This window comes from Ponticoccus sp. (in: a-proteobacteria), from assembly GCF_048381735.1.
Genome location: NZ_JBLXGL010000004.1, coordinates 166,232 through 221,235 on the forward strand (window position 1 = coordinate 166,232; position 55,004 = coordinate 221,235).

The 55,004-nt window shown below is 69.2% G+C and carries 53 protein-coding genes (2 of these 53 running past the window's edge); 28 read left to right on the plus strand and 25 right to left on the minus strand.

Annotated features, from left to right (window positions below; translation table 11 throughout):
- The 3 genes from ACN5KJ_RS10335 to ACN5KJ_RS10345 form a co-directional block, all read left to right on the plus strand.
- Positions 1-122: the final stretch of a peptidylprolyl isomerase gene (locus ACN5KJ_RS10335; protein ID WP_347165043.1), read on the plus strand. The gene continues 445 nt to the left of window position 1, outside the view; the window shows 122 of its 567 coding nt (coding positions 446-567); its start codon lies off the left edge, out of view; the stop codon is at positions 120-122.
- Positions 123-309: 187 nt separating this feature from the next.
- Entirely contained in the window at positions 310-1,272 is a 963-nt protein-coding gene (locus ACN5KJ_RS10340; RefSeq protein ID WP_418593786.1) for a DUF3179 domain-containing protein, read from the plus strand.
- Positions 1,273-1,518: 246 nt separating this feature from the next.
- Positions 1,519-1,668 (plus strand): hypothetical protein, encoded by a 150-nt coding sequence (locus tag ACN5KJ_RS10345; protein ID WP_418593788.1) that lies wholly within the window; start codon positions 1,519-1,521, stop codon positions 1,666-1,668.
- Positions 1,669-1,721: 53 nt separating this feature from the next.
- Here the strand turns inward: ACN5KJ_RS10345 and tyrS are convergent, their stop codons facing one another.
- Complete coding sequence (gene tyrS, locus ACN5KJ_RS10350) at positions 1,722-2,975, minus strand: tyrosine--tRNA ligase (RefSeq protein WP_418593789.1); 1,254 nt, start codon at positions 2,973-2,975, stop codon at positions 1,722-1,724.
- A 97-nt stretch (positions 2,976-3,072) separates the two neighbouring features.
- Here tyrS and ACN5KJ_RS10355 point away from each other — a divergent pair, with 97 nt between their 5' ends.
- A complete protein-coding gene (locus ACN5KJ_RS10355; protein ID WP_418593929.1) occupies positions 3,073-4,128 on the plus strand; it encodes an anhydro-N-acetylmuramic acid kinase in 1,056 nt (351 codons plus the stop codon).
- Between the two features lie 310 nt (positions 4,129-4,438).
- Here the strand turns inward: ACN5KJ_RS10355 and moaA are convergent, their stop codons facing one another.
- Positions 4,439-5,446 (minus strand): GTP 3',8-cyclase MoaA, encoded by a 1,008-nt coding sequence (gene moaA, locus ACN5KJ_RS10360; RefSeq protein ID WP_418593790.1) that lies wholly within the window; start codon positions 5,444-5,446, stop codon positions 4,439-4,441.
- Between the two features lie 104 nt (positions 5,447-5,550).
- Between moaA and ACN5KJ_RS10365 the strand changes: the two genes are divergently transcribed.
- Both ACN5KJ_RS10365 and ACN5KJ_RS10370 read left to right on the plus strand, forming a co-directional pair.
- Positions 5,551-6,066 carry a hypothetical protein gene (locus ACN5KJ_RS10365; RefSeq protein WP_418593792.1) on the plus strand — a complete coding sequence of 172 codons (516 nt, stop codon included), beginning with the start codon at positions 5,551-5,553 and terminating at the stop codon, positions 6,064-6,066.
- 107 nt (positions 6,067-6,173) lie between these two features.
- Positions 6,174-7,595: a cryptochrome/photolyase family protein gene (locus ACN5KJ_RS10370; protein ID WP_418593793.1), complete on the plus strand. Its 1,422-nt coding sequence runs from the start codon at positions 6,174-6,176 to the stop codon at positions 7,593-7,595.
- A 107-nt stretch (positions 7,596-7,702) separates the two neighbouring features.
- On the opposite strand, the gene ACN5KJ_RS10375 is transcribed toward ACN5KJ_RS10370, so the two are convergent.
- Entirely contained in the window at positions 7,703-8,125 is a 423-nt protein-coding gene (locus tag ACN5KJ_RS10375; protein ID WP_418593795.1) for a hypothetical protein, read from the minus strand.
- Between the two features lie 140 nt (positions 8,126-8,265).
- On the opposite strand from ACN5KJ_RS10375, the gene ACN5KJ_RS10380 reads away from it, so the two are divergent.
- From ACN5KJ_RS10380 to ACN5KJ_RS10405, 6 genes are all read left to right on the plus strand, one after another.
- The gene (locus tag ACN5KJ_RS10380; protein WP_418593797.1) at positions 8,266-9,471 is read left to right on the plus strand and encodes a class I SAM-dependent methyltransferase; all 1,206 of its coding nucleotides are present in this window, start codon (positions 8,266-8,268) and stop codon (positions 9,469-9,471) included.
- A gap of 3 nt (positions 9,472-9,474) precedes the next feature.
- The gene (locus ACN5KJ_RS10385) at positions 9,475-9,915 is read left to right on the plus strand and encodes a TrgA family protein (RefSeq protein WP_418593799.1); all 441 of its coding nucleotides are present in this window, start codon (positions 9,475-9,477) and stop codon (positions 9,913-9,915) included.
- A gap of 4 nt (positions 9,916-9,919) precedes the next feature.
- Positions 9,920-11,032, plus strand: coding sequence for a gamma-glutamylcyclotransferase (locus tag ACN5KJ_RS10390; protein ID WP_418593801.1), 1,113 nt, complete (start codon positions 9,920-9,922; stop codon positions 11,030-11,032).
- Positions 11,033-11,341: 309 nt separating this feature from the next.
- On the plus strand, positions 11,342-12,376 hold the full coding sequence (locus ACN5KJ_RS10395) for a cysteine synthase A (RefSeq protein ID WP_206565392.1): 1,035 nt from the start codon (positions 11,342-11,344) through the stop codon (positions 12,374-12,376).
- A 3-nt stretch (positions 12,377-12,379) separates the two neighbouring features.
- Positions 12,380-14,833, plus strand: coding sequence for a DUF3772 domain-containing protein (locus ACN5KJ_RS10400; RefSeq protein WP_418593803.1), 2,454 nt, complete (start codon positions 12,380-12,382; stop codon positions 14,831-14,833).
- Complete coding sequence (locus tag ACN5KJ_RS10405; RefSeq protein WP_418593805.1) at positions 14,830-15,549, plus strand: alanyl-tRNA editing protein; 720 nt, start codon at positions 14,830-14,832, stop codon at positions 15,547-15,549. The genes ACN5KJ_RS10400 and ACN5KJ_RS10405 overlap by 4 nt, the downstream gene beginning before the upstream one ends.
- Before the next feature lie 233 nt (positions 15,550-15,782).
- On the opposite strand, the gene ACN5KJ_RS10410 is transcribed toward ACN5KJ_RS10405, so the two are convergent.
- The 3 genes from ACN5KJ_RS10410 to ACN5KJ_RS10420 are packed head-to-tail and all read right to left on the minus strand — an operon-like array spanning position 15,783 to position 17,975.
- Positions 15,783-16,196 carry a Fur family transcriptional regulator gene (locus ACN5KJ_RS10410; RefSeq protein WP_347165033.1) on the minus strand — a complete coding sequence of 138 codons (414 nt, stop codon included), beginning with the start codon at positions 16,194-16,196 and terminating at the stop codon, positions 15,783-15,785.
- Positions 16,193-17,107 carry a DMT family transporter gene (locus ACN5KJ_RS10415; protein WP_418593806.1) on the minus strand — a complete coding sequence of 305 codons (915 nt, stop codon included), beginning with the start codon at positions 17,105-17,107 and terminating at the stop codon, positions 16,193-16,195. The genes ACN5KJ_RS10410 and ACN5KJ_RS10415 overlap by 4 nt, the downstream gene beginning before the upstream one ends.
- A 7-nt stretch (positions 17,108-17,114) precedes the next feature.
- A complete protein-coding gene (locus ACN5KJ_RS10420; protein ID WP_418593808.1) occupies positions 17,115-17,975 on the minus strand; it encodes a DUF533 domain-containing protein in 861 nt (286 codons plus the stop codon).
- A gap of 113 nt (positions 17,976-18,088) precedes the next feature.
- Here ACN5KJ_RS10420 and ACN5KJ_RS10425 point away from each other — a divergent pair, with 113 nt between their 5' ends.
- Complete coding sequence (locus tag ACN5KJ_RS10425; RefSeq protein WP_418593810.1) at positions 18,089-19,009, plus strand: DMT family transporter; 921 nt, start codon at positions 18,089-18,091, stop codon at positions 19,007-19,009.
- Between the two features lie 290 nt (positions 19,010-19,299).
- Here the strand turns inward: ACN5KJ_RS10425 and ACN5KJ_RS10430 are convergent, their stop codons facing one another.
- From ACN5KJ_RS10430 to ACN5KJ_RS10445, 4 genes are all read right to left on the minus strand, one after another.
- A complete protein-coding gene (locus tag ACN5KJ_RS10430) occupies positions 19,300-20,721 on the minus strand; it encodes a protein adenylyltransferase SelO (RefSeq protein WP_418593930.1) in 1,422 nt (473 codons plus the stop codon).
- Positions 20,722-20,840: 119 nt separating this feature from the next.
- A complete protein-coding gene (locus ACN5KJ_RS10435; RefSeq protein ID WP_347165029.1) occupies positions 20,841-21,287 on the minus strand; it encodes a GNAT family N-acetyltransferase in 447 nt (148 codons plus the stop codon).
- A gap of 19 nt (positions 21,288-21,306) precedes the next feature.
- Entirely contained in the window at positions 21,307-22,248 is a 942-nt protein-coding gene (locus tag ACN5KJ_RS10440; RefSeq protein WP_418593812.1) for a nucleoside hydrolase, read from the minus strand.
- Positions 22,249-22,386: 138 nt separating this feature from the next.
- Positions 22,387-23,334, minus strand: a complete 948-nt coding sequence (locus ACN5KJ_RS10445; RefSeq protein WP_418593814.1) for a radical SAM protein — start codon at positions 23,332-23,334, stop codon at positions 22,387-22,389.
- A gap of 220 nt (positions 23,335-23,554) precedes the next feature.
- Here ACN5KJ_RS10445 and zwf point away from each other — a divergent pair, with 220 nt between their 5' ends.
- The 4 genes from zwf to ACN5KJ_RS10465 all read left to right on the plus strand — a co-directional run bounded on the left by zwf (position 23,555) and on the right by ACN5KJ_RS10465 (position 28,144).
- Positions 23,555-25,003 carry a glucose-6-phosphate dehydrogenase gene (zwf, locus tag ACN5KJ_RS10450; protein WP_418593816.1) on the plus strand — a complete coding sequence of 483 codons (1,449 nt, stop codon included), beginning with the start codon at positions 23,555-23,557 and terminating at the stop codon, positions 25,001-25,003.
- Between the two features lie 67 nt (positions 25,004-25,070).
- On the plus strand, positions 25,071-25,748 hold the full coding sequence (gene pgl, locus ACN5KJ_RS10455) for a 6-phosphogluconolactonase (RefSeq protein WP_347165026.1): 678 nt from the start codon (positions 25,071-25,073) through the stop codon (positions 25,746-25,748).
- Between the two features lie 8 nt (positions 25,749-25,756).
- Positions 25,757-27,340: a glucose-6-phosphate isomerase gene (gene pgi / locus ACN5KJ_RS10460; RefSeq protein WP_418593818.1), complete on the plus strand. Its 1,584-nt coding sequence runs from the start codon at positions 25,757-25,759 to the stop codon at positions 27,338-27,340.
- 93 nt (positions 27,341-27,433) lie between these two features.
- Entirely contained in the window at positions 27,434-28,144 is a 711-nt protein-coding gene (locus tag ACN5KJ_RS10465) for a PRC-barrel domain-containing protein (RefSeq protein WP_347165025.1), read from the plus strand.
- A gap of 85 nt (positions 28,145-28,229) precedes the next feature.
- Here the strand turns inward: ACN5KJ_RS10465 and ACN5KJ_RS10470 are convergent, their stop codons facing one another.
- Positions 28,230-28,664, minus strand: coding sequence for a cupin domain-containing protein (locus ACN5KJ_RS10470; RefSeq protein ID WP_418593820.1), 435 nt, complete (start codon positions 28,662-28,664; stop codon positions 28,230-28,232).
- Between the two features lie 83 nt (positions 28,665-28,747).
- Here ACN5KJ_RS10470 and ACN5KJ_RS10475 point away from each other — a divergent pair, with 83 nt between their 5' ends.
- Together ACN5KJ_RS10475 and ACN5KJ_RS10480 are read left to right on the plus strand one after the other, a co-directional pair.
- On the plus strand, positions 28,748-29,371 hold the full coding sequence (locus ACN5KJ_RS10475; RefSeq protein WP_418593822.1) for a holin-associated N-acetylmuramidase: 624 nt from the start codon (positions 28,748-28,750) through the stop codon (positions 29,369-29,371).
- Positions 29,362-29,928, plus strand: coding sequence for a holin family protein (locus ACN5KJ_RS10480; protein ID WP_418593824.1), 567 nt, complete (start codon positions 29,362-29,364; stop codon positions 29,926-29,928). Before ACN5KJ_RS10475 ends, ACN5KJ_RS10480 begins: the two co-directional genes overlap by 10 nt.
- A 215-nt stretch (positions 29,929-30,143) precedes the next feature.
- Here the strand turns inward: ACN5KJ_RS10480 and ACN5KJ_RS10485 are convergent, their stop codons facing one another.
- Together ACN5KJ_RS10485 and ACN5KJ_RS10490 are read right to left on the minus strand one after the other, a co-directional pair.
- The gene (locus ACN5KJ_RS10485) at positions 30,144-31,121 is read right to left on the minus strand and encodes an alpha/beta hydrolase family protein (RefSeq protein ID WP_418593826.1); all 978 of its coding nucleotides are present in this window, start codon (positions 31,119-31,121) and stop codon (positions 30,144-30,146) included.
- 39 nt (positions 31,122-31,160) lie between these two features.
- Entirely contained in the window at positions 31,161-31,571 is a 411-nt protein-coding gene (locus tag ACN5KJ_RS10490) for a helix-turn-helix domain-containing protein (protein WP_206565373.1), read from the minus strand.
- Between the two features lie 68 nt (positions 31,572-31,639).
- Here ACN5KJ_RS10490 and ACN5KJ_RS10495 point away from each other — a divergent pair, with 68 nt between their 5' ends.
- The 4 genes from ACN5KJ_RS10495 (at position 31,640) to ACN5KJ_RS10510 (ending at position 36,519) form a co-directional block, all read left to right on the plus strand.
- Entirely contained in the window at positions 31,640-33,055 is a 1,416-nt protein-coding gene (locus ACN5KJ_RS10495; protein ID WP_418593828.1) for an MFS transporter, read from the plus strand.
- Positions 33,056-33,198: 143 nt separating this feature from the next.
- Positions 33,199-35,166 (plus strand): heme lyase CcmF/NrfE family subunit, encoded by a 1,968-nt coding sequence (locus ACN5KJ_RS10500; RefSeq protein WP_418593830.1) that lies wholly within the window; start codon positions 33,199-33,201, stop codon positions 35,164-35,166.
- Positions 35,163-35,651: a cytochrome c-type biogenesis protein gene (locus ACN5KJ_RS10505; protein ID WP_418593832.1), complete on the plus strand. Its 489-nt coding sequence runs from the start codon at positions 35,163-35,165 to the stop codon at positions 35,649-35,651. Before ACN5KJ_RS10500 ends, ACN5KJ_RS10505 begins: the two co-directional genes overlap by 4 nt.
- A gap of 91 nt (positions 35,652-35,742) precedes the next feature.
- Positions 35,743-36,519 carry an enoyl-CoA hydratase-related protein gene (locus ACN5KJ_RS10510; protein WP_347165019.1) on the plus strand — a complete coding sequence of 259 codons (777 nt, stop codon included), beginning with the start codon at positions 35,743-35,745 and terminating at the stop codon, positions 36,517-36,519.
- A gap of 428 nt (positions 36,520-36,947) precedes the next feature.
- Here ACN5KJ_RS10510 and gltA read toward each other — a convergent pair whose 3' ends face one another.
- Together gltA and gltX are read right to left on the minus strand one after the other, a co-directional pair.
- Complete coding sequence (gene gltA, locus ACN5KJ_RS10515; protein ID WP_418593833.1) at positions 36,948-38,237, minus strand: citrate synthase; 1,290 nt, start codon at positions 38,235-38,237, stop codon at positions 36,948-36,950.
- Between the two features lie 84 nt (positions 38,238-38,321).
- Positions 38,322-39,731: a glutamate--tRNA ligase gene (gene gltX / locus ACN5KJ_RS10520; protein ID WP_418593835.1), complete on the minus strand. Its 1,410-nt coding sequence runs from the start codon at positions 39,729-39,731 to the stop codon at positions 38,322-38,324.
- A 78-nt stretch (positions 39,732-39,809) separates the two neighbouring features.
- Here gltX and ACN5KJ_RS10525 point away from each other — a divergent pair, with 78 nt between their 5' ends.
- Complete coding sequence (locus ACN5KJ_RS10525; RefSeq protein ID WP_418593837.1) at positions 39,810-41,891, plus strand: ComEC/Rec2 family competence protein; 2,082 nt, start codon at positions 39,810-39,812, stop codon at positions 41,889-41,891.
- Positions 41,892-42,149: 258 nt separating this feature from the next.
- Here the strand turns inward: ACN5KJ_RS10525 and lexA are convergent, their stop codons facing one another.
- From lexA to ACN5KJ_RS10560, 7 genes are all read right to left on the minus strand, one after another.
- On the minus strand, positions 42,150-42,845 hold the full coding sequence (lexA, locus tag ACN5KJ_RS10530; RefSeq protein WP_418593839.1) for a transcriptional repressor LexA: 696 nt from the start codon (positions 42,843-42,845) through the stop codon (positions 42,150-42,152).
- 138 nt (positions 42,846-42,983) lie between these two features.
- Entirely contained in the window at positions 42,984-44,153 is a 1,170-nt protein-coding gene (gene glp / locus ACN5KJ_RS10535; protein WP_418593841.1) for a gephyrin-like molybdotransferase Glp, read from the minus strand.
- Positions 44,154-44,157: 4 nt separating this feature from the next.
- On the minus strand, positions 44,158-44,631 hold the full coding sequence (moaC, locus tag ACN5KJ_RS10540; protein WP_418593843.1) for a cyclic pyranopterin monophosphate synthase MoaC: 474 nt from the start codon (positions 44,629-44,631) through the stop codon (positions 44,158-44,160).
- Positions 44,628-45,431, minus strand: coding sequence for an indole-3-glycerol phosphate synthase TrpC (trpC, locus tag ACN5KJ_RS10545; protein ID WP_347165015.1), 804 nt, complete (start codon positions 45,429-45,431; stop codon positions 44,628-44,630). Before trpC ends, moaC begins: the two co-directional genes overlap by 4 nt.
- 3 nt (positions 45,432-45,434) lie before the next feature.
- Positions 45,435-46,088, minus strand: a complete 654-nt coding sequence (locus ACN5KJ_RS10550) for a uracil-DNA glycosylase (RefSeq protein ID WP_418593844.1) — start codon at positions 46,086-46,088, stop codon at positions 45,435-45,437.
- 75 nt (positions 46,089-46,163) lie between these two features.
- Complete coding sequence (gene trpD / locus ACN5KJ_RS10555) at positions 46,164-47,180, minus strand: anthranilate phosphoribosyltransferase (protein ID WP_418593846.1); 1,017 nt, start codon at positions 47,178-47,180, stop codon at positions 46,164-46,166.
- Positions 47,177-47,758: an anthranilate synthase component II gene (locus tag ACN5KJ_RS10560; protein WP_418593848.1), complete on the minus strand. Its 582-nt coding sequence runs from the start codon at positions 47,756-47,758 to the stop codon at positions 47,177-47,179. The genes trpD and ACN5KJ_RS10560 overlap by 4 nt, the downstream gene beginning before the upstream one ends.
- 738 nt (positions 47,759-48,496) lie before the next feature.
- On the opposite strand from ACN5KJ_RS10560, the gene ACN5KJ_RS10565 reads away from it, so the two are divergent.
- Entirely contained in the window at positions 48,497-50,128 is a 1,632-nt protein-coding gene (locus tag ACN5KJ_RS10565) for a divergent polysaccharide deacetylase family protein (protein ID WP_418593850.1), read from the plus strand.
- 180 nt (positions 50,129-50,308) lie between these two features.
- Here the strand turns inward: ACN5KJ_RS10565 and ACN5KJ_RS10570 are convergent, their stop codons facing one another.
- From ACN5KJ_RS10570 to ACN5KJ_RS10580, 3 genes are all read right to left on the minus strand, one after another.
- Positions 50,309-50,959 (minus strand): DUF1638 domain-containing protein, encoded by a 651-nt coding sequence (locus tag ACN5KJ_RS10570; protein ID WP_418593852.1) that lies wholly within the window; start codon positions 50,957-50,959, stop codon positions 50,309-50,311.
- Positions 50,931-51,104 carry a hypothetical protein gene (locus ACN5KJ_RS10575; protein WP_023848220.1) on the minus strand — a complete coding sequence of 58 codons (174 nt, stop codon included), beginning with the start codon at positions 51,102-51,104 and terminating at the stop codon, positions 50,931-50,933. Before ACN5KJ_RS10575 ends, ACN5KJ_RS10570 begins: the two co-directional genes overlap by 29 nt.
- Before the next feature lie 446 nt (positions 51,105-51,550).
- A complete protein-coding gene (locus tag ACN5KJ_RS10580; RefSeq protein ID WP_206565356.1) occupies positions 51,551-52,255 on the minus strand; it encodes a corrinoid protein in 705 nt (234 codons plus the stop codon).
- A gap of 174 nt (positions 52,256-52,429) precedes the next feature.
- On the opposite strand from ACN5KJ_RS10580, the gene ACN5KJ_RS10585 reads away from it, so the two are divergent.
- The 3 genes from ACN5KJ_RS10585 to ACN5KJ_RS10595 all read left to right on the plus strand — a co-directional run.
- Positions 52,430-53,515, plus strand: coding sequence for a PA0069 family radical SAM protein (locus tag ACN5KJ_RS10585; protein ID WP_418593854.1), 1,086 nt, complete (start codon positions 52,430-52,432; stop codon positions 53,513-53,515).
- 195 nt (positions 53,516-53,710) lie between these two features.
- A complete protein-coding gene (locus ACN5KJ_RS10590; protein WP_418593856.1) occupies positions 53,711-54,802 on the plus strand; it encodes an alkene reductase in 1,092 nt (363 codons plus the stop codon).
- Positions 54,803-54,940: 138 nt separating this feature from the next.
- Positions 54,941-55,004 carry the start of a hypothetical protein gene (locus ACN5KJ_RS10595; protein WP_206565353.1) on the plus strand. 101 nt of this gene lie beyond the right edge of the window, so 64 of the gene's 165 nt are visible here — the first part of the coding sequence; its start codon is at positions 54,941-54,943; its stop codon lies off the right edge, out of view.

The following is a 55,004-nucleotide window of genomic DNA, read 5'->3' on the forward strand; positions in this document are numbered from 1 at the left end:
CGGTCGTGGGACGGGTCACCGAGGGCATGGATGTGGTGGACCAGATCAAGCTGGGCGAGGGCCGCAACGGCGAAGTCATGGGCGAGCCCGACCGCATGGTCAGCGTGACCGTCACCGACTGACGGGCGGGGCCGATCCGGCGGTCCCTGCTGGCGCCGGGGCAGGGTGATCGGCCCGCCTCCTGTCCTCCTCCCGGACCCGGGAGGAGGGACCCCCATTCAGGCCGACTCCGACACCCGGGCGTCGGTCTTTTTTGTGGCTGTAACGGGCGCGGCGCGGCAGACTGTCCGGGCAAGGGGGGATGGGTGCATGCGCTTTGTGACGATGCTCGTGGGCCTGTGGCTGGCCGGGGCGGTCTGGGCCGATCCCTCGCTCTGGCGCGACGAATGGCCCGAAACGGATTTCGACCGGACCACGGTGGAGAACTGGGCCGAGATCATCTCGGGCGGACCGCCAAGGGACGGCATACCCGCGCTGTCCGATCCGCAATTCATCGAGGTGCCGGCGGAAAGCCGCATTGCCCCGGGCGAGCCGGTGATCGCGGTCGAGATCGCGGGCCAGCGCCCGCGTGCCTATCCGATCCGATACCTGATCTGGCACGAGATCGTGAACGACCAGATCGGCCCGATTCCTGTGGCCGTGACCTTCTGCCCGCTGTGCAACTCTGCCCTGACCTTCGACAGGCGGCTCGGCGGGCGGGTGCTGAGCTTCGGTGTCTCGGGCAAGCTGCGCAACTCGGACATGATCATGTACGACCGCGAGACGCAAAGCTGGTGGCAGCAGGCGGTGGGCACCGGGATCGTCGGGCAGATGGCGGGCGAGGGGCTGGAGCTGCTGCCAAGCTGGATGGAAAGCTGGGAGGCCTTCGCGGCCCGGCACCCGCAGGGGCTGGTGATGGCCGAACCGTCGTGGAACCGCCCCTATGGCCGCAACCCCTACGCCGGTTACGATTCGTCGAAGCGGCCTTTTCTGTATTCCGGAGAGATGCCGCCCAATGGCGTGCCGCCGCTGATGCGTGTCGTGCGCGTCGGCGACCGCGCCTGGCCGATAACCCGGCTGGCAAAGGCGGGGGTGCTGCGCGAGGCCGGGCTAGCGCTGTCGTGGGTGCCCGGTCAGGCCTCTGCCCTGGATGCGGGAACGATCGCGGCGGGGCGGGACGTCGGCTCTGTCCGGGTGCTCGACGGAAAGGGGCGCGACGTGCCGCATGACGTGCTTTTTGCCTTTGCCTTCCACGCCTTCTGGCCGGACGGGAGGTGGATGCTGGGTGAATAGGCGGGGCGTTCCGGGGCGTCTGGCCCTGTCGTCGCGATCCCGTTTGCAGGGGCGGTGCGGGCCGGTCAGCGGCGTTCAGCCAGGGACTGGCCCGGCACCGCAGGTCCCTGTGCCGGGCTTCGAAGACCGTGGTCTTGTCCGGATTGGCGGCGCCGAAGGCGGTGGCTTGCGGCAGGGGAATGGGCAGCGAGTCGTTCATCGGCAGCCATTAACGGAATAGAAAGTTTCGATTCGTTTAATGGCGGCATGAAAACCCTGATCCGCCCCCCCGCAAGACCCCCTGCCGTAGCCCGGGCACTGGACCCGCCGCGCCCGACCGTCGCTGCCGCGCTGCTGCTGGCCCCGGCGCTGTCTGTGCCCTTTGCCGTTCTGGTGGCGATACAGGCGCTGCTGTAAGGCCGCCGCCCGGCATGGAATGGACCGCGCGACCTGTCGCGCGGCCCAAGGCCTTACCCGGCTAGCTTCACCAGCGCGTGGCGCTTCTTGCCCGCGCTCAGCTTGATCGGCGTCGCCAGGGCGCCCGCATCCAGCACCAGCCCGGCGTCGGTCAGGGGGGCGTCGTCCATGCGTGCCCCGTTCTCGGCGATCAGGCGCTTGGCCTCCTTGCCGGATTTCGCAAGGCCCGAGCGCACCAGCACCTGCACGATGGAGATGCCCTCTGCCAGATCCGCCGCCGTCAGTTCCAGCGTCGGAAGGTCGTCGCCCACGCCGCCCTTCTCGAAGACCTCGCGGGCGGTCGCCTCTGCTGCTGCCGCCGCCTCTGCGCCATGGCACAGGGTCGTGACCTCGTTGGCCAGGATGATCTTGGCGCCGTTGATCTCGGAGCCTTCCAGCGCGCCCAGACGGTCGCATTCCTCGACCGGAAGCTCGGTGTACAGCTTCAGGAAGCGGCCCACGTCGGCGTCGGTGGTGTTGCGCCAGAACTGCCAGAACTCGTAGGGGCTGAGCATGTCGGCGTTCAGCCACATGGCGCCGCCCTGCGACTTGCCCATCTTGCGCCCGTCCGAGGTGGTCAGAAGCGGCGAGGTCAGCCCGTAGATCTCGTGATCCAGCACCCGGCGCGTCAGGTCGATGCCGTTGACGATATTGCCCCATTGGTCGCTGCCGCCCATCTGCAGAACGCAGCCATACCGGCGGTTCAGCTCAAGGAAATCATAGGCTTGCAGGATCATGTAGTTGAATTCGAGGAAGGACAGAGACTGCTCGCGGTCCAGCCGCGACTTCACGGATTCGAAGGACAGCATCCGGTTGACCGAGAAATGCCGCCCGATGTCGCGCAGGAAGTCGAGGTAGTTCAACCCGTCCAGCCACTCGGCATTGTTCAGCATCAGGGCCGCCGAGGGCGCGTCGCCGTAGGTGAGGTATTTGGCAAAGACCTGCTTCATCCCGGCGATATTCGCGTCGATCTGCTCGGGGCCAAGCAGCGGGCGCTCGTCCGAGCGGAACGACGGGTCGCCGACCTTGGTCGTGCCGCCGCCCATCAGGGTGATCGGCCGGTGCCCGGTCTTCTGCAGCCAGCGCAGCATCATGATGTTCAGCAGGTGGCCGACATGCAGCGACTGCGCGGTCGCGTCATAGCCGATGTAGGCGGTCACCACCCCCGTCGACAGGGCCTCGTCCAGCGCCTGATAATCGGTGCAATCGGCGAGGTAGCCGCGCTCCATCATGATGCGCATGAAGTCCGATTTGGGATGGTAGGTCATAGCCGGCCTCTCTTATACTGCGCGCCGAGCTATAAGAAGAAGCGGGGCAAAGGTGAAGGGCAAGATCGCGGCAGGCCCGGTCCGGGCGTTGGGAGCGATGTCGGGGACCTCTCTGGACGGCGTCGACGCCGCCGAGATCGTGACCGACGGGCTGCGCATCCTCGAATTCGGCGCAAGCGGATACCGGCCCTACAGCGATGCGGAACGGGCCACCCTGCGCGCTGTGCTGGGCCGCTGGCCGGGCGCGGGGCTGGAGGCGGCGGCGCGGGTCGTGCACGAGGCTCATGCCGACCTGATGGCCGGCTTTCCCGAGGCCGAGATGCTGGGCTTTCACGGCCAGACGCTGGCGCATGAGCCCCAGGGCCGCGGCACCCACCAACTGGGCGACGGCGCGGTGCTGGCCGAGGCTCTGGGGCGCCCGGTGGTCTGGGATTTCCGCTCTGCCGACGTGGCGCTGGGGGGCGAGGGCGCGCCGCTGGCGCCTTTCTTCCACTTCGCCTGCGCCAAGTGGATCGGGGCCGAGGCGCCGCTGGCCTTCCTCAACCTCGGCGGCGTGGGCAACCTGACATGGGTGGACCCGCGCCACGCGACGCCAGAGGCCGAAGGCGCGCTGCTGGCCTTCGACACCGGGCCGGCGAACGCGCCGATCAACGACCTCGTGGCCCTGCGGCTGGGGCTGGATTGCGACCGCGACGGCGCGCTGGCCCGGCAGGGCCGGGTGGAAGACGGCGCGCTGGAGCTGTTCCTGGACGAGCAGTACTTCCGCCGGATGCCGCCCAAGTCGCTGGACCGGGACGACTTTTCCCTCATGCTGGACCTTGTGAGAGAGCTTTCTGACGCCGATGCGGCGGCGACCATGACCGCCATGGCTGCGGCGGCGGTGATGCAGGGGATGGAGCATTGCCCCGTTGCCCCCGACCGCCTTCTGGTGACCGGCGGTGGGCGCCACAACCCGGTGATGATGGAGATGCTGGCGGTGGGTCTCGATTGCCCGGTCCTGCCGGTGGAGGCCGTGGGCCTCGACGGAGACATGCTGGAAGCGCAGGCCTTCGCCTATCTCGCCGTGCGCGTGGCGCATGGCCTGCCGACCTCCTGCCCGGGCACGACCGGCGTCGCCGCCCCGGTCGGCGGCGGGCAGATCAGCCGTCCCTGATCGACCGCCCCGCGTGCGGATGCCGGCGGAGCCTCCGGCGGGGATATTTCAGGACAGAAGAAGACAGGGGCTGCGCAGACATTCGGGCGTGGAGCGCAGGGAGATGAGCGGACGAAGCCCGCACGGCCAGGCCGAGGCGGGCTTCGGGATCAGCCTGGGCTTCTCCTGTCACGGCCATCGGCGTCCCCGCCTGTACCGCATCCGCAGGTTGCCCGTTCTTGGTTAAGAAATGGTGGACGATCGCGTTTTCTTCTGTCCGGAAATATCCCGGGGGAGGCCGCAGGCCGGGGGCAGCGCCCCCAGCCCCGTCTCAACCTCCGGTGTGGCTCATGTGGCGCGACACGCGGCCGTCCACGCTCTGGCGCGAGTAGTCGAAGTCGTGCCCTTTGGGCTTGTGGGAAATCGCGTCGCGGATCGCGGCTTTCAGCGGGGTGTCGTCGCCCGGGTGGTTACGCAGCGCCGCGCGCAGGTCGGCGTTGTCCTCTTGCCCGAGGCACATGAACAGCTCGCCCGTGCAGGTCAGGCGCACGCGGTTGCAGCTTTCGCAGAAATTATGCGTGAGCGGCGTGATGAAACCCACCTTCTGCCCTGTCTCTTCCAGCCGCACGTAGCGGGCCGGTCCGCCGGTGCTTTCGGGCAGGTCGGTCAGCGTGTAGTGCTTGGCGAGCCGCGCGCGCAGGTCGGTCAGCTTCCAGTACTGGTCCAGCCGGTCCTCGTTGCCGATGTCGCCCATCGGCATGACCTCGATCCAGGTCAGGTCGATGCCGCGATCCGCGCACCATTCGGTCATCGACAGCAGCTCGTCCTCGTTGAAGCCCTTCAGCGCCACGGCGTTCAGCTTCACCCGCATGCCCGCGTGCTGCACCGCGTCGATGCCCTTCAGCACCTGCGGCAGGCGGCCCCAGCGGGTGATCTCGGCGAATTTCGCCTCGTCCAGCGTGTCGAGCGAGATATTGACGCGCCGCACACCGGCATCCCAGAGCGGCCCGGCAAAGCGTTCCAGCTGCGAGCCGTTGGTGGTCAGCGTCAGTTCCTTCAGCGTGCCGGCGTCCAGGTGCCGGGTCATCGACTGGAAGAACCGCATGATGTCGCGGCGGACCAGCGGCTCGCCGCCGGTGATGCGCAGCTTTTCCACCCCCAGCCGCACGAAGGTCGAACACATGCGGTCCAGCTCTTCGAGCGTCAGCAGTTCCTTCTTGGGCAGAAAGGTCATGTTTTCCGACATGCAGTAGACGCAGCGGAAGTCGCAGCGGTCCGTGACGGAGACCCGAAGGTAGGAAATCGGGCGGGCGAAGGGGTCGATCAGCGGTGCGGTCATGTCCAAGATGTAGCTGTGGGCGGAATTTCGAGCAAGAGTGCGCGCGGAATTGTCATATGTCAGGCCCGACCTTAGGGTGAGGCGCAAACTCAGGGGTACGAGATATGAGAGCAGCGGTTGCAATGGTGGTGGTCCTCGCGGTGGCGGGCTGCGGCGAAAAAGGGCTTTTCACGGGGCAGGGACCGTTCGGGAAGGCGCCCGAGGCGGCATCTGCGCAGGCGGCCCCTGCGGCGGAGGCCGGGCAGGCTGCGCCCGCGACGGCGGCGGTAAAGCCGCCCGCGGGGGCGCGCACGGTCGAACAGTTCGACACGACCACCCCGGAAGAGCGTGTCGCCGCCGCTGCCGCCCCGGTGGAACCGGCGGGCGAGCGCAGCCTCGGGACCACCGTGGCAAGCCTTGGCGAGGTGGCAGAGGCCGGGTTCTGGCTGAAGACCCCGCTGGTGACCGAGCGGACAAGGGGCCGGGTGCTCAACCCCGCCAGCGGCAAGTCGGCGCAGGTCGACCTGATCCCCATCGACGGGCCGGCCAGCGCGGGCAGCCGCATTTCCCTGGCCGCCATGCGCCTGCTGGAGGCTCCGCTCACCGATCTGCCGACAGTCGAGGTCTTTACCGGCGGCTGACCGGGGCAGGCGGCCCGGGCGGCGGGCGCGGGAACAGACAGGGGGCGTCTTGCCTTTCCGCGACAGGCCCTAGCTTGCCCGGGGCATGACCGACCGGAGACGCCTGCATGTCCAAACCCGCTCCTGCCCTGTACTGGGTGCGCCGCGACCTGCGGCTGTCCGACAATGCCGCCCTGCGCGCCGCCGCAGAGGGCGGGCGCCCGGTGATCCCGGTTTTCATCCGCGACAGCCTGGCCGAGGGTCTGGGCACGGCGCCGCAATGGCGGCTGGGGCTGGGCCTTGGGCATTTCGCGGAGGCGCTGGACGGCAAGGGGCTTCGGCTGGTCCTGCGGTCCGGCGATCCGGTCGATTGCCTGGTGGCGCTGGTGCGGGAAACCGGCGCCGAGGCGGTTCACTGGACCCGCGCCTACGATCCCGACAGCGTGGCCCGCGACAAGGCGGTGAAGGCCGCCCTGGAAGCGCAGGGGATCACCGCGCAAAGCCACACGGGCCACCTGATGTTTCAGCCATGGACCGTCGAGACCAGGACCGGCGGCTACTACAAGGTCTATACGCCGTTCTGGAAGGCGGTGCGGGGCCTTGCGGTCAACGACCCTCTGCCCGTGCCCGCCACCCTGAAGGCCCCGGCGTCATGGCCCGACAGCGAAAAGCTGGACGACTGGCGCCTTGGTGCCGGGATGCGGCGCGGTGCCGGGGTCGTACGGCCCTACGTGCGGCTTGGCGAGTGTGCCGCGCAGAGCCGTCTGGGGGCGTTCATGGCCTCGAAGGTGGCGGACTACGGGCGGGCGCGCGACGCGGTGGCCGAGGACGGCACCTCCTGCCTGTCCGAGAACCTCAGCCTTGGAGAGATCACGCCCGCGCAGTGCTGGCACGCCGGGCGCCGAGCCATGGAAGAGGGCAAGGCGGGGGCCGAGACCTTCCTGAAGGAACTGGTCTGGCGCGAGTTTGCCTATCACCTGATGTGGCATTCGCCGCGCCTGCTGACCGGCAACTGGCGCGAGGACTGGGACGCCTTCCCGTGGAACGAGGACGCGCGGCTGCGCGAGGTCCGGGCGTGGAAGCAGGGGCGCACCGGGGTGCCCTTCGTGGATGCCGCCATGCGCGAGATGTACGTGACGGGCCGGATGCACAACCGTGCCCGGATGATCGTGGCAAGCTACCTGACCAAGCACCTGATGTGTCACTGGAAGATCGGTCTTGAGTGGTTCGAGGACTGCCTGATCGACTGGGATCCGGCCTCGAACGCGCTGGGGTGGCAATGGTCGGCGGGCTCCGGCCCGGACGCGACGCCCTACTTCCGCGTCTTCAACCCGGAAACGCAGGCCGAAAAATTCGACTTTGAGGGCCGCTACCGCGACCGCTGGATCGCCGAGGGGCGCCGGACAGCCACGGAAACGGCGCTGTCCTACTTCGATGCGATCCCCGAAAGCTGGCCGATCTCGGCGCGGGACGACTACCCGGAGCCCATCGTCGGCGTGAAGGAAGGGCGGGAGAAGGCGCTGGCGGCCTATCAGGGGCGCGATTTCTGACGCGCGCCGGGCCGAGGCCGCGTCCCCGCCTGCACGACCGGGCAACAGGCCGGGCTTCGGCCCGCCATGGTCGCCCCGCTGTCATTGCGCGGCAGATGCGGCGCGGATCAGTTCGTGACGCCGCCCATCTGGTCCATGCGCACCCAGCCCGATGCGCCATTGGCGCCGTAGCGGATCTTGCAGACCGGCGCGGCATCGGAACAGGTCTCGACATAGCCGCCCATGCCGGGTGACAGCGAGCCTGCCTTGGCGCTGCGGTCCGCCTCCTTGTAGATCGGCAGATTGCGCGCGGTCATGTTGACGTAGGGAATGTCCCGGCGCAGCGAGTCGCGCCATCCCACCGGCTTGGGCGGAATGACCGGATCGCCCGGCGCGGGTTCCGCCAGCGATACGGCGGCCCGGCCGTCGGGCGCGGGCAGCTGGCTGGGCGGTGCATTGCCGCCGCCCCAGTCGCCGACGAAAGAGCGCATCTGCCCGCAGCCCGACAGGGCCGTGACAAGCACCAGAGCGGTCATCAAAGAGCGTTTCACGAAAATCCCCCTGACTGCTGAAAATTGCGGATTGCAGCCCCTACAGGAAACACCACCTCGGGCAGATTCCAAAGAAGAAAAGCTTGCCAGTGCCTTGCGTCAGCTTAATTTTCAGGGAAACGAAACAGTGACAGGCCGCCATGACCGCTCTGGATATCCCCGACGACGTACCGCCCCCCCGCTATTTCGCGCGTGTTCTGGACATGGCGCGCCGGATGGAACGCGGAAGGCTGGTCTTCGTTTTGCCCGATGGCAGCCGCCATGTGGCGGAGGGTCGGGCGCCCGGCCCGGAGGCCGAGATTGCCCTGCATCACGGCGACGTCTTTGCCAGGCTGATCCGCGAAGGCGATCTTGGGTTCTGCGAGGCCTACCTGGATGGCTGGTGGTCGACGCCCGACCTGATGGCCTTTCTGGACCTCGTCCACGCCAACGAAGAGATGTTCGACGGCTACCCGGGCGGCGCCGTGGTGCGCGCCTTCGAGCGGCTGCGCTTCTGGTTGCAGCGCAACACCAAGCGGCAGGCGCGGCGCAACATCTCGGCCCATTACGATCTGGGCAATGATTTCTACGGGCTCTGGCTGGACGAGACGATGACCTATTCCTCGGCCCTGTTCGAACAGGGCCAAGAGGATCTGGCCGAGGCGCAGCGGGCGAAATACGCGGCGCTTGTCGACAGCCTGAATGTGCGGCCCGGCGATCATGTACTGGAAATCGGCTGCGGCTGGGGGGGCTTCGCCGAATACGCCGCGCAGGAACGGGGCCTGCGCGTCACCGGCCTGACCATCAGCGCCGAACAGCACCGCTTTGCCACCGAGCGCATGGCGCGCGCGGGCCTGTCGGATCGGGTCGACCTGAAGCTGCAGGACTACCGGGACGAGCGCGGCCAATACGACGGCATCGCCTCGATCGAGATGTTCGAGGCTGTGGGCGAACAATACTGGCCCGCCTATTTCGACACGGTGCGGGGGCGGCTGAAGCCCGGGGCGCGCGCCGGTCTTCAGGTCATCACCGTCCAGCACCGGCGCTGGGAGGTCTACCGGCGCGGCGTCGATTTCATCCAGAAGTACATCTTCCCCGGCGGCATGCTGCCCAGCCCTGTGGTGCTGCGCCAGGCGGTGGAGCGGGCGGGGCTTCGGGTCGAGGGCAGCCGCGAATTCGGGCAAAGCTATGCCCGCACGCTGGACCTGTGGTTCGATGCCTTCAACGCGCGCTGGGATCACGTGGCGTTGCAGGGATTCGACGACCGCTTCCGCAGGATGTGGAACTTCTACCTTGCCTCTTGCGCCGCGACCTTTCGCAGCGGAAACTGCGACGTGACACAGATCACGATTGCGAGACCCAGCTAATTCATGCCCACTGCCGCGAAACTTGTCGCCGCCCTGTGCCTTGCGGCGCTGGGATACGTTGCGTCCGACCTGATCCGCCCGCTTCTGCCCGCCAGTACCGATTTCGGCCTGTTCAACCATGTGAACGGGCTGATCGGGCTGGTCATGGGCTGGCGGGTGGTGGGCCGCCGGGCCGGGCGCGGCATGTCGGCGGCCATCGGCAACGGCTTCACCGGGACCGCCGCGCTGGTGTTCTGGGGGCTCTTCGTGCAGTCCACCTACGAAATGGTGCGGCGCAGTTTCGCGCGGCACTACGACAGCATCGTGGAAGCCATCGCCGCGATCTTCGAACTCATGCTCGAATACGGCGAGATCATGCTGGACGCCCGGGTCATCCTGGCCCTGCTGCTGGGCGGCATTGCCAGCGGCATCCTTGCCGAGATCGCGGCAGGACGCTGGAGGTAAGCGCGTGACCACGTTTTTCTTTTACGGCACGCTGCGGCACCTGCCGCTGCTGGAGGTGGTGCTGGGCCGACGCCCGGAGACCCGCGAGGCGGTGCTGAAGGGCCATGCGGTGAAGGTCGTCCCGGGCGAGACCTACCCGACGATCACGGCGGTGCCGGGGGCCGAGGCGCCGGGGCTGCTGGTCTCGGGGCTTGCGGCGGAGGATATCGCGCGGCTGGACTATTACGAAGGCGGCCATGGCTACGAGACCCGGCAGGTGGCGGTCGGCGGCCCCTGGGGGACGGCGGCGGCGCAGGTCTATTTCCCCGACGCCGCGGGGGCGCCCGATGCCGCGCCCTGGTCGCTGGCGGGATGGGTGGCAGGGGTCGGCGCGGCCGCGGTACAGGCGGCGCGCGAGGTCATGGCCCGGCGCGGGCGTTACACGGCAGAGGCCGCCGGTCACATGCGCCCCTTCTTTGCCGCCCGCGCATGGGGCCAACAGCGCTTTGGCCCCGACCCGATCCCGCAGACCCTGCGCAGCCCGCGCAGCCTGGCAGAGGTCGACTGGCAGCCCATGCCCGGCGCCTATGAGGGCTTCTTCCGGCTTCAGCCGTTCCGGCTGAGCTTCGACGGGGGACGCACGGGGCCGCTGGAGCGCGAGTGCTTCATCGCCTGGGATGTCGCGCTGGTGCTGCCCTACGACCCGGTGACCGACAGCGTGCTCATCGTCGAGCAGCTGCGCTACGGTCCGATCCATCGCGGCGATCCCTCTCCCTGGGTGCTGGAGCCGGTGGCCGGGGTGATCGATGCCGGGGAGACGCCTGAAGAGGCGGCCCTGCGGGAAACCCGCGAAGAGGCGCGAATCGATGTGCGGCGCCTGATCCCGGCCCCGAAGGGCTATGCCTCGCCGGGGTATTCGACCGAATACTACCACGGTTTCCTCGCGCTGGCCGAGCTTGGCGCCGAGCGCACCGGGACCGGGGGGCTTGCGGAAGAGAACGAGGATATCCGCACCCATGTCCTGACCTTCGACCGCGCGATGGCGCTGGTCCGTTCGGGCGAGATCAACGCCCTGCCGCTGGTGATGCTGCTGACCTGGCTGGCGGTCGAGCGCGAGGGGCTGCGGCGCGGCTCCTGACCGGGGCTGGTGGAAAGGACGGGCTTCCCGGCGATCCCGGCGGGCCTTGCGCGTCCCGGGACCGGCGCGTGGCTTGACCGGTTGGCTGGGGGGCTCTGCCCCCGCGCGCTGCGCGCGCCCCCCCGAGGTATTGGAGGACCAGAGAAGCAGGGGTGTTGTGCCGGGCGGTCCGGGTGGGGGGCTTTGGGTGGCTGCTCGGGTGGCAGTTCGGGGGTGGCGCGGGCCGGACGGGCGGGGCGGCGCCGACTTGCGTCGCCCGGGCGGGCGCCCTACACCATGCAAAACCCTGCCCAGAAAAGGACCCGCGCCATGCGTATCGCCCATGATCTCGCCGATGCCATAGGACAGACGCCGCTGATCCGGCTGCGCAAGGCCTCGGAAATGACCGGCTGCGAGATTTACGGCAAGGCCGAGTTCATGAACCCGGGCCAGTCGGTCAAGGACCGCGCGGCGCTGTACATCATCCGCGACGCGGTCGAGAAGGGCCTGCTGGAGCCCGGCGGCACCATCGTCGAGGGTACCGCGGGCAATACCGGCATCGGTCTGGCGCTTGTGGGTGCCTCGATGGGGTTCAAGACGGTCATCGTCATCCCCGAGACCCAGAGCCAGGAAAAAAAGGACATGATCCGCCTGGCCGGGGCCGAGCTGGTGCAGGTGCCAGCCGCGCCCTATCGCAACCCCAACAACTACGTGCGCTACTCGGGCCGCCTGGCCGAAGAGATGGCGAAGACGGCGCCGCACGGCGCGATCTGGGCCAACCAGTTCGACAATGTCGCCAACCGGCTGGCCCATGTGGAAACCACCGGCCCCGAGATCTGGGAGCAGACCGGCGGCAAGGTCGACGGGTTCATCTGCGCGGTGGGCTCGGGCGGCACGCTGGCGGGCGTCGCCGGGGCGCTGCAACCCAAGGGCGTCAAGATCGGCCTTGCCGATCCCGACGGGGCGACGCTGTTCAACTATTACACCACCGGCGAGCATGCCGCCGAGGGCAGCTCGATCACCGAGGGAATCGGGCAGGGGCGGATCACCGCCAACCTTGAAGGCTTCACCCCGGACATGGCCTACAACATCCCCGACGACGAGGCGCTGCCGGTGGTCTTCGACCTGCTGGCGGAGGAAGGGCTGTGCCTTGGCGGTTCGTCCGGGATCAACGTCGCGGGCGCGATCCGCATGGCCCGCGAGATGGGGCCGGGGCACCGGATCGTCACCATCCTGTGCGACTACGGCACGCGCTACCAGTCGAAGCTTTTCAACCCCGAGTTCCTGCGGGAGAAGGGGCTGCCGACACCGTCCTGGCTGACGCGTGCGCCGGCCAGTATTCCGGGCGTCTTCGAGGACGTCTGAGCGATGGGCTGGCTTCACCGGATCGTCGCCGCCTGCCTTGCCTTGATCCTCTGCGCCGGACTTGCGCTGGCGCAGGACGTGGAGGCCCCCGACTACGACGCCTGGGACAGCCGTGCCGCCAGCGGCGAGCGGATCCTGCAGGAGCCGCAGGCCAGCGACGAGACGCTGGAGGCCCTGCGCCTGCAACTGGCGGAATGGCGCGAACGCTTTCTGGCCGGGCAGGATATCAACGCGACCCGGATCGATGCGTTGGAATCGCAGCTTCAGGCGCTGGGGGAGCCACCCGCCGAGGGCGAGAGCGAGCCCGAGGATATCGCCGAGCGCCGCGCGACGCTGAACGCGCAGATCTCGGAGCTGCGCGCCCCGGTGCTGCGCGCGGAAGAGGCCTATTCCCGCGCCAACGCCATGATCGCCGAGATCGACCGCATCATCCGGGAACGGCAGGCGGATGCGCTGCTGTCGGTCGGACCTTCGCCGCTGAACCCGGTGCACTGGCCCGGTGCGATCGACGCCCTGACGACCTCGATCCTGCTGTCCTGGCAGGAACTGGTGGCGAATGCCCGGGACGCGGGCCACCGCGCCGTGGCCTGGCGCAACCTGCCCAGCATCCTGATTGTCGGCGGCATCGGGCTGATGCTGATCCTGCGGGGGCACAGGTGGGCGCGCGCCGGGGTCACGCGGCTGATCGCCCACAGCCGACGCGGCACCGGGGTGATCCGTTTCGTGATCTCCCTGGGCCAGATCATGCTGCCGCTCTTCGGGATCATCCTGCTGGTCACCGCCGCGACGATCACCGATTTCGCCGGTCCGCGCTGGCGCGTCCTGCTGGAACACCTGCCAAGCTGGGCCGCGACGCTGCTTCTGATCCGCTGGCTGGCGGATCAGGCCTTTCACGACAGCGACGAGATGGCGGTTCTGCCCCTGGCGCTGGAAGACCGCAGGCGGGCGCGGCGCGTGGCCAACATCCTGTCGGTCAGCTACGTGCTGCGCGACATGCTGCGCGTCTTCGTCGAACTGGACAACTATGCGGCGGAAACCGAGGCGGTGCTGCAGTTCCCGGTGTTGCTGTTCTCGGGCTATTTCCTCTTCCGCCTTGGCCGCACCCGCAACGAGGCGCATATGGCCGGCAGCCGGGCCGCGCTCGAGTCGACCGACGCGGGGCTCTTCCGGATGCGGCTGGCGCGTTTCATGGGGCGTGCCGCCATGGTACTGGGCGCGCTGGGGCCGGTGCTGGCGGCGCTGGGATACCTGAAGGTCGGCGAGGCGCTGATCTATCCGGCCATCGCGACCCTGGGCCTGATCGGGCTGGTGATGGTGCTGCAGCAATTCATCAACAACCTCTACGAGCTGGTCACCGGCAGCCACCCGGACGAGGACAACAGCCTCTGGCCGGTGCTGGCGGGCTTTGTGCTGGCGATTGGCTCGATCCCCTTTCTTGCGCTGATCTGGGGCGCGCGCCGGGCCGATCTGACCGAGGTCTGGGCGCGCTTTCAGGAAGGCTTTTCCTTTGGCGAGACGCGGATATCGCCGTCGGATTTCCTGCTGGTGATCATCGTCTTCGTGATCGGCTTCATGCTGACGCGGCTGTTTCAGGGCGCGCTGCGGACGGCGGTTCTGCCGCGCACGAAGCTGGATCAGGGCGGGCAGAACGCCGTGGTCTCGGGGATCGGCTACGTCGGCATCTTCGCCGCCGCGCTGGTGGCGATCACCGCCGGCGGGCTGGACCTGTCGTCGCTGGCCATCGTGGCGGGCGCGCTGTCGGTCGGCATCGGTTTCGGCCTTCAGAACATTGTGTCGAACTTCGTCTCGGGGATCATCCTGCTGATCGAACGGCCCATCGGCGAGGGCGACTGGATCGAGGTCAACGGCACCCACGGGATCGTCAAGGACATCTCTGTCCGCTCGACCCGGCTGGAGACCTTCGACCGCTACGACCTGATCATCCCCAACGCCGATTTCGTCTCGGGCACGGTGGCCAATTACACCCGCGGCAATTCCCTGGGGCGGCTGATCCTGTCGGTCGGGGTGGCCTATGGCACCGACACGCGCAAGGTCGAGAAGATCCTGCTGGATATCGCGCGGCACCACGACATGGTGCTGATGAACCCGGCCCCGATGGTGGTCTTCACCGGATTCGGCGCCGATGCGCTGGACTTCGAGCTGCGGGTGATCCTGCGCGACGTGGGGCAGGGGCTGGTGGTGCGCACCGAGATGAACCACGACATCGCCGAACGCTTCGTCGCCGAGGGGATCGAGATCCCCTTCGCGCAGCGTGACATCTGGCTGCGCAACCCCGAGGCGCTTGGCGGCGGGCGGCCCGGCGCGCCGCCGGCGGCCCCGCAATCGACCACCGGACCGGCAGAGCCGGAAACCACGAACAGGCCGCAGCGGCAGGAACGGGCCGAGCCCGGCTCTTACGGGTCCGAGGCGGATATCGACGGGGGAGACGGCCGATGACGCCGCTGTTGTACCGCGAAGACGCCTACCTGCGCGAGGCCCCGGCCCGCGTGGTGGAGATCACGCCCGAGGGCGGCGTCGTGCTGGACCGGTCGTTGTTCTACCCCAAGGGCGGCGGCCAGCCCGGCGACAGCGGCTGGCTGGAGTGGGACGGCACCCGTCTGGCCATCGCCACGGCGGTCAAGGCCGAGGACGGTCACTCCTCGGTTCTGGTGCCCGCCGAACCCGCCGCCCTGCCGCCGCTGGGTGCGCATGTGGTGCAGCGGCTGGACTGGGAGCGGCGGCATGCCCATATGCGGGTGCACACGGCGCTGCATCTGCTCAGCGTGGTGATCCCCTTGCCCGTCACCGGCGGGCAGATCGGCGCCACGGGCGGACGTCTGGATTTCCTGATGCCGGAGCCGCCGGAGGACCGCGAGGCCATCGAGGACGCATTGAATGCGCTGGTGGACCGCGACCTGCCGGTGACCGAACGCTGGATCACCGAGGCGGACCTCGACGCGCAGCCCGATCTGGTCAAGACGCTGTCGGTCAAACCGCCGCGCGGTGCGGGAAGGGTCCGGCTGGTGCGGATCGGCGAGCCCTCGCAGCAGGTGGATCTGCAACCCTGCGGCGGAACCCATGTGGCGCGCACCGGAGAGATCGGCGCGCTGCGGCTGGGCAAGATCGAGAACAAGGGCAAGCAGAACCGGCGGGTGACACTGCTACTGGCCTGAGGCACGCGGCGCTGTCCTGAAAGGCGCCGCCGCGCCGATGGGCCGGGCCTGTCTGTGCACGCTACCCCTTGCGGGCCCCCGGTTCGTCTGCGGGGCAGATGTGCCGGGCGTGGACCGGGCGGACGCGTCCTGACCCCGGGGCGGCCCGTCGCCGCGCGCATCGGGCCGCACCGCCGGGGCTGCCGGGGCTGCGACACAGCGCAGGGGCGCGCCTTGCGGGTCGGGGCGGGCGGTCAGCCTTTCTTCAGCGGCACGCCATACAGTTCCATGCGGTGGCCGGTCAGGCGATAGCCCAGCTTGCGGGCGATCTTTTCTTGAAGCGCCTCGATCTCTTCGTCGACGAATTCGATGATCTGCCCGGTATCGAGGTCGATCAGGTGATCGTGGTGGTCGCGTTCCGCATCCTCGTAGCGGGCGCGGCCATCGCCGAAGTCGACCCTTTCGACGATCCCGATCTCTTCGAAGAGCTTCACGGTGCGGTAGACCGTGGCCAGCGAGATCTTCGGATCCTGCGCCGAGGCGCGGGCGTACAGCTCTTCGACGTCGGGATGGTCCGACGCCACGTCCAGCACCTCGGCGATGGTGCGGCGCTGTCCGGTCATGCGCAGGCCACGGGCCGCGCAGCGGTCTGCGATGCTGTCTGTCATGGCTCGGGCTCCGCTGGATGGTGCCCCGTTCTAGGCGAGCCGGCGGCCGAGGCCAAGGGCCGCGCGCGCCGGGGTGGCGCGAGGTACACCGCCAGAGCGGCAATGACCAGCGTGCCACCCGCAAGGGCGCTTGGCGAGGGCGCCTCGGCGGTGGCCAGCCAGACCCACAGCGGCCCGAGCGCGGTTTCCAGCAGCATCAGCAGGCTGACGGTGGCGGCAGAGGTATGGCGCGCCGCGGCGCTGAGCAGGAAGAAGGACAGCGGCAGCACAAGCAGCGCGGCGGCGAGGATCGGCAGAAGGGTTCCCTCGGTCAGGCGAGCAGGGGTGGCGGCGACAAGTCCGAAGAGCCCCGCAAGCAGGGCGCCCGCGCCGATGGCGGGCAGCAGCGGCAGGCCCGGGTGGTGGCGCAGGGTGACGAAGTTCAGCCCCAGAGCCATGGCGACTCCTATCCCGCAGGCGGCCCCGATCAGCGCATTGCCGGTGGCGTCCGGATCGCCATGGCCCGAGACCGCCAGCGCGATGCCTGCCAGCACCGCGGCCATGGCCCGCCACGTGGCCGGGGCCGTCCGTTCGCCATACAGCAGCCGCGCCAGGACCGCCGCCCAGACCGGCACCGTTGCCACGCCCAGCAGGACCGGGGCGACCGGCGCGGCGGCGATCCCCAGCGGGAACAGCGTCGCGTTGGCGGTCTGGCAGGCGATGACCAGCGCCGCCACCGGGCTGGCAAGGGCGGCCAGATCGGCCCGCCGGTTTCGCGCGGTCAGCGCCCATGCGGCCAGAAACAGAGCGCCCATGCACAGGCCACGCCAGGCCAGCATCTGGCCAGCGTCCATGCCCGACAGGCGCATCAGGGCCGCGTCGGGTGTCAGGATCAGCGCCCCCGCCAGCGCGAGGGTAAGACCGCGGTTCATGCCGGGGTCAGCTGTAAAGCGGCTGCATGCCCATCTGCATGTGCAGCGCGTTGACCGTGCCCTCGTCCAGCGCCATGGCGCGGGCAAGCCGGTCGAGGTGCTTGGCCTCGGCCTGTGTGTCGACCCGGATCGTCATGAGCGAGGCGGAATAGACCTGCATCCGCTGCGCCTCTGGCGTGTCGGCGGCCAGCGCCTCGGGGTCGACGGGGGCGGCCAGCTGGTCCTCGATAAAGACCTTGTCGGCGGCATCCGCGCCCACTGTCTCGAGGATCTTGGCGCGCTCCGAGGCGTCGATCTCGCCGTCGGCCTTGGCGGCCTGGATCATGGCGCGCAGCATCAGCGCGGCGGCCTTTTCCATCTCGGGGGCGGCCGGGGTCTGCGCAAGGCTGTCGGCCATGGCGCTGGCGCCCTGACCCTGCGCCGTGGCCGCCGCGCCGCCCAGGGCGGCGAACATGCCCGCCAGCCCGGTGCCGCCGCCACCCAGTTGCGACAGAAGGCCGCCGCCCGGGTTGCCGGTGCTGCCGCGCAGGGCAGAGGGGTCCATGCCGCCGGACTGCAACTGCTGCATCATCGCCGCCAGCGGGTTCCCGCCCGAGCCAGCGCCCATGGCGCCCAGCCCGCCTTTCTGCAGCATCTCCATCATCCCGGCCATGGGATTGCTGCCACCCGTGCCGCCCGTGCCGCCGATGCCCTGGCCGGACATGGCCTGTCCCATCTGCGCCTGCATGCGCGAGGCCGGTTCCTTGCCCTTGATCTGCGCGCCGCCGCCCAGCAGCGCGCCAAGCCCCTGACCGCCCGACATCCGGTCGACGCCCCGCGCCGCGGCGTATCCGATAGCCATCTTGGCCAGTGTACCCATGAGACCCATGCCTTGATCCTCCTCGTCCGGCGTATCGCGGAGAGGATGACAGGAATCGCCGACAGGGCAAGGGGGCCGAGGGGGGGATTGACGCCATCGGCGGGGCAGGGTCCAAGAGAGGCATGGCACGCAAGGACTCCATCGACCTGGCTGGCGCCGCCGGCCTGACGGTCTTCGCCGCGGCGCTGGCCTTCAACCAAGTGGTCATCAAGCTCAGCAACGCGGGCATCGGGCCGGTCTTCGGGGCCGGGCTGCGCTCTGTCTTCGCGCTGGCGGTGCTGGCGGTCTGGTGTCTGGTGATGCGGCGGCGGGTCGACGGCCTTGGCGCGACGCTTTGGTCGGGGCTGGCGCTTGGCGGGCTGTTCAGCCTCGAGTTCCTCTTCCTGTTCTCGGCGCTCGACCTGACGACCGTCTCGCGCGCCTCGATCGCCTTTTACTGCATGCCGGTCTGGCTGGCCTGCATCGCCCATTTCACCCTGCCGGGAGAGCGGCTGTCGGCGCGCCGCCTGCTGGGGCTGGTGCTGGCCGTCGCCGGGGTGGCCTGGGCCCTGGCCGACCCGCAGAGCCGCGGCGCGGGCGACCTGAGCGGCGATCTTCTGGCGGTCTGTGCCTCGCTGTCCTGGGCGGGCATCGCGCTGGTGCTGCGGCTGACGCGGGTGTCCGCCATCAGCCCCGAATCGCAGCTTGTCTGGCAGTTGGGCGTCTCTGCCCTGGTGCTGACGGCGGTGGGCTGGGCCATGGGCCCGCTGTGGCGCGCGCCCGACCCGCTGGCCTTCGCCGCCTTGGGATACGGCGTGATCGTCGCTTCGATTGGGTTCCTGTTCTGGCTGCGGCTGATGACCATCTACCCGGCCTCCGACGTGGCCTCTTTCAGCTTCCTGTCGCCGGTGCTGGCGGTGGGCTTCGGCTGGCTGGTCTTCGACGAGCCCATTTCCGTCAGCTTCATCGGCGCCATGGTGCTGGTCGCGGTGGGCATCGTGCTGATCAACCGCCGCCGTCCCGGCAAGGGCGCGCAGGACAAACGCCGGGGTGCGCCGGTCTGATGCCACTCTGACGCTGCCTTGACCCGGGGCGCCGTGGCCGGAGGCCGGGTTCTGCCGCTGCGCGCGGGCGCTTTCGCGAAGGACGGGGACAGGGGCTGACCAACCGCGCGGAGCCGCCGCGCCAAAGCCGGTGGCGATCTATCCGACGTGGGAGCAAGGCGCCTTTCGCGGGCCCGCAGAGGTGCAGGCCCGCCTGGCCGAGCCGCGCGGCTGGACCGGCCCCCGGACCGGCGCCGCGCTTGTCTCGGTTTTGAACTGCGCGGCCGTCGTCGCGGTGGTGGCCACGGGCCTCAGGTGCCGCAGAAGGTGGCGGGTACAACCTCGGAGGGGGTCGGCGGGCGGCGCAGGTCGTCGTCTTCCGGGGCCGGGTCGAAGGGGTTTGCCAGCGCCGCGTTCAGCCGGTGGAAGGGCGCGTCGTCGCCTGCGACGGCGGCCGCGATCATCTGCTCGATCCTGTGGTTGCGCGGGATGATCGCCGGGTTGGTGGCCCGCATCAGCGCGACCGGATCGCCCGGCTCTTCGTCCAGGCGCCGATTCCACTGCTCTGCCCAGGTGTCGAATCCGCCCCGGTCGGTGAGCTGATCGCGGGCATCCCCCTCTGCCAGGGCGCGGAAGGTATTGGTGAAATCGGCCTGCCCCCGATCCATCAGCACCAGTAGATCGCCGATCAGCGCGGCATCCTCGGGCCGGGCATCGGCCAGCCCGATCTTGGCGCCGAAGCGGCGCAGCCAGCCCGCGCGGATGAGGCCGGGCATCGCGTGTACCGCCTGGGTGAAGGCCTTGATGGCGCCTTCCTCGTCCGGCATCAGCGGCACCAGCGCCGTCGCCAGCTGCGCCATGTTCCAGACGATGATGTCGGGTTGCGATCCATAGCCGTAGCGCCCGTGGCGGTCGATGGAAGAGAAGACCGTCTCGGGGTTGTAGACATCCATGAAGGCGCAGGGGCCATAGTCGATGGTCTCGCCCGAGAGGGTGCAGTTGTCGGTGTTCATCACGCCGTGAATGAAGCCGACCGACAGCCAGCGCGTCACCAGATCGGCCTGCCGCGCGATCACCGCGTTGAGCAGGTCCAGCGGGTCGCGGGCATCCGGGTAATGGCGGTCGACGGTGTAGTCGTAAAGCCGGCGCAGCAGGTCGTGCTGGCGGCGCGCGGCAAAGGCCTGGAAGGTGCCGACGCGGATGTGGCTGGCGGCAACGCGCGTCAGGACGGCGCCGGGCAGGGCGGTTTCGCGCCAGACCTCTTCGCCGGTGCGGGTGGCGGCCAGCGCGCGGGTGGTGGGGATGCCAAGCGCGTGCATCGCCTCCGAGACCACGTATTCGCGCAGCACCGGCCCAAGCCAGGCCCGCCCGTCGCCGCGCCGCGAGAACGGTGTCGGGCCGGAGCCCTTCAGCTGGATGTCGCGGCGCAGCCCGTCGGCGCCAAGCGTCTCGCCCAGCAAGACGGCGCGCCCGTCGCCGAGCTGCGGGTTCCAGTGGCCGAACTGATGCCCGGCGTAAAGCTGCGCCAGCGGCTCGGCGCCCGCCGGCAGGGCATTGCCCGCAAACAGCGCGGCCAGCTGCGGGTCGTCCGCGCCGGTGATGTTCAGGCTCCGCGCCAGCGGGGCGTTGAAGGCGATCAGCGAGGGCGCCTTCACCGGGACCGGCGCCTGCGGCGCATAGAAGTCGCGGGGCAGGCGGGCGTAGGAATTGTCGAAGGGGATGTGCAGCGTCATGCCCCGGATATAGGGGCAGGGCGCCATCTGTGCCAGAGACACCGGGTCGCGCGGCGCGCAGACTTTGCGAGGCAAAGTCTGCGCGGGCAAGGCTTTGCGCCGCAAAGCCTTGATCCCCTCTAAAGCACGCGGCTCATCAGCAGGTAGCCGTCGCGCGGCGCGAAACGGGCGCGGCTGTAGAAGCGGACGGCGGTCTCGTCGGCCATGTCGACCTCCAGGTGCAGGGCGCGGACGCCGCCCTCCTTCAGCGCCTTGGCGATGCCGTTCAGGGCCTCGAACCCCATGCCGCGCTTGCGCACCGCGGGGCGCACGTAGATCTCGTCGACGATCGCATCGAGGCCGCCGTATTCCACCGACCAGCCGAAGGTCACGACGATGTAGCCCACAGGCGCGCGCCGTGGCCCGATCAGCCAGGCCGCGCCATGCGGAGACCCGGCCAGCAGCGGTGCAATGGCGTTGGACTGGTGCTCGGCATCGGTGTCGAAGCCCATTTCGGCATGGAAGGCCGAGACCAGCGGCAGAAGCTTGTCGCTGTCCGCCTCTGCGGCGAGGTGCAGGGACTTCATCGGCGGGCCTTTCCGGATCTCACAGCCGCGCCAGCCTTTCGGTCAGAAGGGCAAAGAACCCCTCCGCGTCGAGTGCGCCCATGAAGGTGGCGTTGGGCGCGCGGTCGGTGACGCCCCACCAGTCGGCGACGGTCATGCCGAGGGTCAGCGCGCTTCGGGTTTCGATCTCGACATTGATGTGGCGCCCGGTGAACAGCTCTGGCCGGATCAGGTAGGCGGTCACGCAGGGGTCGTGCAGGGGCGCGCCGTCAGAGCCGTATTTCTCCTTGTCGAAGCGTTCGAAGAAATCGGTCATCTGCGCCACGGCCAGGCCCACCGGCGTCCCCAGCGCGCGGAAAGCGTCGTTGCGGGGCGTCGTCACCAGCGCCTTGTGGGTCACGTCCAGCGGCATGACGGTGATCGGCACGCCCGAGGCAAAGACCGCTTCGGCGGCCTCGGGGTCCACGTAGATGTTGAACTCTGCGGTGGGCGTGATGTTGCCGACCTCGAAATAGGCGCCGCCCATCAGGACGATCTCCTGGATGCGGTCGGCGATCTCGGGCGCGCGGTGCAGGGCGGTGGCGATGTTGGTCAGCGGCCCGAGCGGGCAGAGCGTCACCGTCCCCGCCGGTTCGCCGCGCAGGGTGTCGATGATGAAGTCGACGGCGTGGGTGTCCTCGACCGGCATGGTCGGGTCCGGCAGGGTCGGGCCGTCGAGGCCGGTCTTGCCGTGCACATGTTCCGCCGTGACCAGAGGCCGCTTCAGCGGGCGGTCGCAGCCGGCGAAGATGCGGGTTCCGGTCTTGCCCGCCAGTTCGCAGACGATCCGCGCGTTTCGCGTGGTCAGGTCAAGCGGCACATTGCCCGCGACCGTGGTGATGCCGAGCACCGCGATCTCTTCGGGAGAGGCGAGGGCAAGCAGGATGGCGACCGCGTCGTCCTGTCCGGGGTCGGTGTCGATGATGATCTTGCGGGGGGGCATGCGGGCTCCGGTCTTGTGGCCCTTGTTGGTCGCACGGGGCGCAGGACCTTGCAAGCGCGCAGGCGGTGCCTTGCCGGGCGCGCGCGGACCCGCGCCGTTCGGCGGCACCAAGGGGGGCGGGGCGCCGCGCCAGGACCGTCAGGCCGAGCAGCTTGCCCCGCCCAGAACGCAGAATTTCGCGCAATGGGGGTGATTGAGGGCGACGGCGCGCTCTGCCTCGGCCAGGGTTTCGCCCAGTTCGAACTGCGGGTCGTAGGGCAGCAGCGTACAGGCCAGAACGGCGGGCGTCCTGGCACCGCTGCGTTTCACCACCATGCGCGACGAGGCGCACATGACACTGTCGGGCCGCTTGTTCAGGATGCCCCAGCAGGCGGTGGTGATCTCGGGCACCTCGGCGCCCATGTCCATCTCGGGGAAGAGCACCGTCTCGCCGGGGTTCATCGCGTCGATGGCAAGGCCCTCGTCGGCGAACAGCCGGGCAAAGCCCGCGCGGGCCTCGGCCTCGGGTTCGCCCCACAGGGTGCGGGCCGCGACCGCCATGCGAAAGCCGTTGTCGCGCAGCCAGCGCATGCCTTCCAGCGTCCGCTCCCAGGTTCCGGCGCCGCGTTCCTGATCGTGCATTGCCGGGCGCCAGTGGTCGAGCGAGATGCGCAGGGTCAGCCGGTCGCCGTAGCCCGCGCGCAGGGCCATCAGCCCCTGCCGGACCTTCGGGCGCATCATCGGGCGCATGGCATTGGTGAGAATCAGCACCTCGTAGCCGCGCTCGAGGCAGCGGCGCGCCATCTCGACCATCTCGGGGTTCATGAAGGGCTCCCCGCCGGTAAAGCCGATCTCGCGCACGCCCCATTGCCGGTCCGCAAGCTGGTCGAGATAGCCCGAGACCTCCTCGGCGGTCATGTAGACCAGCGCGTCATTGTCGGGCGAGCTTTCGATGTAGCAGTTGGCGCAGGTGATGTTGCAGAGCGTTCCGGTGTTGAACCACAGCGTTTCGGGCTTGGTCAGCGCCACGGTCGCGCGGGCCGAGCCGTCGGCGGTCACCTTGGGGTCGACGAATTTCCCGACGTTGGCAACGCTTGCATCTTTCATGTCTTCCCTCCGGCCTGCATCATTTTCCAGCTAAGGCGCTGCCGTCCACAGGACCAGTGGAAACATTTTCCCTGACGGCATTGTGACGCGCAACATGGGTGTTAGACTTTCGCCACGACATGGTCTAAATCACGCGAGACGGGTGACGTTAGCGCTAACTACCCCAGGGAACGGAAAGCGCCGGGGCGTCGGCGCGACAGGCAGAAAAGGCAGCGACCCCATGGTTTCACGCGTCATTCCGGTCGACCCCTTCGACCTCGTCATCTTCGGCGGCACCGGCGATCTTGCACGGCGCAAGATCCTTCCGGGGCTGTTCCGCCGTTTCAACTCGGGCCAGATGCCGGAAGAGGCGCGCATCATCGGCGCGGCGCGGTCTGACATGGGCCGGGAGGCTTTCCAGGACATGATCCGCAGGGCGGTGGAAGAGTTCGGCGGCCCCCATGACCCCGAGGCCCTGACCGAATTCGTCGGGCGGCTGGACTATGTCGCGGTGGACGCCATGGGCGACGGCGGCTGGGAAGACCTGAAGGGCAAGCTGCGCGCGGGCGTGGTGCGGGCCTTCTATTTCTCGGTCGGTCCCAGCCTCTTCGGCGCGCTGGCAGAGCGGCTGCGCGGCTTCGGTCTTGCGGATGACGACAGCCGGGTGGTGGTGGAAAAGCCCTTCGGGCACGACCTTGCCAGCGCCCGCGCCCTGAACGTGACCCTGCGCGAGCATTTCCACGAGGAACAGATCTACCGGATCGACCATTACCTGGGGAAGGAGACGGTGCAGAACCTCATGGCGGTGCGCTTCGGCAACATGCTGTTCGAGCCGCTGTGGAACGCGCAATATGTCGACCATATCCAGATCACCGTGGCCGAGACCGTCGATGTGGGCGGGCGCGGCGGGTATTACGACAAGGCCGGCGCCATGCGGGACATGGTGCAGAACCACCTGATGCAGCTTCTGTGCCTGATCGCGATGGAGCCGCCCGCGCGCTTCGAGCCGGATTCGGTGCGCGACGAAAAGCTGAAGGTGATCCGCGCGCTGGACCCGGTGGACTACCACCAGATCGTGCGCGGCCAGTACGAGGCGGACGACAGCCAGCCCGGCTACCGGGCGCATGTGGACAACCAGCGCTCGACCACCGAAAGCTTCGTCGCGATGAAGTTGGCGATTTCGAACTGGCGGTGGGCGGGGACGCCCTTCTACCTGCGCACCGGCAAGAAGCTGCGCGCGCGGGCCAGCGAGATTGCCGTGGTCTTCAAGGACGCGCCGCATTCGATCTTTGGCCCCGAGGCGGGCACGCATCGCAACGTGCTGACGATCCGGCTGCAACCCAACGAGGGCATGACCCTGGGCGTCACCATCAAGGAACCGGGGCCGGGCGGCATGCGCCTGATCGACGTGCCGCTGGACATGAGCTTTGCCGACGCGCTTGGCCCGGACGCCGAGGATGTGCCCGACGCCTACGAGCGGCTGATCATGGACGTGATCCGGGGCAACCAGACCCTGTTCATGCGCGGCGACGAGGTCGAGGCGGCCTGGGCCTGGACCGACCCGATCATCGAAGGCTGGACGGCGCGCGGCGACGTGCCCAAGCCCTACGACGCCGGGTCCAGCGGGCCGGAAGACGCCTTGATGCTGATGCATAAGGACGGCCGAAAGTGGCGCGATATCCGGGTCTGAGGGCCGGTCGGTTGACAGGGCGGCCCATGGCGCGGACACCTGCACAAGCATCGCGGGAGGAAGAGGCATGAGCTACGATTTCCAAGAGTACCCGGACCGGGAGATGCTGATCATCGCCCTGGCCAACCGCATCGCGGGGGCCCTGCGGACCGCGCTGACCCATGAAGAGCGGGCGCTGCTGGTGGTGCCGGGCGGCACCTCTCCGGGGCCGGTCTTCGACGATCTCTGCGCGGCGGATCTGGACTGGGGCCGGGTGGATGTCCTGCTGTCGGACGAACGCTGGGTGCCAGAGGACAGCCCCCGGTCGAACACGGCGCTGCTGAAGTCCCGTTTGCTGGTCAACCGTGCGCAAAAGGCCCGGTCTCTGCCCCTCTATGCCCCGGCGGCAGAGCCGGAAGAGGCTCTGGAGGCGCTGGCCCAGCCCATCGGGGCAGAGCTTCCGGTGGATGTGCTGTTGCTGGGGATGGGCGCCGACATGCACACCGCATCGCTGTTTCCGGGCGGCGACACGCTGGACCGGGCGCTGGCGGCGGATGCGCCGGTGCTGGTGCCGGTGCGCGCGCCGGGCGCGGCAGAGCCACGGGTGACCCTGTCGGCGCGGGTGCTGGACGGGGCGATGAACAAGCATGTACTGATCTTCGGCGCGGAGAAGCGGCGCGCGCTGGACGAGGCGCGCGGCAAACCGGCGCATGAGGCGCCCATCAATGCGGTGCTGAACGGCGCCACGGTCCATTGGGCGGAGTAGTGAGAGACATGTTCGAGACGCTGAAATCACTGGCGGAGGGGCTGGGCGACCGCCGCATCGAGGATCTCTTTGCCGATGCCGACCGGGCGGATGCCTTCAGCCTCGAGGCTCTGGGCATGCGGTTCGACTACGCCAAGACCCAGATCGACGACGATATCCGCGCGGCGCTGCTGGATCTTGCCGAAAGCCGCGGGGTGGCGGCGCGGCGCGATGCCATGGTCGCGGGCCAGAAGATCAACGAGACCGAGGGGCGGGCGGTCCTGCACACCGCGCTGCGCAACCTCGATGCGCGCCCGGTGCTGGTCGAGGGCAGGGACGTCATGCCGGGGGTGCTGGACACGCTGGCGCGGATGGAGGCGCTGGCCAACGAGATCCGCGGCTCGGACGTGACCGATGTGGTCAACATCGGCATCGGCGGCTCGGATCTTGGGCCGGTCATGGCGACGCTGGCGCTGGCGCCCTATCACGACGGGCCGCGCTGCCATTTCGTGTCAAACGTCGACGGTGCCGACATTGCCGACACGCTGCGCCGCTGCGATCCGGCCCGGACGGTCTTCATCGTCGCCTCCAAGACCTTCACCACCATCGAGACCATGACCAATGCCGGGACCGCGAAACGCTGGCTGGCGGAGAAGGGTGTGGACGCGGCCGGCAAGTTCATCGCGCTGTCCTCGGATGTGGCGCGGGCCGGGGCCTTCGGCATCCCGCCGGAACGCTGCTTCGGCTTCGCGGACTGGGTCGGCGGGCGCTATTCCGTCTGGGGGCCGATCGGGCTGGCGCTGATGCTGGCGATCGGACCCGAGGGTTTCACCGCCTTCCTGCGCGGTGCCGAGGCCATGGACCGCCACTTCGTCGAGGCGCCGCTGGCCGTGAACATGCCGGTGCTGCTGGCTTTGGTGGGCGTCTGGCACAATCAGGTGCTGGGCCATGCCACCCGCGCCGTGCTGCCCTACGACAACCGCCTCAGCCGTCTGCCCGCCTACCTGCAACAGCTGGAAATGGAGAGCAACGGCAAGGGCGTCGGCATGGATGGCGCGGCTCTGCCCTATGACAGCGGTCCCATCGTCTGGGGAGAGCCGGGCACCAACGGCCAGCATGCCTTCTACCAGCTGATCCATCAGGGCACGCGGGTTGTCCCCTGCGAGTTCCTCGTCGCCGCGCAGGGCCATGAACCCGACCTGCGTCACCACCACGCCCTGCTTGTCGCCAATTGCCTTGCCCAGTCAAAGGCGCTGATGCGCGGCCGATCGCTGGACGAGGCGCGCGCCAAGGTGGCCGGGCAGTTCGAGGGCGACGAGCTGGAACGGCAGGCCCGGCATCGCGTGTTCCCGGGCAACCGCCCCTCGACCACGCTGATCTACCCGCTGCTCGATCCCGAGACGCTTGGCAAGATCGTGGCGCTGTACGAACACCGCGTCTTTGTCGAGGGCGTGATCCTCGGGATCAACCCCTACGACCAGTGGGGTGTCGAGCTTGGGAAGGAGCTGGCGACCGCGCTGGGGCCGCTGGTTCGGGGCGAGTCGGGGGCCGCCGAGAAGGACGGATCCACCGCCGCCCTGCTGAAGTTCGTGCATACGCACAAGGCAACGTGAAGTTCCGTGACTGACGAAAAATAAACCCGGGAACGGAGGAGGTTTTGGCGGTGTTTCACCGGCATCACACGATCCAATACTGGGAGACTGACAATGAAACGCTTTCTGATGACCACCGCCGTGGCCGCCCTTGTGCCGATGTATGCGCTTGCTCAGGAAGAGCCCGCCGACGGCACCGTGCTGCCGACCGACGATCCGGCAGCAACCGCGCAGGCGGACACCGATGCAGCCGTGGATCCGGCAGCCGAAGCCGAGGCTGACGCCGACGTTGCGGAGGCAGAGGATGCCGACCCGATGGCGGAAGACGCCGATGCCGATGTGGCTGACGCCGAAACCGCCGATCCGATGGCCGAAGGTGCGGAAGACCCCGCCATGGCCGATGCCGCCGACCCGGCAGCCGACCCGATGGCAGAAGACGCCGACATGGCGGCAGCCGACGATGGCATGGGCGGCGCGCTCGGCATTCAGGGCATGGTCCCGGTAAGCGCGATCTCGGGCGGCGTGGTCTACACCACCACCGTGGACTCGGTTGACGAGAACTGGGAGGGCACCGCCTCTTACGACGCCATCGGCGAGGGCTGGGAACGCATCGGCTCGATCCACGACGTCGTGCTGTCCTCGGAAGGCAAGATCGAAGGCATCGTTGCCGAAGTGGGCGGTTTCCTCGGCATCGGCGACAAGTTCGTGATGCTGCCGACCACCGACTTCAAGCTGGTGCCGATCGACGAAAGCTCCTACGCCGTCGTGACGCCCTATACCACCGACCAGCTGACCGACATGGAAACCTACGACTCGACCATGTAACGGTCTGACAGGACCGAACGACAGGCGCCCGGACCCCGTGTCCGGGCGCTTTGTCGTCCGGGGGGGCTGCGGGGCCGCCGCCCTGTCAGCCCGTCCCGGCGGGAATGTCGAAACCCGGCGGCGCCAGGGTGAAGCCGTCGAAGCGGAACCCCGGCGAGACGGTGCAGCTGACCAGCGTCCAGCCCTGCGGGCAGGTTGCGGCCTGCCAGTGGCCTTCGGGAACGATCAGCTGCGGCCGCGCCCCCGAGGCCAGATCCGGGCCAAGCGTGCTGTCGCGGCGCGGCCCGTCGTCGGTGGCAGAGACCGAAAGGGTCAGGGGTGAACCGGCGTGGAAGTGCCAGATCTCCGTCGCATCGACCCGGTGCCAATGGCTGCGCTCGCCACCCTTCAGCAGGAAATAGATGCAGGTTCCGGCGGGACGCTCACCCGGCGCGGCCCCGGCGACCCAGGTCTGGCGGTAATGTCCGCCCTCGGGATGCGGTTCGAGATCCAAAAGGGCGATGATCTCGTCTGCGGTCATGGATCGAACGCTCCTCGGAGGATTGTTTAACATCGGGGCCGGATGCTCCGGCGCGTCGCAAATCGGCGAGCAGGAGCACAAGAATGTCGACATTCCAGAACAGGGTCCGGCAGCTGGCCGGGCAGATCGTTGCCCGCGAGGGTGGCTATGTCAACGACCCGGACGATCCCGGCGGCGCCACCAAGCACGGCGTCACGATCCACACCATGCGCAGGCTGGGGCTGGATCTGGACGGCGACGGCGACGTGGATGCCGAGGACGTCAAGCGGCTGGGGCACGGGCAGGCGGTCGAGATCTTCCTGACCCACTACTTCCTGCGCCCCCGCATCGCGGAACTGCCCGAGGCGCTGCATGCCACCGTCTTCGACATGTATGTGAACGCCGGCACCAACGCGGTGAAGATCCTCCAGCGCCTGCTGAACCAGATGGCAGAGCGGGTGGCGGTGGACGGGGTCATCGGCCCGCAGACCATCGGCGCGGCGGCGCGGGCCCATGCCAAGGCGCCCGACCATCTGGCCGACGCCTACGGGATCGCGCGGCGCAATTACTACTTCGCGCTGGCCGACCAGCGCCCGGCCTCGCGCAAATACGCGCGCAGCCGCGCGGGCGGCAAGGGCGGCTGGATCCGGCGCGCCGAAGAGTTCATCGCGCCGCGCTATCACCTGACGGAGGCGCAGTTTCAGGCGAGGGTCGCGGCATGGGGCTGATCGAGAGAATTCTGGGTGTGGTCTTCGGATCGGGGCGCAATGTTATTGCCGAGACGGCAGAGGTCTTCCGCGTCAACGCCGAGAACGAGGCCGGGCGCGGGCAGGCGATGCAATCCGCCGCGCTGGCGCAGTTCTCCAGTGAGTTCAAGGTTGTGCGCCGGGGGTGTTTCGACCGGCTGATGGACGCGCTGAACCGCATCCCGCGCCCGGCCATGGCGCTGGGAACGTTGGGGCTCTTCGTGGCGGCCATGGTCGACCCGATCTGGTTCGCCGCGCGCATGACCGGCATCGCGCTGGTGCCGGAGCCGCTGTGGTGGCTTCTGGCGGCCATCGTCAGCTTCTACTTCGGCGCCCGGCATCAGGCCAAGGGGCAGGACTTCCAGCGCGATCTGGCCGTGACCATGGCGGCGGTGCCGCAGGTCGTGCAGACGGTCCGCGCGGTCGAGGCCCTGCGGGAGGACGCGCCCGAGGCTGGGGCGCTGCCCGGCCCGGTGGGAGAGATGCCGGGCGACAATCCCGCCCTGCGCGACTGGCAGGCGGCCCGCAGCACGGTCTGACGCGTACCCGTATGACGTGATCCGGCGCCCTCGCGAAACATCGCGGGGGCGTCTTTTCATGGGCGCGACAGGCCGGGCAGCCTGTAGCGATGGGCCTGAGCGCAGGCCAACAGGTGCCCCGACATGTCGCAACCTTTGCCGGTCACCCCGCCAAACAGCTGCCGGAGTCACAAGGCGCCGCGTCCCGGTCGCAGGGGGACCGTCAGCGGCGCGGGCTACTGATCGAGAGGCGTGCGGATGTGCTGGGCGATGTCGTCGTGGATGCTTGCGCGGGCGGCGGCCTCGGTGTCGCAGAGCGTGGCATCGCCCCCGTCTTCCGCCAGAATGAAGGTGCCCTTCGGCGTGCAGGCGGGGAAGGCGTCGTAGGTCGTCGCGGTCCCGATCACCGTCTGCGCCACCCCGGCCTCGGCGATGTGCGGGTGTTCCGGCGCGCCCAGCCAGATCACCCGGATCTTCGTGCCTTGTTCGGTCAGGCTGGGGGCCCGGAAGACATCGGCATACTCCGGGTCGATGGCGATGGCGGTCCCGATCCGGGGGTCGCGATGCGCGCGGTCCAGCATCCCGCGATCGACCTCGGCCAAAGCGACGCCCTGCGCCCTGAACCACCCGCAATCCGGGCCATCTGTCTCGGCGGTACAGGCCGAAACAAAGGCATCGGCGTCGAACCGGCCGCCGCCCAGGGCCAGGGCGGCGGTGCCGCCAAGCGCATGTCCCGCAACGGCGATCCGCGCCGGATCGACCATCGCGGACAGGGTGGGGTCCTGCAGGACCCGGTCCAGCGCGCGCGACACATCCTGCGGGCGCCGCCAGATCTCGTCCACGGCACCGGCGGCGCTGTCGGGGCGCGGGCCGTTCACTTCGACCACGACAAAGCCGTTCTCGGCAAGCCGACCGCTCAGCCAGGCCCCGGAATCCGCCGCCGAGCGCAAGCCGCCGTGCGAGAGCAGCACAAGGGGGTGCTGCCCCGGTGCCATGGCCGCATCGCGATGGGCCGGTTGCCCCAGAAAGACCGCATTGCCGCCGACCTCTTCCACGGTCCCGCCGCCCTCGGCAGGATACCAGACCGACAGCGACAGGCGGCGCGGGTCATCGCCGCTGTCGGCGGCAAGCGTCCGCACCCCGACAGGCGAGTCGGCCAGGCAGGGCGTGGCAAGGAGAAGGGCCGCCAGAAGGCCGGAGAGGGCATTGGGCATGGAGTCGTTCCTGTTCTGAAGGGCATTCTGCCGGGGCGTTTATGCCCGGCCTCGGGTCGCGGTGCGAGAGGCGAAGTGCATCAGGCGCTTGAACTTCGGGCACTCCATGTGGCTTTCGGCGGGGCACTCGGCCACGTGGCGCAGGGCGTCGCGCAGCCGTGTCAGGTCGCGGATCTGCTCGTCCAGCGCATCGGCGCGCAGGCGCAGCTCTGCCCGGGGCAATTGCGGCGTTCCGTCGGTGGCGAACATGCCCTTGATGTCCCCCAGCGAAAACCCGGCCATCTTGCCCAGCGAAATCAGCGCCAGCTGGGTGAGGGCCTGCGTATCGAACTGCCGCCGCAACCCATGCCGCCCGACCGACCGGATCAGGCCGATTTCCTCGTAGTAGCGCAGCGTCGAGGGGGCGACACCGCTTTGTTGCGACAGGACACCGATATCCAGCAGTTTCACGCTTGACCTCAAGTTGACTTGAAGTGGCAGGGTAGCCGCCACCCTTCGTCAACGCAAGAGACCGCATCATGACCGACACCTCCTCACGGCGCGCGCCGCCGCCCGTCCTGCTGGCGCTGGCCGCCGCGTCGCTGACCGCCTCGCTGGGGATCAGCATCGCCTCTGTCTTGCTGCCGACGCTGACCCGCAGCTTCGGCGTCACCGTGTCAGAGGCGCAATGGGTCGTGCTGGCCTATCTGATGGCGGTGACGGTCACCATCGTATCGGCCGGGCGGCTCGGCGACCTGTTCGGTCTTCGCCGGGTGATGATCCTGGGCCTGATCGCCTTCATCGCCGCCTCGGCCCTGAGCGCGATGGCCCCCAGCCTTGGCCTGCTGATCCTCGGGCGTGTGGTGCAGGGCGTGGGCGGGGCGATCCTGATCGCGCTTCCGATGTCGATCGCCCGCGACATGGTGCCGTCCGGGCAGCTTGGCACGGCCATGGGCCTGCTGGGCACCACCTCTGCCGGCGGCACCGCGCTGGGGCCATCGCTGGGCGGTCTCGTGCTGGCCGTCAGCGACTGGCGGATGGCCTTCTGGCTTCTCGCCGGGTTCGCCGCGGCGGCGCTGGGTCTGGCCTTGCTGGCGATCCGGCCAGACGACACGCGGGGCCGGGTGCCGGTCAGGGCGCTGGACCTGCCCGGAACCGCCGTGCTGATCGTGCTGCTTGTGGCCTATTCCCTGGCCACAAGCGGCGGTGCCACGGGCGTTGCGCTGTCACCCTCGGTGCTTGGGGCGGGCGCGCTGGCGGCGGCGGCGCTGTTCGTGGCCGTCGAGACCCGCGCAAGCGCGCCGCTGGTGCCGATGGCGGTGCTGCTGGACAGGAAGACGGGCGCAGGCTTTGCCATGAACGTGCTGGTCGGCACCGTCATGATGGCGACGCTGGTCGTCGGCCCGTTCTTCCTGACCTTCTCGCTTGGGCTGGGCGAGGCCACGGTCGGTCTGGTTCTGGCGGTCGGGCCGCTTGTCGGGGCGCTTGTGGGGGTGCCCGCGGGGCGGCTGACGGATCGCTACGGCGCGCGGCGGATGATGCTTGTCGGGCTGGCGCAGAGCATGCTGGGCCTGCTTTGCCTTGCGGTGCTGCCGCGCCAGTTCGGCCTTGGCGGCTATGTCGCCGCGCTGATCGTGCTGACCCCTGCCTTCCAGATGTTCCTTGCGGCCAACAATACCGCGGTCATGGCGGGCGCCTCGAAAGAGCAGCGCGGGCGCCTGTCCGGTCTGCTGGGCCTGTCCCGCAACCTTGGCCTGATGACCGGCGCCTCGGCGATGACCACGCTGTTCGTTGCCGTCATGGGGACGGGGGACGCGGCACAGGCCCGGACCGAGGATGTCGCGCGCGCCTTCTCGGCGACCTTTGCCATTGCCGCCGGTCTGGCCATGATCGCGCTGTGTGTCGCGCTCTGGAGCGGCCAGAGGCCGCGGCAGGCGGCGCCGGGCGCGGCCTGACGGTCAAAGCGCGGCGGGCCTGCCCGGGGAGGAGAGGCCGGGGCAGGGTCCGGTCGCCGCAGGCCCGCGTGTTGCGACAAAGTGATCGGCGCCGCGACCATTCGGTGATTGGCGCGTTCGTCCGTGCGGCCTATAACCGGGGCATGATCACAGAACTCGGCCATTTCGCGCTTGTCCTCGCCTTTCTCGTCTCCATCGTGCAGATGGTTGTGCCCCTGATCGGCGCGCACAAACGCTGGCCCGGCTGGATGGCCGTGGCAGAACCGGCGGCCACGGCGCAATTCCTGCTGGTCGCGGCCAGCTTCGCGGCGCTGACCTATGCCTTCGTGACCTCGGATTTCTCGCTTCGACTGGTGGTGCTGAACAGCCATTCCGCCAAGCCGATGATCTACAAGATCTCGGGCGTCTGGGGGAATCACGAGGGGTCGATGCTGTTTTGGGTGCTGATCCTCGCGCTGTTCGGCGCCATGGCGGCCTGGTTCGGGGGCAACCTGCCGCCGACGCTGCGGGCGCGCGTTCTGGCGGTGCAATCCTCGGTCGCGGCGGCCTTCTACGCCTTTATCCTCTTTACCTCGAACCCCTTCATGCGGCTGGGCGAGCCGCCCTTCGACGGGCAGGACCTGAACCCGCTCTTGCAGGACCCGGGCCTCGCCTTCCATCCGCCCTTCCTCTACCTCGGCTACGTGGGCCTTTCGATCTGCTTCAGCTTTGCGGTCGCCGCGCTGATCGAGGGCCGGGTGGACGCCGCATGGGGCCGCTGGGTCCGGCCCTGGACGCTGGTCTCTTGGGTCTTCCTGACCATCGGCATCGCGCTGGGATCGTGGTGGGCCTACTACGAGCTCGGCTGGGGCGGCTTCTGGTTCTGGGACCCGGTCGAGAACGCGTCCTTCATGCCGTGGCTCTTCGCCGCCGCGCTGCTGCATTCTGCCATCGTGGTCGAGAAACGCGAGGCGCTGAAAAGCTGGACCGTGCTGCTGGCGATCCTCGCCTTCGGCTTCTCGCTGATCGGCACCTTTATCGTGCGCTCGGGTGTGCTGACCTCGGTTCATGCCTTCGCCAACGACCCCGAGCGGGGCATGTTCATCCTGATGATCCTGGTCTTCTTCACCGGCGGCGCGCTGACCCTCTTCGCCGCGCGGGCGCAGACGATGGAAGCCAAGGGTGTCTTCGGCGTCGTCAGCCGCGAAAGCGGGCTGGTGCTGAACAACATCCTGCTGGCGGTCTCGTCGCTGGTGGTCTTCGTCGGCACGATCTGGCCGCTGGTGGCCGAGATGGCCTTCGACCGGAAGCTCTCGGTCGGACCGCCCTTCTTCAACATGGCCTTCACGCCCTTCATGGTGGTGCTTGGCATCGTCCTGCCGGTGGCCGCGATGCTCAGCTGGAAGCGGGCAAAGCCGGGCCGCGTGCTGCGGCAGCTGGCACCGGCCTTCGGACTGGCGGTGGCGCTGGCGGGGCTGGTCTGGGCGATGCAGACCGGGCGCTCGCTGATGGGGCCGGTCGGTGTCTTCCTTGGCACCTGGCTGGTGACGGGCGCGGTGACCGACCTGATCGGGCGCACCGGCCAGACGCGCGACCTGTCGCGGCTGCTGCGCCTGCCGCGTGCCGAATGGGGCAAGGCGGTGGCGCATAGCGGGCTTGGCATCACCATGCTGGGCGTTGCCGGGCTGATGGCCTGGCAACAAGAGGACATCCGCGTCGCCCAGCTGGGCGAATCCTACGACGTGGGCGGCTTCACGCTGCGGCTGGATGACGTGCAGCGGGTGCAGGGGCCGAACTACAATTCGACCATGGCCACCGTCACGCTGATGCAGGCGGGCCGCGAGATCGCGACACTGCATCCGGAAAAGCGCAACTACCCGGTGGCGCAGATGCCCACGACCGAGGCGGCCATCGACTACCGCTTCCTGCGTGATGTCTACGTGGTGATCGGCGATCCGCAGCAGGACGGCGGCTGGGTCATGCGGACCTATATCAAGCCGCTGGCCAACTGGATCTGGGGCGGCTCCATCCTGATGGCGCTCGGCGGGTTTCTCAGCCTCTCGGACCGCCGCTACCGTGTTGCCGCAGGCGCCCGCAAGAGCGCCCCGGTGCAGGGGGTGCCCGCGGAATGACCCGGCTGCTGCGCCCCTGGCGGGGCACCCCGTCCGCCATCCTTGCCGCGCTTTTCGCGCTGGTCGCCACGGTTGCGCTGGCGGTCCAGCCCGACGAGGTGCTGGACGATCCGGCGCTGGAAGCGCGCGCCCGCGACATCAGCGCGGGCCTGCGCTGCCTCGTCTGCCAGAACGAAAGCATCGACGAAAGCAACGCCTCTCTGGCCCGCGACCTGCGCCTGCTGGTGCGCGAGCGGCTGGTGGCCGGTGACAGCAACGAAGAGGCGGTCGATTTCATCGTGGCCCGCTACGGCGAGTTCGTGCTTCTGCGGCCCACAACCGGCGGCTGGAACTGGCTGCTCTGGGCTGCCGGTCCCTTGCTCTTCCTCGCCGCGCTGATGGTGGCGGTGCTTTACCTGCGCCGCCGGGCCAGCGCGCAGCCCCTTGCCGAAGAGGGGCTGAACGAGGCGGAACGCAAACGGCTCGAAGAGCTGCTGAAGGGCTGACAGGGGCCAGCGGCCCGTGACGCCGCGTTTCGCTTTGCCATTCCCCCGTGCGCGGTGTTTCATGCCCGCGAGACAACGGGAGGCCGCTTGAATGCAGTACGAGATGATCACCTACGCGGTGGAAAACGACGTCGCCACGGTGACCCTGAACCGCCCCGAGGTGATGAACGCGCTCAACACCCAGATGCGGGCCGAGATTACCGATGCGGTCACCACCGGCGGGCGCGAGGCGCGGGTCGTGGTGCTGACCGGGGCGGGGCGGGCCTTTTGCTCGGGGCAGGATCTGGGCGACCGGGCGAACGTCGCGAACCTCGATCTGGAGCGCACGCTGCGCGACGAATACGTGCCGATGCTGCGGGCCATCTTCGACTGCCCGGTGCCGACGATCAGTGCCGTGAACGGCGCCGCCGCCGGGGCAGGGGCCAACCTTGCGCTGTCGGCGGATGTGGTCATCGCCACCGAAAGCGCCTTCTTCCTTCAGGCCTTCACCCGCATCGGCCTGATCCCGGACGCGGGCGGCACGTGGTTCCTGCCGCGCCAGATGGGGCTGGCCAAGGCCATGGGCGCCGCGCTGTTTGCCGAGAAGATTACCGCCAAGCAGGCGGACGACTGGGGCCTGATCTGGGAAGCGGTCGCGGACGAGGCCTTTGCCGGGCACATCGCGGCGCGGGCGGCACATCTGGCCAAGGGGCCGACCGCCGCCTATGCCCGGGTGAAACAGGCGATGCGCGCCTCCTTCGACAACGATCTGCAGGCGCAGCTGGCCGTCGAGTCGAAGCTTCAGGGTGAATGCGGCAAGACCCGCGACTTCAAGGAAGGCGTCGTCGCCTTCATGGAGAAGCGCCCGGCGGTCTACGAGGGCCGCTGACCGGCGACGCGCCGGTTCAGGCCTGACCGGGCGCCCGCCGGACTATGGCGCCGGTCGCTGGCGCGACAGTCCGGCGGACAAAAGGGGGCGGCCTGCACGGACCTGCCTGCACGGGCCCGCCTGCGCTGACCGGCGGCGCCGGTCGCGGTAGGCCCCGCCCGGGGCAGCGGGGCGCATGGATGCTTCGGAAAACGCCAGGCCTTACCCGAAACCGCCAGGCAGCCTTAAAAGGCGCGGTCCGATCCGCCAGATCCGCGTGCCATCGGTTCAAGGCGCCAGCGGCTTGATGAAGACGCGGCGCATGCGACGCGGGCGTGCCCAGCGGGTGCGGTCACCCCGGTCCCGCGTGGCGGTTGCCGTGCGGCTCGAAAAAGAAATGGGGCCGGTCGCTTCCGGCGACCGGCCCCATGATTCGCGTAACGCGGGTGTCAGCGGTTCTCGATATCCACGTAGTCCCGCTCGGTCTCGCCAAGGTACAGCTGGCGCGGACGACCGATCTTGTTCTGCGGATCGTTCAGCATCTCTTTCCACTGGCTGATCCAGCCGACGGTGCGCGACAGCGCGAAGATCGGCGTGAACATCGAGGTCGGGAAGCCCATCGCCTCGAGGATGATGCCGGAATAGAAGTCGACGTTCGGGAACAGCTTCTTCTCGGCGAAGTAGGGATCGGCAACGGCCTGCTTTTCCAGCTCTTTCGCGGTGGCGAGGATCGGGTTGTTCTCGACACCCAGAAGGTCAAGCACCTCGTCGGCTGACTGCTTCATCACCTTCGCGCGCGGGTCGAAGTTCTTGTAGACCCGGTGGCCGAAGCCCATCAGGCGGAAGGGGTCGCTCTTGTCCTTGGCGCGGGCGATGTACTCGGGGATGTTCTCGGGATCGCCGATTTCCTTCAGCATCTCCAGGCAGGCCTGGTTGGCGCCGCCATGGGCGGGACCCCAGAGGCAGGCGATGCCGGCTGCGATGCAGGCGAAGGGGTTGGCACCCGAGGACGAGGCCAGGCGCACGGTCGAGGTCGAGGCGTTCTGCTCGTGGTCGGCGTGCAGGGTGAAGATCCGGTCCATGGCACGGGCAAGGATCGGGTCGACGGTATATTCCTCGGCCGGCACGCTGAAGCACATGTGCAGGAAGTTCGCCGCGTAATCCAGATCGTTGCGCGGATAGACGAAGGGCTGACCGATTGAATACTTGTAGGCCATGGCCGCGATCGTCGGCATCTTGGCGATCAGGCGGTGCGAGGCGATCTCGCGCTGCAGCGGGTCGGCGATATCGGTCGAATCGTGGTAGAAGGCCGCCATCGCGCCGACCACACCCACCATGACCGCCATCGGATGCGCATCCCGGCGGAAGCCCCGGAAGAAGTTGTGCATCTGCTCGTGGATCATCGTGTGACGGGTGATCGTGCTTTCGAACTTCTCCAGCTCTTCGGCCTTGGGCAGGTAGCCGTAAAGCAGCAGGAAGCAGACCTCGAGGTAATGCGACTTCGAGGCCAGCTGGTCGATCGGGTAGCCGCGGTGCAGCAGCTCGCCCTTTTCACCGTCGATGAAGGTGATGGTCGAGTCGCAGGACGCGGTCGAGGTGAAGCCGGGGTCGTAGGTGAAGACATTGGCCTGACCGTAGAGCTTGCGGATGTCGATGACGTCCGGACCGGCGGTCGGCGAGTGGATCGGCAGGTCGTAGCTTTGATTTCCGATGGTGAGTGTCGCGTTCTTTTCAGCCATGCTTTGTCATCCCTCTAGGTATACGAAAAAGCGGGGCCGGGACGGCCCTGCCGATTGAATTCACACGGCCGTCGCGCACGGGTATCAGCCCATCTCTGCGGTTGCGGCCCGGTCCAGGCGCCGGATCGTCTCCTCGCGGCCAAGCACCAGCATCATGTCGAAAACCGAGGGCGTGGCACTGCGGCCCGCCAGCGCCGCCCGCATCGGACCTGCAAGCTTGCCGAATTTGGTGCCCTGATCCTCGGCAAAGCGGTTCAGAACCGCCTCCAGGTCGTCACGCGCCCAGCTAGCATTTTGCAGGTGCGGCGTCAACGCAGACAGTATACCACGGGATACCGCATCCAGCGCCTTCGCCGCCTTCTCGTCGGGAACGACGGGGGTTTCTGTCAGGACGAATTGAGCCTTATCAAGGAGTTCCGGGAAGGTCTTGGCCCTTTCCTTCAGGCAGAACATTGCGCGCAGCATTCCCTGTCTTTGCGTCTCCGTCAAAGGATTTTGTGCGGTTGCGGCAAGGAATTCCTCCAGCTCTCGCAAGAGGCCGGCATCCTCCGCCACCGCGATATGCTGGCCGCAGAGATTTTCCAGTTTCTTCAGGTCGAAGCGGGCGGGGGATTTGCCGATTCCGTCCAGCCCGAACCACTCTTTTGCCTGCGCGTCGGTAAAGAACTCGTCGTCGCCGTGGCTCCACCCCAGCCGCGCGAGGTAGTTGCGCATGCCCGCCGCCGGGTAGCCCATCTTCTGGTATTCGTCCGCGCCAAGCGCGCCATGGCGCTTCGACAGCTTCTTGCCGTCGGCGCCGTGGATCAGCGGGATATGCGCGTAGACCGGCAGCGGCCAGCCCATCGCGGCATAGATGCCCATCTGGCGCGCGGCGTTGTTCAGGTGGTCGTCGCCCCGGATCACATGGGTCACGCCCATGTCGTGGTCGTCCACGACCACCGCCAGCATGTAGACCGGCGTGCCGTCCGAGCGCAGCAGCACCATGTCGTCCAGCTGGTCGTTGCGGATGGTGACACTGCCCTGCACCTCGTCCTCGATGACGGTCGCACCCTCCTGCGCGGTCTTCAGGCGCACCACGAAGGGCGCGTCCGGGTGCGTCGTGGGGTCGGCGTCGCGCCAGGGGCTCTGGAACAGGGTGGATTTGCCCTCGGCCCGGGCCGCCTCGCGGAAGGCCTCGATCTCTTCCTGCGTCGAGAAGCACTTGTAGGCGGCGCCCTTGGCGAGCAGGTCATGCGCCACCTCGGCGTGGCGATCGGCGCGGTCGAACTGGCTGATCACCTCGCCGTCATGGTCGAGGCCCAGCCAATCGAGGCCGCGCAGGATGGCCTCTGTTGCCTCGGGGGTGGACCGGGCGCGGTCGGTGTCCTCGATCCGCAGCAGGAACTTGCCGCCGCGGCCCCGGGCGTAAAGCCAGTTGAACAGCGCCGTGCGGGCGCCGCCGATGTGCAGGTAGCCGGTGGGGGACGGGGCGAAGCGGGTGACGACCTCGGACATGAGCGTGGTTAACCTTTTCCTAACGGGGCGATGGGTAGAGTTGATGCTCTGTAACCAGCCAGATTTTCCGGGGCAAGCATGGGTGGCGCCCTCTCGACGATCCGTCAGGCCCTGCCGGGACAGCGCGGGCACCTGTTTCCATGGGCGCCGGTGGCCATGGCCTGCGGGATCGCGCTGTATTTCGGCCTGCGCGTCGAGCCTCCGGTCTGGTTGCTCTGGGCCGCCGCGGCGGTCTCGCTGGCGGGGCTGGGGCAGCGTCGAGCGGGGCCGTGCCTTGGTCCGCTTCTGGCGGGTGTCGCGCTGGTGTCGCTGGGATTCGCACTGGCGGGGGGACGCGCGCATCAGGTGGCGGGGCCGGTGCTGGACTTCCGCTATTACGGCGCGGTCGAGGGGCGGATCGTGGCGATCGACCGCTCTGCCTCGGACGCGGTGCGCCTGACGCTGGACCGCGTGGTACTGGAGCGTATGGCCCCCGCCGAGACGCCCGCCCGCGTCCGCGTGTCGATGCATGGCAGGCAGGACTGGCTGACGCCGGAACCGGGTGCCACGGTGATCCTGACCGGCCATCTTTCACCACCCGGCGGCGCGGTCGAGCCGGGTGGTTTCGACTTCCGGCGGCATTCGTGGTTCCTCGGGCTGGGGGCGGTGGGATACACGCGCAACCCGGTCCTGCTGCTGGAGCCGCCGGGCGCGGGTCTGCCGGTCGCCAAGATCCGCATGTGGCTGTCGGCCCGGGTGCAGGCGGCGCTGCCGGGGGAAACCGGCGCCTTCGCCGCCGCCATCATGACCGGCGACCGTGCGGGCATGGGGCAGGACACGCTTCAGGCGCTGCGCGACTCGAACCTTGCGCATCTGTTGGCGATCTCGGGCCTGCACATGGGGCTGCTGGCGGGCTTCGTCTTTGCTGCCCTGCGGCTGGGCCTGCTTGTACACCCGGTCAGCCGCCACCGCTGGCCGGTCAAGAAGCTGGCGGCGGCGGGCGCCTTGCTGGCGGCGGCGGGCTATCTTGCGCTCTCGGGCGGCAATGTCGCGACCGAACGCGCTTTCATCATGGCCGCCGCCGCGCTTTGCGCGACAATGCTGGACCGGCGCGCCATAAGCCTGCGCAGCGTCGCCATCGCCGCGCTGGTGGTGCTGGCGCTGCGGCCCGAGGCGCTGCTGGGCCCCGGCTTTCAGATGTCCTTTGCGGCGACCACGGCGCTGGTCGCGGTCTTCGAGCGCTTCAGCCAGATACAGCGCCGCCGCCGCATGCCGAAATGGCTGGCGCCGGTGGTCTCGGTCGTCGTGTCGTCTGCGGTGGCGGGTGCCGCGACCGGGCCGGTCGGCATGGCGCATTTCAACCAGATGGCGCAATACGGGCTGCTGGCCAACCTGATCTCGGTCCCGGTCATGGGGGTGCTGGTGGTGCCGATGGCGGTGGTCGCGGCGCTGCTCATGCCCTTCGGCCTCGACGGGCTGGCGCTGGCCGTCATGGCGCTGGGGCTGGACTGGATCCTCGGCGTCGCCCGGATGGTCGCCGGGTGGCAGGGCGCGACCCGCCCGGTGGTGGCGCCGATGCCCTGGGCCCTGCCGCTGATCGCCCTTGGCGGGCTGGTGCTGTGCCTCTGGCGGGGCCGGGCGCGGATCGCCGGACTGGCGCCGATGGCCGCCGGAGCCCTGCTTTGGGTGCAAAGCGAGAGGCCCGCCGTGCTGATCGCCGACAGCGGGACGCTGGTGGGCGTGATGACCGATGCCGGGCGGGGGCTGTCGCGCGACCGGGGCTCGGGCTTCATCGCCGGGACATGGCTGGAAAACGACGGTCGCGGCGGCACGCAGGACAGCGCGGCGGCGCTGTGGCCCGGTGCGCGCGCCGACCGGTTGGCCGTGGCGCAGGTGGCGGATCTGACGATCCTGCACGTTCAGGGCAAACGCGCCGCCGCCCAGCTTGATGGCTGCGGCGCGGCGCAGGTGGTGGTGTCTTCCACGGACCTCGCGCTGCGCGGCGGCTGCCGGGTCTTCGACCCGGCCCGCCTGCGCGACAGCGGCTCTGTGGCGATCTGGCTGGGGGCCGAGGGGCCGCGCTTTGTCACCGATGCAGAGCTGTCGGGCCAGAGGCTGTGGAGCCCGGCGCGCCGCAACAGGATACCCCGGACGGTTGCCCGCGCCGACACTGGCCCGTGACCGGGGCCTTTGCCTTGGATCACCCCGGATGCAGAGCGGTCGGGCCAGAGGCCATGAAACCGGGAACGCCGCAACAGGATGCCCTGGACAGTGGCTCGCGACGACACCGGCCCGTGACCGGCGCCTTGGACGTGGATCACCCCGGATGCAGAGCCGTCGGGTCAGGGGCTGTTAAACCGGGAACGCCGCCCGAAAACGCAAGGGACGCCCGCCTGCGCCGTTATCGGGCAGGGGCGGGCGCATTCGGTCGCGGAGCGCTCAGTAGGTGCGGATCAGGCCGACGAGGCGGCCCTGCACGCTGACCGCGCCCCGGGGCAGGACGCGCGGCTCGTAGGCCGGGTTGGCGGCTTCGAGCACGATCATCTCGCCCTTGCGGCGGAAGCGCTTCAGCGTCGCCTCGTAGCCCTCGATCTGCGCGACCACGATGTCGCCCTCCGAGGCCTCGGAGGTTTCGCGGATCACCACCACGTCGCCGTCGTTGATCCCGGCGTCGATCATGGAATCGCCCCGGACCTCCAGCGCGTAGTGACGGCCCTGACTGCGCACCATCTGCCCGGGAACGGCGATGCCGGGAGCCGGGTCGTTGATCGCCTCGATCGGCTGGCCGGCGGCGATGCGGCCGACGATGGGCAGTTCGCTGACGTCGAGGTTGGCTAGTTCCATGGCCCGCGCAGGCTGGCTGTCGGGCCGGTCGCCGTCGATTACGCGCGGGTTGAAGCCCGCCGGCTGGCCGCCAAGGCTTTCCGGCAGCTTGACGATCTCGATGGCCCGGGCGCGATGCGCGAGGCGGCGGATGAAGCCGCGCTCTTCCAGCGCGGTGATCAGCCGGTGGATGCCGGATTTGGAGCGCAGGTTCAGCGCATCCTTCATCTCGTCGAAACTGGGCGGAACCCCGTCGCGCTGCATGCGCTTGTTGATGAAGCCGAGAAGGTCCAGCTGTTTCTTGGTCAGCATCCGTTTACCCCATGTCTGTTACTTTTTGTTCTATGGGTGTTCCTGTTTTGTGTCAACAGGGGCGGTCGCCGCATTGCGGGCGGGCAAATGTCTTCGAAGACATTTGAAAAACGCATGGATGCGTTTTCGCGCCGGGCCTCAGCCGAAGGGCAGGTATTCTACCATCTCGCCTGCGGCGCGGGCGGGATCGCGAACCGGGCGGACCAGCAGCGCGTCGGACTGGCCGAGGATGCTCAGCAGGCTGGAATCCTGCCGGCCCTGCGCGGTGATCCCGTCAGGCCCCAGGGTCGCGCGCATGTAGTGTTCGCGCGGGCCATTGGCCGCCAGCGGCTCCGCCAGGGGCGCGGTGCGCCGGGGCGCGGGCGCGGCGCCAAGGCCCAGCAGGGCGCGGATCACCGGGGCCACGAAGACATGGCCGCAGACCATGGCCGAGACCGGGTTGCCGGGCAGGCCGATCATCGTGGCCTTGCCGAAACGGCCGGACATCAGCGGCTTGCCGGGGCGCATGGCCACCTTGTGGAAGGCCTGTTCCATGCCCAGTTCCGCCAGCACCGGTGCCACCAGATCGTGGTCGCCCACCGAGGCGCCGCCAATGGTGATCACCAGGTCGGCGTCGTCGACCAGCCCGAAGACCGAGCGCAGGGCCTCGCGGTTGTCGCGCGCGATGGGCAGCATCCGGGGCAGGGCGCCGAGGTCCTGCAGCAGGGCGGCAAGGCCGAAGGTGTTCGAGACGATGATCTGGTCGGGGCCGGGGTCTTCGCCGGGCATAACCAACTCGTCCCCGGTCGAGATCAGCGCGACGCGCGGCTGCCGGGTCACCGCGACCTCGGCGATGTTCATCGAGGCCAGCAGCGCGATGTCGGAGGGCGACAAGCGGCGCGGCGCCGGGATCGCGGCACCGGCCCGGAAGTCGGACCCGGCGGGCCGGATATGGGTCGGCGCGTCGAGGTTGGCCTGCAGCGTGATGCGGTCGCCGTCGCGGGTCGTATCCTCCTGGATCACCACGCGGGTCGCGCCCTCGGGCACCGGGGCGCCGGTGAAGATGCGGACCGCCTGGCCCGGGCCGACAGACCCGGCAAAGCCATGGCCCGCGGCGCTTTCGCCGATCACCGTCAGGCTGTCTCCGGCGGCGGCGTCAGCGACGGCATAGCCGTCCATGGCCGAGGCCGGAAAGGGCGGCTGGTCGCGCCGCGCGGTCGCCTCGCGCGCCAGCACCCGGCCCGCGGCCTGCGCCAGCGGCACGGTTTCCGGCGCCAGCGGCGTGGCAAGGGCAAAGAGGCGGTCGAGGGCTTCGGTGACGGTGATCATGGGCTCAGGCCTCGTAGCGGCCCGACTTGCCGCCGTCCTTCAGGGTGACGCGGATGCCGCCGATCTCCATCGCCTTGTCCACTGCCTTGACCATGTCGTAGACGGTCAGCGCAGCGGTGGATACGGCGGTCAGCGCCTCCATCTCGACGCCCGTCTGGCCGGTGGTCTTGACGGTGGCCGCGAGCCGGAGGCCCGGCAGCGCCGGGTCGGCCGTCAGGTCGACCGAGACCTTGGTGATCGGCAGCGGATGGCACAGCGGGATCAGCTCGGACGTCTTCTTGGCACCCATGATGCCCGCCAGCCGCGCGATGCCGATGACGTCGCCCTTCTTGGCGCGCCCCTCGGTGATCATCGCGAAGGTCTCGGGCGCCATGCGCACCCAGCCCTCGGCGGTGGCGATGCGCGCCGTCACCGCCTTGTCCGAGACGTCGACCATATGGGCGTTGCCCTGATCGTCGAAATGCGACAGCCCGCTCATGCCGGCACCGGGTCGGCGAGCAGGGTCCGCGTGGCCTGGGCCACGTCGTCCTGCCGCATCAGGCTTTCGCCGATCAGGAAGGCGCGGGCACCGTGGCCGGCCATGTCGGCGAGGTCGGCGGGCGTGTGCAGCCCGGATTCGCAGACGAGGAAGCGGTCGTCGGGCACGGCCTTCGACAGTTCGCGCGTGGTGTCGAGCGTCAGTTCGAAGGTCTTGAGATTGCGGTTGTTCACCCCGATCAGCGGCGAGCGCAGCGCCAGCGCGCGGTCCAGCTCGGCCCGGTCATGCACCTCGATCAGCGCGTCCATGCCCCAGTCGAAGGCACAGGCTTCCAGCTCGGCGGCCTGCGCGTCGGACACGCTGGCCATGATGATCAGGATGCAGTCGGCACCAAGGCTGCGCGCTTCGGCCACCTGGTAGGGGTCATACATGAAGTCCTTGCGCAGCGCGGGCAGGCCGGTCGCCAGCCGCGCGGCGGTCAGGTAGCCCTTGGCGCCCTGAAAGCTGGGCGTGTCTGTCAGCACCGACAGGCAGGTCGCGCCGCCGGCCTCATAGGCGCTGGCCAGCGCGGCGGGTTCGAAATCGGCGCGGATCAGCCCCTTGGAGGGGGAGGCCTTCTTGACCTCGGCGATCAGGCCATAGCCGGTCTGCGCGGCCTCGCGCAAGGCCAGCGCGAAGGGGCGCACCGGGTCGGCGTGGCGCGCGGCCTCTTCGACGGCGGCCATGGGTCGGGTGGCCTTGTCGGCGGCCACCTCCTCCAGCTTGTAGGCCTTGATCTTGTCGAGGATGGTCGCGGTCATGGTCTAGCCTCTCGTCCAGTCGATCGGGGTCTCGCCTCTGGCAATAAGCCAGTCGTTCACCCGCGAAAAGGGGCGCGAGCCGAAAAAGCCTCGCCGGGCGGACAGCGGCGAGGGGTGGGCGGATTGCAGGATCAGCGTGTCCGGGTGGGTCAGGCGCGGCGCGAAGCCCTGCGCATGGCGGCCCCAGAGGATATAGGCGCGGGGGGCGTCGTTCAGCGCCTCCAGCACCTCCTGCGTCAAGGTGGTCCAGCCAAGGCGGGCATGGCCCCCGGCCTGTCCGGCGGGCACGGTGAGCGCGGTGTTCAGCAGCAGCACACCCTGCCGGGCCCAGAACCGCAGGTCGCCGTCGGGCGGGCAGGCGCCGAGGTCGTCGGTCATTTCCTTGAAGATATTGGTCAGCGACCGGGGCAGCGGGCGGACGTCCGGCTCGACCGAGAAGGCAAGGCCATGTGCATGGCCCGGCGTGGGGTAGGGGTCCTGCCCGAGGATCACGACACGGGTCGCATCGGGTGGGCAGGCCTCCAGCGCGGCAAAGACCTGATGGGCGGGCGGCAGGACGTCAGGGGCGTCCTTCAGCCGCTCCGCGATGGCCGGATAGGCGCCTGCGAAGAACGGCAGATGCGCCCAGGCGGCGGGCGGTGGCGGCAGCGTGGTCATGTCAGGCTCTCCGGCGGGCGCTGGGAAATTCCATGGATGGAATTCGAAAAAGTCTTCGAAGACTTTTGCGCCCCATCAGGCGGAGGTGGCCTTGGCCAGAGCCTCGACGCGCGCCAGCGCGGCGCCGCTGTCGATGCTCTCGCGGGCCTTGGCCGTGCCCTCGCGCAGATCGGCGGCGCGGCCCGCGATCACCAGCGCGGCGGCGGCGTTCAGCAGCACCGCGTCGCGGTAGGCCCCGGCCTCGCCGCCCAGCAGGGCGCGGAAGGCGCGGCCGTTTTCCTCGGGCGTGCCACCGACGATGGCCTCGAAGGGATGCACCGGCAGGCCCGCGTCCTCGGGGTGGATCTCGACCTCGCGGATCATGCCGTCCTCTTCCAGCGCCGCGACCCAGGAGATCCCGGTGATCGTCAGCTCATCGGTGCCGTCCGAGCCATGCACCAGCCAGGCCCGTTCCGACCCCAGCCGCGCCAGCGTTTCCGCCATGGGCCGGATCAGATCGCGCGAGAAGGCGCCGGTCAGCTGGCGCTTCACGCCCGCCGGATTGGTCAGCGGCCCGAGGATGTTGAAGATCGTCCGGGTGCCAAGCTCGGCCCGGACCGGGCCGACATGGGCCATGGCGGGATGGTGCATCGGCGCCATCATGAAGCAGATGCCGACCTCGGCCAGCGCCTTCTCGACCACATCCGGGCCGACCATGACCTGAATGCCCATCTGCGCCAGCGCATCCGCCGCGCCGGATTTTGACGAGAGGTTGCGGTTGCCGTGCTTGGCCACCGGCACGCCCGCGCCCGCGACGACGAAGGCCGTGGCGGTCGAGATGTTCAGCGTGCCCTTGCCGTCGCCACCGGTGCCGACGATGTCCATGGCGCCCGCGGGCGCCTTCACCGGGTTACACTTGGACCGCATGACCGCGGCGGCGGCGGCATATTCGTCCACCGTCTCGCCGCGCGTGCGCATGGCCATCAGCAGGCCGCCGATCTGGGCGGGGGTGGCCTGTCCCTCGAAGAGGATGCCGAAGGCCTCTTCGGCCTCGGCGCGGGACAGCGGGCGGTCGGCGGCCTTGCCGATCAGCGGGCGCAGGTCGTCGCTCATGCCGGCACCTTCAGGTCGTCGAGGAAGTTTTGCAGCATGGCGTGGCCGTGTTCCGAGCGGATGCTCTCGGGGTGGAACTGCACGCCGTGGATCGGCAGGTCACGATGCGCCAGCCCCATGATGGTGCCGTCCGCAAGCTCTGCGGTGACCTCCAGCGCCTCGGGCAGGTCGCTGCGCCGCACCACCAGCGAATGGTAGCGCGTCGCCTGCAGCGGCGAGGGCAGGCCGCGAAAGACGCTTTTGCCGCCGTGATGGATCTCGCCCATCTTGCCGTGCACGATCTCGTCATGGCGCACCACCGTGCCGCCGAAGGCCTGACCGACGGTCTGGTGGCCGAGGCAGACGCCCAGAAGCGGCGTGCGTGTCTCTGCCGCCGCCTGCGTCAGCGCAAGGCAGATGCCCGCGCGATCCGGGTCGCAGGGGCCCGGCGACAGCACGATCCCCGCGGGCTTCATCGCCATCGCCTGCTGCACGTCCAGCGCGTCGTTCCGCCAGACCTGCACGTCAGCCCCGAGCTCGCCGAGGTAATGGACGAGGTTATAGGTGAAGCTGTCGTAGTTATCTATCAGCAGAAGCATGGGAATCCGTCTCTCGGGGCTGGCGGGAGGGGTCTTGGTCGCGGTATACATGCGCAGGCAGGCGGCATGGCGTCAAGGCCCCGACACCAGAGGCGGGGCGGGCACGGACCGCCGAAGAGACGAGGCGCGACAAGGGCGGAGACAGGCGGCATGGCCAAGGGTTTTGTGATCGGAGCGATCTGGGGCGGGGTTGTGGCAGTGGGCGGCGCCGCAGGTCTGTCGGTGATGACGGGGCCGGTGGCCGAGACCGGGTTTCCCTCCCGGACAAGTCTGGATGCAACGAGCGGCCCGGCGGCCACGGGGACGGAGGTCGCCGCCGATCCCGGGGGCCGCCCTGCCGATGGGGCTGCGGATGGCGCCGCTGTCGGGGAGCCCTTGACCGGAACGGGGGGGGCATTCGGCGCCGGGCGTCCGGACGCAACGAGTGGCCCGGCGGCCAGGGGGGCGGAGGTTGGCGCCGATCCCGGTGCCGGTGCTGACGATGGGGCTGCGGATGGCGCCGCTGCCGGGGATGGGGCGGCTGGCCCTGACACGGGCGTTACAGATGCGGATGTCGCCGCCGGGGAACCGGCGGGGGAGGGCGCGGAGGATGACGGGGGTGCGGACCCGGTGACCGCCGCCGGGACGGATCTGGCGCCGGAGGAAGGTGAGGCGCCGGTCCCGGATCGTTCTGCCCCGGATGGACCCGCAGGGCAGGGCGCGGAGACAGACGGACCCGCTCCGGAGGCCGGTACCGAGGTGCCGGGCAGCCTTGCCGCACCAGAGGCCAGTGCGGCACCCGGTGCTGCCGCCGGGGCCCGGCCCGGAGATCCGCGTCCGGGGGAGGCGGCGGCGCAGCCCCTGGCAGAGGCGGCGCCCGATCCGGTGGCGCGGGTGCCGGACCGGGTCGAGATCACCGTTCAGGCCGGAGACCGGGGCGTCGACCTGAGCCTTGCCCCGGCAGAGCCCGAAGAGGGGCCGGCGCCCGCACCCGAGCTGCTGACGGAGGTGGCCCGATCCGGCGCACCGGCGGGCGTCCCGGACCCCGGGGCCGACGATGCGGCGCCGGACGGGGCGGGGACGGCTCCACCCGCCGACCCTGCGGTCGGGGACACCCCCGAGGCGCCGCCCGCCGCCGGGGCGGAGGGGGCGGAGACGCTGGAGCTTGCCGGGCTGACACCGGTCGAGCCGGTTTCGCCGCCGGGCCAGGGCGCCGCGCCGCAGGCCAGCCCGGGTGCCCCGGACCCCGAGGCCGAGCCGCAGGTCTCTGCCGATCCCGGCCTGCCGCCGAAGCCCGTGCAAGAAGGCCCCGGGGCGCGGGCCGACGCGCCGGGGACTGCGGCGGAAAACCCCGGGGCTCTGACCGGTGCGCCAGTGAGTGCGGAGGGTGGTGCCGAGGCCGTGAGAGAGGGGACGGAGCGTGCGAAGGACGCCCCCGAAGCCTTGACCGACGCGCCGGAGAGTGTCGAGGACGGCCCCGACGTCGCCGGAGACGCACCGGAAACTGCCGAGGAAGACCCCGAGACAGCGGCGGACGCGGAGCAGGGCCGCCTGCAGACCCGCGCCGGGTCGCTGGTGTCGAACCGCGCGCCCGCTGTGCAGCAGAACCGCCTGCCCAGCATCGCCGCCGATGCGCCCGAGGCCCCGGAGGTGCAGCCGGATGCGCCGGAAACCGCGCCCTCCGCCCTTGCGGCCCTGCCCGGGGACAGCCCGCTGGTCCGCAACGCCGCCGCCTTCGAGGCCCCCGCCGGGGTGCCGCGCATGGCGGTTGTGCTGATCGACGACGGGTCGGGCCCGCTGGGGCCCGAGGCGCTGGAGAGCTTCCCCTTTCCCGTGACCTTCGCCATCGCGCCGGGCCACCCGGACCCGCAGAGGGCGGCGGCGGGCTATCGCGCGCTCGGCTTCGAGGTCATGGCGGTGGGCGCGGTGCCGGCGGGGGCCTTGCCCTCGGACGTGGAGACCGCCCTTGCCGGTGCCCTGGACGCCGTGCCGCAGGCGGTGGCGGTGCTGGAGGACAGCGCTGGCAGCCTTCAGGCCGACCGCGACGTGGCGGCGCAGACGACGGACTACCTGCTGGCCTCCGGTCACGGGCTGGTCATGGTGCCGAAGGGGCTGAACACCACGCAGAAACTGGCGCTGAAAGAGGGCGTGCCCTCGGCCTCGCTGTTCCGGGACTTCGACGCAGAGGGCCAGTCGGCCAATGTGATCCGGCGCATCTTCGACCAGGCCGCCTTCCGCGCCCGGCAGGAGGGCGCTGTGGTCATGGTGGGCCGCCTGCGCGCCGATACGGTCTCGGCGCTGGTGCTCTGGGGGCTGCAGGATCGCGGCTCGACCATCACGCTGGTGCCGGTCTCGACGGTGCTGGCGGAATCGCTGCGCGCGGTGGAGTGATCGCGGGAGATTTCTTGGCCGCGCGAGACCGGTTCGGGGCAAGGCCCGCTGCGCGGCCCTGCGAGAGGCGCTGCCTCTCGCGCTCTCCGAGGTATTTCGGGACCAAAGAAGGAGGGGGCCCTGGGGGCGCGGGACTGGTGGGGCGGGCCGGGGTATGGGGCGGACTGCCGGGCGGTCCGCTCAGAGGGCCCAGGCTTCTATGGCGCGGGCCAGGTCGCCGTAGCCGGTGAAGCGCCGCTCGAAGGCCAGGCCCAGCCGGTCGGCGCTGGCGCGGGCCTTTTCGGTCAGGGCCGGGTCGTCGGTCTGGGCGAGGTAGACGAGCCGCTCGTAGTTGCCGAAATACAGGTCGCGCAGTTCGGGGTGGCGGTCGAGCCCGAGCGGCCCCCAGACGAAGGCATCGAACTGTCGCGCCAGGAAATCGGTGAGGTAGAAAGCCGTGACCTCGTCGCGCGCCTCGAACCGGGCCAGCCCGTCGAAGAAGGCATAGCAATGCGGGCCGGCGATCATTTCGACGCCCAGATCGGCGCAGGCGGCCTGCAGCGCGCCGCCGGTGCCGCAATCGGCGTAGACGATGCAGAGGCGGTCGTAGGCCTCGCGATGTCGTGCCACCACCGTGCGGACCGCATCGGTGATCCGCTCGGGGTGGTTGTGCAGGATCGCGGGCAGGCAGGTCAGGTCGAGGTGATCCCAGCCGTTCAGCCGCTTCAGGTCGAGGATTTCGCGCGCCAGCGCGCCGCAGGCGATCAGCAGGACGCGCCCCCGGCCCGAGGGCGCCAGCCCCGCCCGCGTCAGCGCGGCGTCGTCAGGGGTGGGGGTCGTCATAGGGCACATGCGCAAGGCCCCAGCGGGCGAGCAGCGCAAGCGCGAGCAGAACGGGGATCACCGTCAGCAGACCCCACGAGGACAGCGCCCAGACGGTCAGGGCGGCGGCGGCAAGAACCGCGAGGATCAGCAGGGCGAAAAACGTCACAGGCATAACGGTCTCCTCTCTCTGAACAATATGTGGCAAATCCTGGGGAAGAAAAACCCCAATTGCCCCGGCACGCGGTGTTTGGGCGCAGGGTCACGGAAACTTGCCCATGTGCCGCAAATTTAGGCGGTGGACGGTGGCGGTGAGCGGCGGGGCCGCGCCGGGCGCGGGCCTGCGCGCGCTGGCGGCCGGCCTGGTGTGCAGGCTTCCTGCAGGGCGCTGCGCGCCGTGCCCTCGGAACTGCTTGCCGAGGGCCGCTTGCCGAGGATGCGGGACAAGGCAGCCCTGCCGCCGCCGGACCCCGGGTGGCCGCGCGGGCGGCGGCGTGCCGCCGGTGGGGCGGGCAGGGGCCGCGCACGGCTGTCCTGGCTGGTGGTGGGGCGGTGCAGGGCGATCACCCCGGGGGCAGCCGGTTTGGCGCGTCCCGTGCCGGTTGCGGCAGACTGGGGCGCTCAGCCCGCCGACATCTGGTTGTGCCTGCGGCTGATGAAGTCCTTCGCCGTTTCCACCGCCACGGCGGCGTCGCGGCAATAGGCATCGGCGCCGATGGCCTTGCCGAATTCTTCGTTCAGCGGCGCGCCGCCGACCAGCACGATATAGTCGTCGCGGATGCCCTGTTCGACCATCGCGTCGATCACTACCTTCATGTAGGGCATCGTCGTGGTCAGCAGCGCCGACATGCCGAGGATATCCGCCTCTTCGGCGCGGATCGCATCCAGGTATTTCTCGACCGGGTTGTTGATGCCCAGATCGACCACCTCGAAACCCGCGCCCTCCATCATCATCGACACGAGGTTCTTGCCGATGTCGTGGATGTCGCCCTTGACCGTGCCGATGACCATCTTGCCCATGCGCGGGGCGCCGGTTTCGGCCAGAAGCGGCTTGAGGATGGCCATGCCGCCCTTCATCGCATTGGCCGCCAGCAGCACCTCGGGGACAAAGAGGATGCCGTCGCGGAAGTCGCGGCCGACGATGGTCATGCCGCCCACCAGCGCCTCTGTCAGGACGCGGTAGGGTTCCCAGCCGCGTTCGAGCAGGATGTTCACGCCCTCTTCGATCTCTTCCTTGAGACCGTCGTAGAGGTCGTCGAACATCTGCTGCACAAGCTCCTCGTCGTCGAGTTCGCTGAGGATGATGTCGTCTTCTTCGTCGGACATGGCGCGCTTTCCCTGAGCCTGGCCCCCCTTCAGGGGTCGATCTTCCTGCGATTAATCGTCTTTCCCGCCGCCGGGCAGTTGGCGGATTGCGACACGCGGGAAGGCGGGACCGACCTGTGGCGACACTCTGCCATGCGGATTGCGAATGTTCGCTTAATGTTCTGTTGTGGCGGCATGTCCGCGCCCGCCCGCCCCGTATCGCCCGATCTTCGCCCCGGTCGGGGTGCGGCGCGCCGTGACAGCGGCCGCTACGAGGTGCACAGCCGCCACGACGAACACGATGGCTGGGACATCCCCGAAGAGCAGGCCGCCCTGCGCACCACCGTGACCGAGGAACGGCCCCGGTCGGTCATCAACTACGTGCGGTCCCCGGATATTCCCTTCGACCGCACGCTGAACCCCTATCGCGGCTGCGAACACGGCTGCATCTACTGCTTTGCCCGGCCCTCGCATGCCTGGCTGGGCCTGTCGCCGGGGCTGGATTTCGAGACCCGGCTGGTTGCCCGGCCAGAGGCGCCCGCAGTGCTTGATCGCAAGTTGCGGCGCCGGGGCTATGCCGTCGCGCCGCTGGCCATCGGCACCAACACCGACCCCTACCAGCCGATCGAGAAAGAGCGCGGCATCATGCGCGCCTGCCTGAAGGTGCTGTCGGATTTCGGCCACCCGGTCGGCATCGTCACCAAGGGCACGCTGGTCGAGCGTGACATCGACATCCTTGCGCCCATGGCGGCGCGCGGTCTGGTGCGTGTGGGCCTGTCGGTCACCACGCTGGACGCCACGCTCAGCCGCCGGATGGAGCCGCGTGTGCCGGCGCCCCGCAGGCGGCTGGAGACGATCCGCCGCCTGACCGGGGCGGGCATTCCGGTGCGGATCATGGTCTCTCCGGTGGTGCCGGCGCTCACCGACCCCGAGATCGAGGCGATCCTGAAGGCGGGCGCCGAGGCCGGGGCGGATGCGGCAAGCTGGATCATGCTGCGCCTGCCGCTGGAGGTGGCCCTGCTTTGGCAGGACTGGCTGGCGGAACATTACCCGGACCGCGCCGCGCGGATCATGAACCACCTGCGCGCCATGCATGGCGGAGAGGTCTATTCCGCCAGGTGGTTCCACCGGATGCGGGGCGAGGGGCCCTATGCCGAGATCATTGCCCAGCGGTTCAGGCGCGCCAGCCGGGCGCTGGGGCTGGACCGCAGGCAGCCGGACCTGCGCTGCGACCTGTTCCGCCCGCCGCTGGGAACCGCCGAGCAGCCCGCGCTTTTCTAGGGCACCGTGGCCTTTGCCATGCCCCTGCTTCGCCCGACGCGCCGGTCGTCGCGGCGTGGCTCCTTCGGACGCCTCGCCGGTTCCCGCGCATCTGCGCACAGAGGCTGTGGAGGCCTGCCCGACCGGTCTTCGCTTGGCATGGGCGCGGCGATGCATATCTTTTCCCGCAACGTTCAAAACCGAAAGGAGAGCGCCATGTCGACCCTGTTCGACCCCCTCAAGCTGGGCGCCATCGACCTGAAGAACCGCGTGGTCATGGCCCCGCTGACCCGCAATCGTGCCTTCGACGGCGACGCGCCCTCTGACATGCACGTCGATTACTACCGGCAGCGCGCCGGGGCGGGCCTGATCGTCACCGAGGCCAGCCAGATCACCCCCGAGGGCAAGGGCTATGCCTGGACGCCGGGCATCCACAGCGCCGAACAGATCGCGGGCTGGAAGAAGGTCACCGACGCGGTGCACGAGGCCGGTGGCAGGATCGTCATCCAGCTTTGGCACGTGGGCCGCATCAGCCACACATCTTTGCAAGAGGACGGCAAGGCGCCGGTGGCGCCCTCGGCGATCCGGGCCGAAGGGGTGCAGACCTTCGACGGCGCGCAGATGGTCGCGGTCTCTGAACCCCGCGCGCTGGAGGCGGAAGAGCTGCCGCGCATCGTCGAGGCCTTTGCCCAGGCCACCCGCAACGCCCGCGAGGCAGGCTTTGACGGGGTCGAGGTGCATGGCGCCAACGGCTACCTGCTGGACCAGTTCCTGAAGGATGGAACCAACACCCGCACCGACGCCTATGGCGGTTCCTTCGAGAACCGCGCCCGCCTGCTGGGGCAGGTGCTGGATGCGGTGACCGGGGCATGGGACGCGGCGCATGTGGGGCTGCGGATCTCGCCCTATTCGGGGGCCAATGGCGCCACGGACAGCGACCCCAAGGCTTTGGGGGAGTTCCTCGTCGATTTCGTCTCGGGGCGGGGGCTTGCCTATCTGCACCTGATCGAGGGCCAGACCGGCGGCGCGCGCGATCTGCCCGAAGGCGTTGACCTGGACGCGCTGAAGGCGCGTTTCGACGGGGCATGGATGGTCAACAACGGCTATGACCGGCAGATGGCGCTGGATGCCGTTTCGGGCGGGCATGCCGACCTCGTGGCCTTCGGGCGGCCCTATATCGCCAACCCGGACCTCGCCGCGCGCCTGAAGGCCGGGGCGGCGTTGAACGAAGGCGATCCGGCGACCTACTACGGCGGTGGCCGCGAGGGCTATACCGATTATCCGACCATGCAGGAAGAACCCGCCTGACGGCCCTGGGATGCGCGCGGGGTGCTGTCCCGCGCGCGACATGGAAGCCGGGGATTTCCGGCGGGTCGGGGCAGGTCAGCGATTGCCCCGGACGCGCGCGGTGTTTATCTTCGGTCGATCACCCCAGGAGAGTCTCCCATGAACTACGGAAAATCCGGCGGCGCCAAGCCCGCCAAGGGCGCCCCGCGCTTCGACGGCAACA

Excerpts from the sequence above, each read along its gene's own strand:
- ACN5KJ_RS10380 (WP_418593797.1), top strand. The coding sequence starts at position 8,266 with ATGACCGCTCTGGATATCCCCGACGACGTACCGCCCCCCCGCTATTTC.
- ACN5KJ_RS10400 (WP_418593803.1), top strand. The coding sequence starts at position 12,380 with ATGGGCTGGCTTCACCGGATCGTCGCCGCCTGCCTTGCCTTGATCCTC.
- ACN5KJ_RS10560 (WP_418593848.1), bottom strand. The coding sequence starts at position 47,758 with ATGCTTCTGCTGATAGATAACTACGACAGCTTCACCTATAACCTCGTC.
- ACN5KJ_RS10585 (WP_418593854.1), top strand. The coding sequence starts at position 52,430 with ATGTCCGCGCCCGCCCGCCCCGTATCGCCCGATCTTCGCCCCGGTCGG.
- ACN5KJ_RS10465 (WP_347165025.1), top strand. The coding sequence starts at position 27,434 with ATGAAACGCTTTCTGATGACCACCGCCGTGGCCGCCCTTGTGCCGATG.
- ACN5KJ_RS10345 (WP_418593788.1), top strand. The coding sequence starts at position 1,519 with ATGAAAACCCTGATCCGCCCCCCCGCAAGACCCCCTGCCGTAGCCCGG.
- ACN5KJ_RS10570 (WP_418593852.1), bottom strand. The coding sequence starts at position 50,959 with ATGTGCCCTATGACGACCCCCACCCCTGACGACGCCGCGCTGACGCGG.
- moaC (WP_418593843.1), bottom strand. The coding sequence starts at position 44,631 with ATGAGCGGGCTGTCGCATTTCGACGATCAGGGCAACGCCCATATGGTC.
- ACN5KJ_RS10480 (WP_418593824.1), top strand. The coding sequence starts at position 29,362 with ATGGGGCTGATCGAGAGAATTCTGGGTGTGGTCTTCGGATCGGGGCGC.
- ACN5KJ_RS10410 (WP_347165033.1), bottom strand. The coding sequence starts at position 16,196 with ATGACAGACAGCATCGCAGACCGCTGCGCGGCCCGTGGCCTGCGCATG.
- tyrS (WP_418593789.1), bottom strand. The coding sequence starts at position 2,975 with ATGACCTACCATCCCAAATCGGACTTCATGCGCATCATGATGGAGCGC.
- ACN5KJ_RS10475 (WP_418593822.1), top strand. The coding sequence starts at position 28,748 with ATGTCGACATTCCAGAACAGGGTCCGGCAGCTGGCCGGGCAGATCGTT.
- gltA (WP_418593833.1), bottom strand. The coding sequence starts at position 38,237 with ATGGCTGAAAAGAACGCGACACTCACCATCGGAAATCAAAGCTACGAC.
- ACN5KJ_RS10365 (WP_418593792.1), top strand. The coding sequence starts at position 5,551 with ATGAGAGCAGCGGTTGCAATGGTGGTGGTCCTCGCGGTGGCGGGCTGC.
- ACN5KJ_RS10525 (WP_418593837.1), top strand. The coding sequence starts at position 39,810 with ATGGGTGGCGCCCTCTCGACGATCCGTCAGGCCCTGCCGGGACAGCGC.
- ACN5KJ_RS10575 (WP_023848220.1), bottom strand. The coding sequence starts at position 51,104 with ATGCCTGTGACGTTTTTCGCCCTGCTGATCCTCGCGGTTCTTGCCGCC.
- ACN5KJ_RS10510 (WP_347165019.1), top strand. The coding sequence starts at position 35,743 with ATGCAGTACGAGATGATCACCTACGCGGTGGAAAACGACGTCGCCACG.
- ACN5KJ_RS10550 (WP_418593844.1), bottom strand. The coding sequence starts at position 46,088 with ATGACCACGCTGCCGCCACCGCCCGCCGCCTGGGCGCATCTGCCGTTC.
- ACN5KJ_RS10425 (WP_418593810.1), top strand. The coding sequence starts at position 18,089 with ATGGCACGCAAGGACTCCATCGACCTGGCTGGCGCCGCCGGCCTGACG.
- ACN5KJ_RS10495 (WP_418593828.1), top strand. The coding sequence starts at position 31,640 with ATGACCGACACCTCCTCACGGCGCGCGCCGCCGCCCGTCCTGCTGGCG.
- ACN5KJ_RS10445 (WP_418593814.1), bottom strand. The coding sequence starts at position 23,334 with ATGAAAGATGCAAGCGTTGCCAACGTCGGGAAATTCGTCGACCCCAAG.
- ACN5KJ_RS10470 (WP_418593820.1), bottom strand. The coding sequence starts at position 28,664 with ATGACCGCAGACGAGATCATCGCCCTTTTGGATCTCGAACCGCATCCC.
- ACN5KJ_RS10370 (WP_418593793.1), top strand. The coding sequence starts at position 6,174 with ATGTCCAAACCCGCTCCTGCCCTGTACTGGGTGCGCCGCGACCTGCGG.
- glp (WP_418593841.1), bottom strand. The coding sequence starts at position 44,153 with ATGATCACCGTCACCGAAGCCCTCGACCGCCTCTTTGCCCTTGCCACG.
- ACN5KJ_RS10405 (WP_418593805.1), top strand. The coding sequence starts at position 14,830 with ATGACGCCGCTGTTGTACCGCGAAGACGCCTACCTGCGCGAGGCCCCG.
- lexA (WP_418593839.1), bottom strand. The coding sequence starts at position 42,845 with ATGCTGACCAAGAAACAGCTGGACCTTCTCGGCTTCATCAACAAGCGC.
- ACN5KJ_RS10340 (WP_418593786.1), top strand. The coding sequence starts at position 310 with ATGCGCTTTGTGACGATGCTCGTGGGCCTGTGGCTGGCCGGGGCGGTC.
- pgi (WP_418593818.1), top strand. The coding sequence starts at position 25,757 with ATGTTCGAGACGCTGAAATCACTGGCGGAGGGGCTGGGCGACCGCCGC.
- ACN5KJ_RS10420 (WP_418593808.1), bottom strand. The coding sequence starts at position 17,975 with ATGGGTCTCATGGGTACACTGGCCAAGATGGCTATCGGATACGCCGCG.
- ACN5KJ_RS10590 (WP_418593856.1), top strand. The coding sequence starts at position 53,711 with ATGTCGACCCTGTTCGACCCCCTCAAGCTGGGCGCCATCGACCTGAAG.
- ACN5KJ_RS10395 (WP_206565392.1), top strand. The coding sequence starts at position 11,342 with ATGCGTATCGCCCATGATCTCGCCGATGCCATAGGACAGACGCCGCTG.
- ACN5KJ_RS10485 (WP_418593826.1), bottom strand. The coding sequence starts at position 31,121 with ATGCCCAATGCCCTCTCCGGCCTTCTGGCGGCCCTTCTCCTTGCCACG.
- trpC (WP_347165015.1), bottom strand. The coding sequence starts at position 45,431 with ATGACCGCGACCATCCTCGACAAGATCAAGGCCTACAAGCTGGAGGAG.
- gltX (WP_418593835.1), bottom strand. The coding sequence starts at position 39,731 with ATGTCCGAGGTCGTCACCCGCTTCGCCCCGTCCCCCACCGGCTACCTG.
- ACN5KJ_RS10430 (WP_418593930.1), bottom strand. The coding sequence starts at position 20,721 with ATGACGCTGCACATCCCCTTCGACAATTCCTACGCCCGCCTGCCCCGC.
- zwf (WP_418593816.1), top strand. The coding sequence starts at position 23,555 with ATGGTTTCACGCGTCATTCCGGTCGACCCCTTCGACCTCGTCATCTTC.
- ACN5KJ_RS10500 (WP_418593830.1), top strand. The coding sequence starts at position 33,199 with ATGATCACAGAACTCGGCCATTTCGCGCTTGTCCTCGCCTTTCTCGTC.
- ACN5KJ_RS10415 (WP_418593806.1), bottom strand. The coding sequence starts at position 17,107 with ATGAACCGCGGTCTTACCCTCGCGCTGGCGGGGGCGCTGATCCTGACA.
- ACN5KJ_RS10580 (WP_206565356.1), bottom strand. The coding sequence starts at position 52,255 with ATGTCCGACGAAGAAGACGACATCATCCTCAGCGAACTCGACGACGAG.
- trpD (WP_418593846.1), bottom strand. The coding sequence starts at position 47,180 with ATGAGCGACGACCTGCGCCCGCTGATCGGCAAGGCCGCCGACCGCCCG.
- moaA (WP_418593790.1), bottom strand. The coding sequence starts at position 5,446 with ATGACCGCACCGCTGATCGACCCCTTCGCCCGCCCGATTTCCTACCTT.
- ACN5KJ_RS10440 (WP_418593812.1), bottom strand. The coding sequence starts at position 22,248 with ATGCCCCCCCGCAAGATCATCATCGACACCGACCCCGGACAGGACGAC.
- ACN5KJ_RS10505 (WP_418593832.1), top strand. The coding sequence starts at position 35,163 with ATGACCCGGCTGCTGCGCCCCTGGCGGGGCACCCCGTCCGCCATCCTT.
- ACN5KJ_RS10435 (WP_347165029.1), bottom strand. The coding sequence starts at position 21,287 with ATGAAGTCCCTGCACCTCGCCGCAGAGGCGGACAGCGACAAGCTTCTG.
- ACN5KJ_RS10355 (WP_418593929.1), top strand. The coding sequence starts at position 3,073 with ATGTCGGGGACCTCTCTGGACGGCGTCGACGCCGCCGAGATCGTGACC.
- ACN5KJ_RS10385 (WP_418593799.1), top strand. The coding sequence starts at position 9,475 with ATGCCCACTGCCGCGAAACTTGTCGCCGCCCTGTGCCTTGCGGCGCTG.
- pgl (WP_347165026.1), top strand. The coding sequence starts at position 25,071 with ATGAGCTACGATTTCCAAGAGTACCCGGACCGGGAGATGCTGATCATC.